A 56348-nucleotide genomic window follows, 5' to 3' on the forward strand; every position below is an offset into this window, starting at 1 on the left:
TATGGAGCCAGCCGCCTAAGGTGGGACAGATGATTGGGGTGAAGTCGTAACAAGGTAGCCGTATCGGAAGGTGCGGCTGGATCACCTCCTTTCTATGGAGAATTGATGAACGCTGTTCATCAATATAAGTTTCCGTGTTTCGTTTTGTTCAGTTTTGAGAGAACTATCTCTCATATATAAATGTATGTTCTTTGAAAACTAGATAACAGTGTAGCTCATATTTTTTTAATTTTAGTTTGGTTAAGTTAGAAAGGGCGCACGGTGGATGCCTTGACACTAGGAGTCGATGAAGGACGGGACTAACGCCGATATGCTTCGGGGAGCTGTAAGTAAGCTTTGATCCGAAGATTTCCGAATGGGGAAACCCACTATACGTAATGGTATGGTATCCTTACCTGAATACATAGGGTATGGAAGACAGACCCAGGGAACTGAAACATCTAAGTACCTGGAGGAAGAGAAAGCAAATGCGATTTCCTGAGTAGCGGCGAGCGAAACGGAACATAGCCCAAACCAAGAGGCTTGCCTCTTGGGGTTGTAGGACATTCTATACGGAGTTACAAAGGAACGAGGTAGACGAAGCGACCTGGAAAGGTCCGTCGTAGAGGGTAACAACCCCGTAGTCGAAACTTCGTTCTCTCTTGAATGTATCCTGAGTACGGCGGAACACGTGAAATTCCGTCGGAATCTGGGAGGACCATCTCCCAAGGCTAAATACTCCCTAGTGATCGATAGTGAACCAGTACCGTGAGGGAAAGGTGAAAAGCACCCCGGAAGGGGAGTGAAAGAGATCCTGAAACCGTGTGCCTACAAATAGTCAGAGCCCGTTAATGGGTGATGGCGTGCCTTTTGTAGAATGAACCGGCGAGTTACGATCCCGTGCGAGGTTAAGCTGAAGAGGCGGAGCCGCAGCGAAAGCGAGTCTGAATAGGGCGTTTAGTACGTGGTCGTAGACCCGAAACCAGGTGATCTACCCATGTCCAGGGTGAAGTTCAGGTAACACTGAATGGAGGCCCGAACCCACGCACGTTGAAAAGTGCGGGGATGAGGTGTGGGTAGCGGAGAAATTCCAATCGAACCTGGAGATAGCTGGTTCTCCCCGAAATAGCTTTAGGGCTAGCCTTAAGTGTAAGAGTCTTGGAGGTAGAGCACTGATTGAACTAGGGGTCCTCATCGGATTACCGAATTCAGTCAAACTCCGAATGCCAATGACTTATCCTTAGGAGTCAGACTGCGAGTGATAAGATCCGTAGTCAAGAGGGAAACAGCCCAGATCGCCAGCTAAGGTCCCAAAGTGTGTATTAAGTGGAAAAGGATGTGGAGTTGCTTAGACAACTAGGATGTTGGCTTAGAAGCAGCCACCATTTAAAGAGTGCGTAATAGCTCACTAGTCGAGTGACTCTGCGCCGAAAATGTACCGGGGCTAAATACACCACCGAAGCTGCGAATTGATACCAATGGTATCAATGGTAGGGGAGCGTTCTAAGTGCAGTGAAGTCAGACCGGAAGGACTGGTGGAGCGCTTAGAAGTGAGAATGCCGGTATGAGTAGCGAAAGACGGGTGAGAATCCCGTCCACCGAATGCCTAAGGTTTCCTGAGGAAGGCTCGTCCGCTCAGGGTTAGTCAGGACCTAAGCCGAGGCCGACAGGCGTAGGCGATGGACAACAGGTTGATATTCCTGTACCACCTCTTTATCGTTTGAGCAATGGAGGGACGCAGAAGGATAGAAGAAGCGTGCGATTGGTTGTGCACGTCCAAGCAGTTAGGCTGATAAGTAGGCAAATCCGCTTATCGTGAAGGCTGAGCTGTGATGGGGAAGCTCCTTATGGAGCGAAGTCTTTGATTCCCCGCTGCCAAGAAAAGCTTCTAGCGAGATAAAAGGTGCCTGTACCGCAAACCGACACAGGTAGGCGAGGAGAGAATCCTAAGGTGTGCGAGAGAACTCTGGTTAAGGAACTCGGCAAAATGACCCCGTAACTTCGGGAGAAGGGGTGCTTTCTTAACGGAAAGCCGCAGTGAATAGGCCCAAGCGACTGTTTAGCAAAAACACAGCTCTCTGCGAAGCCGTAAGGCGAAGTATAGGGGGTGACACCTGCCCGGTGCTGGAAGGTTAAGGAGAGGGGTTAGCGTAAGCGAAGCTCTGAACTGAAGCCCCAGTAAACGGCGGCCGTAACTATAACGGTCCTAAGGTAGCGAAATTCCTTGTCGGGTAAGTTCCGACCCGCACGAAAGGTGTAACGATTTGGGCACTGTCTCAACCAGAGACTCGGTGAAATTATAGTACCTGTGAAGATGCAGGTTACCCGCGACAGGACGGAAAGACCCCGTGGAGCTTTACTGTAGCCTGATATTGAATTTTGGTACAGTTTGTACAGGATAGGCGGGAGCCATTGAAACCGGAGCGCTAGCTTCGGTGGAGGCGCTGGTGGGATACCGCCCTGACTGTATTGAAATTCTAACCTACGGGTCTTATCGACCCGGGAGACAGTGTCAGGTGGGCAGTTTGACTGGGGCGGTCGCCTCCTAAAGTGTAACGGAGGCGCCCAAAGGTTCCCTCAGAATGGTTGGAAATCATTCGTAGAGTGCAAAGGCATAAGGGAGCTTGACTGCGAGACCTACAAGTCGAGCAGGGACGAAAGTCGGGCTTAGTGATCCGGTGGTTCCGCATGGAAGGGCCATCGCTCAACGGATAAAAGCTACCCCGGGGATAACAGGCTTATCTCCCCCAAGAGTCCACATCGACGGGGAGGTTTGGCACCTCGATGTCGGCTCATCGCATCCTGGGGCTGTAGTCGGTCCCAAGGGTTGGGCTGTTCGCCCATTAAAGCGGTACGCGAGCTGGGTTCAGAACGTCGTGAGACAGTTCGGTCCCTATCCGTCGTGGGCGTAGGAAATTTGAGAGGAGCTGTCCTTAGTACGAGAGGACCGGGATGGACGCACCGCTGGTGTACCAGTTGTTCTGCCAAGGGCATAGCTGGGTAGCTATGTGCGGAAGGGATAAGTGCTGAAAGCATCTAAGCATGAAGCCCCCCTCAAGATGAGATTTCCCATAGCGTAAGCTAGTAAGATCCCTGAAAGATGATCAGGTTGATAGGTTCGAGGTGGAAGCATGGTGACATGTGGAGCTGACGAATACTAATAGATCGAGGACTTAACCATATAATATGAAGCAAATGTTATCTAGTTTTGAGAGAACATAAAAAACTTGTTGACTTTTAAAGTAAATAAGTTATAATAATGATTGTCTCAAAAGAATAATGTCTGGTAATGATGGCAGAGAGGTCACACCCGTTCCCATACCGAACACGGAAGTTAAGCTCTCTAGCGCCGATGGTAGTTGGGACCTTGTCCCTGTGAGAGTAGGACGTTGCCAGGCAAAATGGAGGATTAGCTCAGCTGGGAGAGCACCTGCCTTACAAGCAGGGGGTCGGCGGTTCGATCCCGTCATCCTCCACCATATATGTCGGAGGGGTAGCGAAGTGGCTAAACGCGGCGGACTGTAAATCCGCTCCTTCGGGTTCGGCAGTTCGAATCTGCCCCCCTCCACCATTCTTAATTAATGGGCTATAGCCAAGCGGTAAGGCAACGGACTTTGACTCCGTCATGCGCTGGTTCGAATCCAGCTAGCCCAGCCATTAAGAGCCATTAGCTCAGTTGGTAGAGCATCTGACTTTTAATCAGAGGGTCGAAGGTTCGAATCCTTCATGGCTCACCATTTTTAATAAAACATGCGGGTGTGGCGGAATTGGCAGACGCACTAGACTTAGGATCTAGCGCCTTTGGCGTGGGGGTTCGACTCCCTTCACCCGCACTTTTAATAAAATAACTCATACATGTCTTGCGGAAGTAGTTCAGTGGTAGAATACAACCTTGCCAAGGTTGGGGTCGCGGGTTCGAATCCCGTCTTCCGCTCCAATTTTCAATATGACATGCCGGGGTGGCGGAACAGGCAGACGCACAGGACTTAAAATCCTGCGGTGGGTGACCACCGTGCGGGTTCGACCCCCGCCCTCGGCACCATATGCGCCCGTAGCTCAATTGGATAGAGCGTTTGACTACGGATCAAGAGGTTAGGGGTTCGACTCCTCTCGGGCGCGCTTTTATTAACGGGAAGTGGCTCAGCTTGGTAGAGCACCTGGTTTGGGACCAGGGGGTCGCAGGTTCAAATCCTGTCTTCCCGATATTCAAAAAAACATGGGGCCTTAGCTCAGCTGGGAGAGCGCCTGCCTTGCACGCAGGAGGTCAGCGGTTCGATCCCGCTAGGCTCCACTTTATTTAATATATGTCTCGGAGGTATACCCAAGTTCGGCTGAAGGGATCGGTCTTGAAAACCGACAGGCGGTGAGAATCGCGCGGGGGTTCGAATCCCTCTACCTCCTCCATTTTTTTTATGATTTAGACATATAATAATAAAATATTTATTTTTTCCTTCATGGAGGTATACCCAAGTTCGGCTGAAGGGATCGGTCTTGAAAACCGACAGGCGGCGAGAGTCGCGCGGGGGTTCGAATCCCTCTACCTCCTCCATTTTTTAATTTCATATTGTCGCGGGGTGGAGCAGCACGGTAGCTCGTCGGGCTCATAACCCGAAGGTCGCAGGTTCAAATCCTGTCCCCGCAACCAAATGGTCCCGTGGTGTAGTGGTTAACATGCCTGCCTGTCACGCAGGAGATCGCCGGTTCGACCCCGGTCGGGACCGCCATTTATGTTGGCTCGGTAGCTCAGTCGGTAGAGCAGAGGACTGAAAATCCTCGTGTCGGCGGTTCGATTCCGTCCCGAGCCACCATTTTTTTTATGCCGGCTTAGCTCAATTGGTAGAGCAACTGACTTGTAATCAGTAGGTTGGGGGTTCAAGTCCTCTAGCCGGCATCATTTAGGGGCATAGTTTAAAGGTAGAACTGAGGTCTCCAAAACCTCCAGTGTGGGTTCGATTCCTACTGCCCCTGTAAAGTATATGGGCCTATAGCTCAGCTGGTTAGAGCGCACGCCTGATAAGCGTGAGGTCGATGGTTCGAGTCCATTTAGGCCCACCATATATTATTCCGCAGTAGCTCAGTGGTAGAGCTATCGGCTGTTAACCGATCGGTCGTAGGTTCGAGTCCTACCTGCGGAGCCATGGCCCGTTGGTCAAGTGGTTAAGACACCGCCCTTTCACGGCGGTAACACGGGTTCGAATCCCGTACGGGTCATAAAAAAAAGAGTCAGCATTATGCTGGCTCTTTTTTATTTTGTTGATCCTTTTTATCATGTTACTTTCCAGAAATAAATAAAGGGATTTTGGAAAAGCTATGGTATGTATAAAAAGGAGGAAATAAATAATGACACGAGTTAGAGACTTAATGAGTACCCATATTGTACATTGTACACCGCTAGACAATGTATATGAGGCAGCTGTAAAAATGAAGGAAGAATCGGTTGGATTAATTCCTGTTGTTGAAAATGAGCAAGTTGTTGGGCTTGTTACTGATCGAGATTTAGTTGTTCGAGGGATTGCTGAAAAACATCCTGGATCTAATAAAATTACAAATGTAATGACAACAAATATTATCTCAGTTTCTCCAAATGATCCTATTGAAAAAGCTACAGAGCTAATGGCACAGTATCAAATTAGACGGTTACCAGTAGTTGATAGTGGTCAGCTTATTGGTATGTTAGCACTAGGAGATTTAGCTATAAGGGAATCGGCAGATGATCAAGCTGGATTTGCCTTGAGCGAAATTTCAGAGCGTACAGAGTAAATTGAAACTTTAATTAACCGAGATTTTAATGGTTACTCATAAAGAGCTAAACTATATATAAAATTCAGATGCATTATTCTAGCATATATGGATTAAACTAATATGTTAGCGTGATGTATCTGAGACATTATATAATAAGTATATGGTTAATAATTTCGACAGTTTTTTAAAATTTGTTATTCTTAATTTTTAATAAGAGAAAAGATGATATACTGATAGATATAAGTATTATGAGAGATTTTGAATATAACAATATTAATTTTTAATGGTGCGATAATAACTTAATATTTCCTACATAGATGAAAGGGAAGGGGAATTATATGAAGGCTGTACAGGGCGATCCAAATTGGAATTTGGTTACAGATACATATATAGAACCAAATAATTTCGCTGAATTATTTTCTTTGCTTGTACCTTGTCACCCAAAAGGTGAGGGGAAAGAACGAACTATATTAGTATGGAAAGAGAAAGAATTTTATAAAGAAGAAAATTTAGCCGCATTTATTGTATATGGCATGAATAAAGTAAAGAATTTACCGCAGTTTCATAAAGATGAAATTCCAACTTTAGTGCGTATTCTTCGCTTATGCCAAGAGATTGGTTGGTATGAAGAAGCAAATGCTTTTATGATAGCACAAGGATTAGCTGAGTTTGTTCATACTTCATTGGAATATGAAACATGGGATCTTTTGACGCAATCAGTTGCTTTAAACTATTTAATTATTAAATATCGTATCGGCGAATTGACAGATAGAGATATTAAAATTTGGGATAGAGTTAAATTTAATGAAAAATGTATAACAGATTGTAAACATTTATTATCTCATAAAGAAGTATTGGAATTTACATTCTTTTATATGTGCAAGAGAGCAAAATCATTATCAAAAGAGCAATTAAATAGTGATATGATGAGTTTAGCAATGTATTGTAATACTTTTGTATATGATTTATATACACATGATTTATTACGGAAATATCGCAAGTGTACAGATTTCCTATCATATTATGGGCCTAGTCAGGCAGTTTTAGCATGTCAAAGAGCTGTATTATCTCAAATTTCCGATCGCTTAGACCCGTTAAAGACAACTCATGTAGATGATTATTTATATGTGATGAAAGAAATGATGGAGCATATGACGATAGGAGTAATGGATCGATATGGTCATTTTATTGGAAAGCTACTATCTTATGTGCCATTTTTCGAAATGATACAAGTTCCACAGCATGCATATTATTGTGAAGAGTTACTGTATATTTGTAAGGGCATTGAATATAAAGAAGAAACACTACGCAATTATATATTTATACAATTACATGATTGTTTACCATCATTCTTTAGGCTATTTCTTAAAAATAAGCGTTACGCAACGATTCATGATATTCTTTTCTATTGGTGCGATGATGAACAACGAATGAGCTTAGAGAAAAAATATAATTTGAGCTTTATTTATGAAAAATATGCTTGTGGATAAACAATATTTTCGATATGAAAAATTAATATAAATTAAAAAGGATCTCCGGTTTATGTGAGATCCTTTTTTGTTAGTAAAACAAGGAGAAAGTGATTAAGACAAGAAACAACATTCCATATAGGAGAAGTTGTGCAGTGTAACTTCCTTGTATACCAAAAAAAGTATTAGCTTTTTCATACAAATTCAATATGTATTTTATTGGAGTATCTTTGAAAGATTGGTACACAGTGTCTCCTCTTTCTAAGCTTCTTGTTTTTGTTTTTGGTTATAAGGGACATTAATATATCTAGCTACAAATAACAAAACAGCCATAAAGAATACTGGAAATACAGTAGATAAATAAAAGCCATTACTAATTATATTTGTTATGAGAGCACTCAAAAGAAAAATAGCATTATAAATATGGGCAATTTTTTGTTTTAGTTGTACTTGAAATGATTCCATCATAATTTCTAATGCAACAAAAGCAATAATAATAGATAAAAATACAATGTTTGTATTGTAAATGATTAAACAACAGATTAAACCTAAAAAGGCTACGTATTCAATTATAAGAGGTATATTGCGTGGCATACAATTTACCTAACTAAATATGGCAGTGGATTTACTGCATTTGTTTTTTCAAAATTCCATTCTCCATTATGTAATTCAAAATGAAGATGTTGCCCGTATGAATGACCTGTGTTTCCCATATGACCTACTAATTGTCCAGTTTGTACTTGATCACCAGTTTGTACAGTGCGATCCTTCATATGGGCATAAACAGTTGTATATAATTTCCCATTGATTTGATGCGCAATGAACACAACATTTCCATAGCTAGCTGAATAATAAGATTTCACAACTTTACCTGCAGCAGCAGCTTGGATAGAGACGTTCCCTGGAGCGGCAATATCTATACCATAATGCATTTGTTCCCAGCGTATATCAAAGGTTGAGCTAATTCTTCCTTGAGCAGGGAATTTGAAAGCAGCTGGAATAGATGAAGGTTGCTCTGTTTTAGCTTGTGGTTGATTTTGTACTACATAGTGTTTTGCTACATATCCGTATCCTGTGCCAAAACGAATTTTATACCAAGTTCCTACAGTTTCTACTACTTGTACTTGTGTACCGTTTTGTAATGAACCGAGTAGAGCGCTACTTGTACTAGTGTTGCTACGTACATTCAGATTAGGTGTTGCAACAGTATATTTTGTATTATTTTGAACGGTGATTCCTTTTACTAAGGGCTGTGAACCATTAGAAACGAATGCTTTTTGTACGTAACCTGTTTGGCCATTGTGTGATATTTTATACCATTCGCCTTGATCTTCTTGAACGGTAATGAACTTGCCATTTGGTAATACATCTAAAATGGAAGATTCTAAATTAGGTTCAGAGCGAACGTTTAATGCATTAGCATTGACGATGTATTGATCATTAGATTGAAGTTTGTTTTTTAGTAAAATAGCATCTTTTTGTACATAACCTACTTTATTATGAACAGATACTTTATACCAACCATTAGTTGTTTCAAGGATGTTCACTTTTGTATTAAAGCGAATTGTATCAATTGATGTGCTTTTTACGTTATCTTTTGTATGTAATGCTACTTGATCGACTTTGACATACCCAGTTTTAATATTAGATAATTGTTCAGCGTTTGCTTTTTGTACATTTGTTTCACCCATAGAAGGAAGTAAAGAAGCAATCGCTACAGTAGTTGCTGTTAAAGCAGTAGCTTTCATATTCATGGAATAGAGACCTCCTCTAGTTGTATAGTTGTAATTTTATTATAGTATAAAGATATAATATAGTGGGTGTATTCACATAAATGTAATATGAAATCAATATAAAAATAAATTTTTTGAGGATAATGATTCCCTTTTATACAATTAATTGGGGTTTTATTTTCTAAAATAGAATGTATGTATTTTATAACTTCAATATTTTGTTGATAATTAAGAAAATTAAAACAGTTGATGATGTCTTATTAGGGTGTTATACTGACAGTGATAATTTTATAGTTTGCTAGGAGAGCTGGTGTTGCCAGCTGAGAGTAGGCCGTAAGCCTTTGATCCTTTTTATTACCTGATCTAGATTATGCTAGCGTAGGGAAGCAATTCGGACACTAACAATGAGTCCCCGTTTCTTTGCGTATAGAAACGGGGCTTTTTTATTTGAAAATTTCATATTGAAACCACTAGGGGTGCTTGATTTGCTGAGAGAGGAATAATCCTTAACCCTTATAACACCTGATCTAGGTAATACTAGCGAAGGGAAGTGGAACATCGAATAAATGTATAATTTTATTTGCTGTAACCACTTCTTATATATAGAAGTGGTTTTTTATTTAGATACATATATTGAAAGGGGATAGAGAAATGAAATTTTGCGATAGATTATTAGAAACTGTGCAACCAGTTTGGGAGATGAGTCATAATCATCCGTTTGTAGTGGGTATGGGAGATGGCACGTTAGAAAAAGATAAATTCCAGTATTATATTATTCAAGATTATTTATATCTGCTAGATTATGCAAAGTTATATGCGATTGGTGTTGTAAAAGCAACGAATCCACAAGTAATGGGAAAGTTCGCTGAACAAATTGATGGAATATTAAATGGCGAAATGACAATCCATAAACAATATGCAAAAAGACTTGGAATTTCTATAGAGGAGATAGAGTCTGCGAAACCATCTGCTAAAAATTTAGCTTATACAAATTACATGATGTCTGTATCTCAAAATGGCACACTTGCGGAATTAATAGCAGCGCTTCTTCCTTGTATGTGGAGCTACTGGGAAATTGGAAAGCGTTTAAATGATATTCCTGGAGCAAGAGATCATGAGTTTTTTGGTGAGTGGATTCAAGGATATAGTTCGGAAGAATACGGTAATCTTTGTATTTGGTTAATAGATTTATTAAATGAAATGGCAGTTGGAAAGTCTGAGAAAGAACTAGATAGATTAGAGGAGATTTTCTTATATTCCAGTCGATTTGAATATTTATTCTGGGATATGTCCTATCGTAAGGAGATGTGGGGATTTGAGGAGGAAGAACATACTACAGTTTCATAATGTTTCTTTTCATTACGATGAGAAACCAATCATCCATGAATTAAATGCTTCTATACATGAGAAAGAGTTTGTCAGTATTATCGGACCGAGTGGATGTGGGAAAAGTACTTTATTTCGCCTTATTACAGGCCTAGAGAAGGTAAGTACTGGACAGATAGAACTGACAGAAACAAAGCACCATCCTGTAGGGTATATGCCGCAAAAAGATATGCTTTTGCCGTGGAGAACAATTATTGAGAATGCCGCCTTGCCGCTAGAGTGCCAAGGTGTACAGAAGAAAGAAGCACAAGTAAAGGCAAAGGAACTGTTATATAAATTTGGTTTACAAGGATATGAGACAAAACATCCGAAAGATTTATCTGGTGGTATGAGGCAACGCGTATCTTTTATCCGAACTTTATTAACGGGCGGGGAGATATTGTTATTAGATGAACCGTTTAGCGCGTTAGATGCTTTAACGAAGGCCTCTTTACAAGAATGGTTGTTTGAACAATGGCAAGAGTGGGAAAAAACAATTTTATTCATTACTCATGATGTTGAAGAAGCGTTATTTCTTTCGAACCGAGTTTTAGTAGTGGAACAGCAGCCGATAACGACTTTGACTGAGCGGATTGTACCGCTTGATCATAACAGAACACGAAAAGATTTATATAAACCGGAAGTGTTAGCGCTGAAAGATGAGCTTCTTAGTATGTTACAAAGGCAGGTACTTGTGTGATGAACCGATTGAAAGAATTAGTTCCTGCTATTACACTTTCTAGTATTTTACTTGCTGTGTGGGAAATAGGAGCAAGAATTGTAGATGAGATGTACATTTTACCGTCACCGTCTGCGATTGTAATGAAGATATGGAAACTAAAAGACATATTATTTACGGTTCATTTACCTGCAACGTTATACGTCGTTTTAATAGGTGTTGTGATTTCTATCGTATTAGGTGTAGGGCTAGCGATGTTAATGAATGCGAGTACATGGATGGAAAGAGCATTTTATCCATTATTAGTTGCTTCACAAACGATTCCGATTACTGCGCTTGCTCCGTTATTTGTTTTATGGTTTGGATACACAATCTGGAGTAAGGTTGTTGTCACAGTTTTAATTACGTTTTTCCCGATTGCGGTCAATACATATGATGGACTGCGTAGTACGAAAAAAGAATGGGAGGAGCTCTTAGTTACATATGGAGCAACGAAAAGAGATATTTTTCTTAAACTAAAGTTGCCGTCTGCTCTTCCTTATTTTTTCTCAGCTTTAAAAATTGCAGTTCCGCTTAGTGTTATCGGAGCAGCAATTGGAGAATGGCTCGGTGCACAAGCTGGACTTGGATATTTCAGTAAGAGAATGATGACGCAGTTAGATGGAGCTGGCGTATTTGCACCCATTGTATTGTTATCATTATTAGCTATTTTCTTCGTCGTACTTATTTCCATATTAGAAAAGAAATTCATTAGTTGGAGGAAGCATTCATGAAATTTTTAAAGCGCATCTTTGTGTTTACATTATTAATTGCAATGATTGCAGGATGTTCGAGTAATTCAGCATCAGACAAAAGTAAAAAAGAGAAAGAAATAACAGTCATGTTAGATTGGTATCCAAATGCGGTACATAGCTTTATTTATGCAGCAATTGAAAAAGGATACTTTAAAGAAGAAGGTGTAAAGGTAAATATTAAATTCCCTTCTAATCCGACTGATCCATTAACATTGGCAGCAGCAGGGAAGGTGACAGTTGGCTTGTATTATCAGCCAGATGTTGTTATGGCAAGAGCAAATGAGCAAATTCCAGTGAAATCAATTGGGGCTGTCGTACGTTCGCCATTAAATCATGTCGTATCGCTGAAATCAGCGGGCATTCAATCACCGAAAGATTTAGAAGGAAAAACAGTAGGATATTCTGGAACACCTTTAAGTGAGATGTATTTAAAAACGATGGTAAAAGAAGCTGGTGGTAATCCTGATACAGTGAAAGTAGTTGATGTTGGATTTGATTTAGTACCAGCCTTAATTACGAAAAAAGTGGATGCGGTAACAGGGGCATACATTAATCATGAAGTACCGGTTATGCGTCATGAAGGCCATGAACCAGCTTACTTTAATCCAGCTGATTACGGAGTACCGAACTATCATGAGCTTGTGTTTGTAACAGGTGATAAAACGTTGAAAAAAGATAAAGAAGCGTTGCAAGCTTTCTTACGTGGTACGAAAAAAGGCTATGATTTCATGAAGAAAAACCCAGATGAAGCATTGAATATTTTATTAAATCATCAAGAAAAAGAAAACTTCCCACTTGTGCCAGAAGTTGAAAAGGAAAGTATGAAAATTTTATTAGAGAAGATGGAAACGAAAGATGAGCCATTTTTATCAGATTCAAAAGAATCTTGGGAGAAACAAAATAAATGGCTGAAGGACAAAGGAATGACGAAAGAAACTGTCCCAGCCGATGAACTATTCGAAAATATTTTAAAGTAGGCGAATGAATATGAAAAATGAGCTCCACGTAATCTCAAATGGCCATATGCCATTCGAAGAGTTAGTGAATGTAGCGATGCAAATTGAGAGTGAGATTGATTATTTGCATATTCGTGAGCGTGAGAAGAGTACGAAGGAGTTATATGAAGGTGTGGAAAGTCTTTTAATGGAAGGCTTTCCGGCTTCTAAAATTGTCATAAATGATCGAATTGATATTGCAATTTTATTAAATATTCCTCGTGTTCAACTAGGGTATCGAAGCACAGATGTAAAGTCAGTGAAAGAAAAGTTTTCGTATTTGCATGTCGGTTATTCTGTGCATTCGCTAGATGAAGCGATAGTAGCATTTAAAAATGGAGCGGATTCACTCGTTTATGGTCATGTATTTCCGACAGATTGTAAAAAAGGTGTGCCAGCGAGAGGGCTTGAAGAAATTTCAGACATTGCAAGGTGTTTATCTATACCGATTACAGCAATTGGAGGAATTACTCCAGAAAACACAGTGGATGTCCTTACTAACGGTGTAAGCGGTATAGCAGTTATGTCTGGAATAGTAAGTAGTAGTAACCCGTATAGCAAAGCTAAATCTTATAAGGAATCAATGAGAAAGTGGGCGGAAAAACATGTGTAAGAAGTATGATGTAGCGATAATTGGCGGTGGTGTAATTGGTAGTTCAGTTGCACATTTTCTAGCAGAAAGAGGACATAAAGTAGCGATTATAGAGAAGCAAAGAATTGCATCTGAAGCCTCGAAAGCAGCCGCTGGTTTACTTGGGGTTCAGGCAGAATGGGATGCATATGACCCACTATTTGAACTTGCAAGAGAAAGCCGTGCTATATTTCCACAACTTGCAGAAGTTTTACGTGAAAAAACAGGCATCGATATTGGATATGAAGAGAAAGGCATTTATCGCATTGCTCAAAATGAAGAGGAGAAGGAAAGAATTCTTCACATTATGGATTGGCAGCAGAAAACAGGTGAAGATTCTTACTTTCTAACGGGAGATCGTTTACGAGAGAAAGAACCATTTCTTTCTGAGTCAATTATAGGTGCTGTATATTATCCGAAAGATGGTCATGTTATTGCACCAGAGCTTACAAAAGCATTCGCACATTCTGCATCATTTTCGGGTGCTGATATATATGAACAGACAGAATTGTTTGATATTCGTATTGAAAATAATAAAGTGACTGGAATTGTGACGAGCGAAGGGGTTATCACATGCGAGAAAGTGGTTATTGCGGGTGGTTCATGGAGCACGAAGTTACTGCGTCATTTTCACCTCGAATGGGGTACATATCCAGTTAAAGGAGAAGTAGTAGCGGTAAGAAGCAGAAAACAACTTTTAAAGGCGCCTATTTTCCAAGAAAGATTTTACATTGCACCAAAGCGCGGCGGACGTTACGTAATTGGAGCAACGATGAAGCCTCATACGTTTAATAAAACTGTGCAGCCAGAAAGTATTACTTCTATATTAGAACGCGCGTATACGATATTACCAGCTTTAAAAGAAGCAGAGTGGGAAAGCACATGGGCAGGGTTAAGACCACAATCGAATCACGAAGCTCCTTATATGGGAGAGCATGAAGAAATAAAAGGTTTATATGCTTGTACTGGGCATTATCGAAACGGTATTTTATTAAGTCCTGTTTCTGGTCAGTATATGGCGGATTTAATAGAAGGAAGGCAGGAGAATCACTTGCTAGATTCATTGCTTTCTAAAACAATTTAGAAAGGGGCTGGAAGTTTGAAGTTAAAAATTAATGGTAACCAACTTGAAGTGCCAGCGAGTGTAAAAACAGTAGCTGAGCTACTTACACATTTAGAACTAGATAACAGAATTGTTGTAGTAGAGCGTAATAAAGATATTTTACAAAAAGATGATCATACAGATACATCTGTTTTTGATGGAGACCAAATTGAGATTGTAACTTTCGTAGGAGGCGGTTGATTATGTTAAACATTGGACCATTTTCATTTCATTCTAGACTTTTATTAGGAACAGGTAAATTCCCTGATTTTGACGTACAGCAAAAGGCAATTGACGTTTCTGAAGCTGAAATTTTAACGTTTGCGGTACGTCGTATGGATATCTTTGATGCAAAGCAACCTAATTTATTAGAGAAACTTGATGTGAAAAAATATACGTTATTACCAAATACAGCAGGGGCAAAAAATGCTGAAGAGGCTGTTCGTATTGCAAAATTAGCAAAAGCGTCTGGGCTTTGTGACATGATAAAGGTAGAAGTTATTGGTGATGATAGAACGTTATTACCGGATCCGGTAGAAACGTTAAAGGCATCTGAAATGTTACTGGAAGAAGGATTTATCGTACTTCCGTACACATCTGATGATGTTGTATTAGCACGTAAATTACAAGAGCTTGGCGTGCATGCGATTATGCCAGGAGCATCTCCAATCGGATCAGGACTTGGTATTGTAAATCCATTAAATTTGAGCTTCATTATTGAACAAGCGACAGTACCAGTTATCGTCGATGCCGGTATTGGTAGCCCAGCTGATGCGGCATTTGCAATGGAATTAGGAGCAGATGGCGTGTTATTAAATACAGCTGTATCAGGAGCGAAAGATCCTATTAAAATGGCGCAGGCAATGAAATTAAGTATTGAAGCAGGCCGTTTAGGATTTGAAGCAGGTCGTATTGCACGTAAGCGTTGTGCAACTGCAAGTAGTCCTTTAGAAGGAATGAGCGTAGTTGAATAATCGATATTCTCGCCAAGAACTATTTTCTCCAATTGGAGAAGAAGGACAGCAAAAGATAAGAGAAAAGCATGTGCTTATTATCGGTGCAGGTGCATTAGGTAGTGCAAATGCAGAGATGTTTGTAAGAGCAGGTGTTGGCAAGATAACAATTGTTGACCGTGATTATGTAGATTGGAGTAATTTACAAAGACAACAATTGTATGCAGAGAGCGACGTAAAGAATAATCTTCCAAAAGCTATAGCGGCTAAAAAACGTTTAGAAGAGATTAATAGCGATGTAACAATAGAAGCTCTCGTTCAAGATGTAACAGCTGAAGAGCTAGAAGAACTTGTTACAAACGTTGATGTAATGATTGATGCGACTGATAATTTCGAAACACGCTTTATTGTGAATGATATAGCACAAAAATATTCTATTCCATGGATTTACGGTGCATGTGTAGGTAGTTACGGTCTTTCTTACACAATCCTTCCTAGTAAAACACCATGTTTATCATGTTTATTACAGTCGATTCCGCTTGGCGGGGCAACATGTGATACAGCGGGTATTATATCACCTGCTGTATCTCTTGTCGTTTCTCATCAAGTAACAGAAGCTCTTAAACTGTTAGTAGAAGATTACGAATCACTTCGAGATGGGCTTGTATCGTTTGATATGTGGAAGAATGAGTATTCATGTATGAATGTACAAAAGCTTCGCCAGCATAATTGTCCTTCATGTGGAGAGAATGCATTGTATCCGTATTTAAATAAAGAGAACACATCAAAAACAGCAGTTTTATGCGGGCGAAATACAGTTCAAATTAGACCACCTCATAAAGAAGAAATGAATTTTGAACAATATAAAGAGTTGCTGGAAGGTCGCGTGAATGATTTAAATGTAAATCCATATTTATTATCATTTTCTGTTGAAGACAAGAGGTTAGTCGCCTTTAAAGATGGCCGTGTGCTCGTACATGGAACGAAAGATATAAGCGAAGCAAAAACGATTTATCATCGCTATTTTGGATAGAAAAGGATGAGTGGGATGAAAGTGAATAAAGCTTTAACAATTGCAGGATCTGATAGTGGCGGCGGTGCTGGAATTCAGGCGGATTTAAAAACATTCCAAGAGCTTGGTGTATACGGAATGACGGCTATTACGGCAATTACTGCTCAAAACACGCTTGGCGTTCAAGGGGTATATCCTGTTCCGTTAGAAGGTATTACAGAACAGCTGAATTCAATTGGTACGGATTTAACACCAGATGCAGTGAAACTAGGAATGTTATTTAGTAGTGAAATAATTCAAATTGTTGCAGAACAAATTAAAAAATTTGGCTGGAATAATATTGTGCTAGATCCCGTTATGATCGCAAAAGGCGGTGCATCATTATTACAGCAAGAAGCAGTTCATGCATTAAAAGAATATTTATTACCAGTAGCAACCGTTATAACACCGAATGTTCCAGAAGCAGAAGTGTTAACTGGGATGGAGATTCATAATGTTGAAGATAGTAAGGAAGCTGCAAAAGTATTGCACGAATTAGGTGCTAAATATGTGCTTATGAAGGGCGGACATGCAGAATATCAAGGTAATGAAGTAATTGATTTCCTCTTTGATGGAGAAGAATTTATTGAGTTTAGAAGCGAGCGAATTCCTTCAAAGCAAACGCACGGAAGTGGGTGTACATTTGCTTCAGCGGTTACAGCAGGACTTGCGAAAGGATACTCAATTGAAGATGCTGTTCAAGAAGCAAAACGATTTATTAGTATAGCAATTGAAGAGCCATTGAATATTGGTAGTGGTCATGGACCGACGAATCATTTTGCGTATAAAGTGAATAGAACGCGTGTATAGGTAAGTGAAAAGCCAGTTTTATAACTGGCTTTTTTTCTGTTTACTTTTTCAAAATACAGGAGTAATATATCAGCCAGAATATATTTTTTTGTAAACGCTGAGTCCAATTATATGGAGCGGAGGAACCAATTTGTGCAGTGTCACTAGGGGTGAATCTTTCAAATTTGAAAGTAGGGCTACTCTCAAAGCCCGAATCCGACAGCTAACTTCGTAAGCGTCTTGAGAGAGGACGGTGCCATGATGGATACATCACTTCATCGATCTGATTAGTATAGGGGAATATCAATCTATGTTTGATTTCTTTTATACTAAGGAGGATGAGGTACATGGAACTAACACTTATTTGTGTTGGAGAAGAAAGTAAGGTAAATAGTTTAAGAGATCTAGTTGCATTTCAGCATGAGTTAATTATTTTTACAGCAAATGAAGAGGTAGCGGCTGAAGTTAGGAATTGTGGGTTTGATTGGACTTATAGTTGTAGTAAGGAGCAGGATTTTACTAGTATTTGTGAGTGCATTAAGAAGGTGATTTTACTAGGGGATGAGCTTCCAATCGTTAGTTTCTTCACAGAACACATTCGTTTTTCTTTTCAAGCACCTATTACTGTTGTTACAAGGAATAAACGATATCCAGCGAGGCTCTATGAAACAATTGGAGCTAAGTTTGTCGTGTTTACAAATTGTGATAATATTTCTTTTTTATTTTTTGAATAGGGCGGGGGAAGAAATGATGAAGGTACTATTACTTGGAGATATAGCAAATCGTTGGGCAGTATCGGTAGAGCGAGTTCAAGAATTGGTTCAGATTGATCCCCTTTTTCCCGGGCCATATATTATATTACCATCAAAAGATGCTTTGTATTTAGAGATGGATATTACCGAGTATGAGCAGCTACATGCAGAATTGACACAAGTTTATATTCGTGGGAGAAATTTACGTGCATTTTTACGAGGAGAATAAAGGTTGAATAAAAAAGAGCGAATGCTGAGTGCAACAAGCTATGCACTTCATGTCATTCGCTCTTTTTATTTCATATTTAAAAGGTCATTTTTAAGAAAAGAGAAGAGAAATAAAGAAAATAGATGAAATAATAGTAATAATCTTCAATGTAAGCGTTTAAACGAATGTAAATATTATTATTTTAAGAAATTTAGCCCTTTACAAGTGAAATATAGAGGAGTATATTTACTCTCATAAATCATTCATAAAATTTCCAAAAAAACCTAAAATCGCTGAGTTCCAGAAATGGAGCGGGGGAACCAATTTTGTGCATCGTCACTTGGGGTGAATCTTTCAGTTTTGAAAGTAGGGCTACTCTTTAGGCCCGAATCCGACAGCTAACCTCGTAAGCGTTTAGAGAGGAGGTTTACTTTTTGTTGTTCATTTTTTGAACACTGAGTAGAGCTCAGTGTTCTTTTTTAATATTTTAATGGTAAATTTTTACAAAAAGAAGAGAGGGATAGTTATGTTAGATGTTGTAATGGTCGGGATTTTTATTTTATTAGTTGCATCGATGGCAAGTCTTGCAAGTTGGTCAGATAAAGTTGTGAAAGAAGGAAAGCAATCATGATGATTGTCTTATCGGTTATTGTCGCAGCAATTACAGTGTATTTAGTGTATGCATTATTAAATCCAGAGAAGTTTTAATTAGGGGGAATCATTCATTATGATTTGGGTTGCAGTCATTATTACAATGCTCTTGTTTATTTTAGTAGCAAAGCCAACGGGGATTTATTTAGAAAAAGCTTTTCAAGGTAGCAAAACGTTAGATAAAGTATTCGGGCCTTTTGAAAAACTTATTTTTAAAATTACGGGTGTAAAAGCATACAATCAAACGTGGAAACAGTACGCATTATCATTAGTTTTATTAAATGGATTTATGATCGTTGTCGTATACTTCATTTTCAGATTACAAGGTGTGCTGCCACTAAATCCAGCGCATATTGAAGGGATGGAGCCTACGCTCGCTTTTAATACAGCAATTAGTTTTATGGCTGATACAAACTTACAGCATTATAGCGGTGAAAATGGTTTATCTTATTTATCACAATTAATCGGAATTACATTTTTAATGTTTGCGGCACCAGCAACGACATTAGCGCTCGTTATGGCTTTTATAAGAGGACTTGCTGGAAAAGAACTTGGTAACTTTTTCGTTGATTTTACGAGAGCGTTAACGAGAGTGTTTCTTCCTATCGCATTTATTGCGGCACTAGTTTTTGTCGCACTTGGTGTACCACAAACGTTAGATGGGGCGGTTACAGCACAAACGATTGAAGGTGCAAAGCAAAGTATTTTACGTGGACCTGTTGCATCATTCGTTTCCATTAAGGAACTTGGAAATAACGGCGGTGGATTTTTCGGAGCAAACTCTACGCATCCTTTCGAAAATCCAGGACAAATGAGTAATATTTTGCAAATGATGCTTATGATGTTATTACCAACAGCACTTCCATTTACGTACGGACGAATGGTCGGAAATAAAAAACAAGGCCGCATCCTTTTCGTGTCACTTTTTATGGTGTTTTTACTAGGATTTATAACGATTACGACATCTGAACTAAACGGGAATCCGGCATTAAATGGAATGGGTATCGAACATGTACAAGGAAGTACAGAAGGGAAAGAAGTACGATTTGGAACAGTATTTTCTTCACTATACGCAACAGTAACGACAGCTGCTGAAACTGGTGCTGTTAATACAATGCATGATACGTTAACACCAATTGGCGGTCTAGTTCCACTTGTAAATATGATGTTAAATACAGTGTATGGCGGCGTTGGAGCAGGCTTTGTAAATATTATTATGTATGCAATTATCGCGGTGTTTATATCTGGGTTAATGGTTGGACGGACACCAGAGTTTTTAGGTGAAAAGATTGAAGGTAAGGAAATGAAATTAATCGCGGTCACGATTTTATTTCATCCATTGCTCATTTTAGGATTTTCGGCATTAGCTCTTTCAACAAATTTAGGGACGGATGCTATTTCTCATTCTGGTTTCCACGGTTTAACGCAAGTTGTATATGAGTATACATCGTCAGCTGCGAATAACGGATCTGGATTTGAAGGATTAGGAGATAATACACCGTTTTGGAATATTACGACTGGTTTAGTTATGTTTTTAGGACGCTACTTTAGTTTAATTACGATGCTAGCTGTGGCAGCTTCGCTGAAAGAAAAAACGGTAGTGCCAGAAACAGTCGGAACGTTCCGCACAGATAATAGTTTATTTGGTGGTATCTTCATCGGAACAATTGTAATTGTCGGTGCATTAACATTCTTCCCGATGTTAGTACTCGGACCAATTGCAGAATTTCTTACATTGAAGTAATGGAGGGTAAATGATGAGACCGGTAGTAGTAAAAGAAAAACAATTAAATAAGTCACAAATACATGCTGTAGAAGATGAAGTTAGACAAGCGAAAACGATGGATCGTGATATCGTAACACATGCGATGAAACAATCCGTTGCGAAATTGAATCCGAAAGTCATGATAAAGAATCCGATTATGTTCGTTGTGGAAATTGGGTTTATCATTACGTTCATTTTATCTTTTCTTCCAAGCAGTTCTAGTAGTATACCAGGATGGTTTAATATAACAGTTTCTCTCATTCTATTATTTACAGTTTTATTTGCGAATTTTGCAGAAGCATTAGCAGAGGGTCGTGGTAAAGCGCAAGCCGATTCTTTAAAGCAGTCGAAGAAAGATGTGTTTGCAAATGTTGTAAAAGAAAATGGAGACATTGTCCAAGTTTCAGCAACTGATCTTAGAAAAGGTGACGTTGTTATCGTAAAACAAGGAGAAATGATTCCGAATGATGGCGAAGTAATCAAAGGATTAGCATCTGTAGATGAATCTGCAATTACAGGGGAATCAGCTCCTGTTATAAAAGAAGCAGGCGGTGATTTTTGTTCCGTAACAGGTGGAACGATGGTCGTAAGTGATGAAATTACAATTGTCATTACGAGTAATCCTGGTGAATCATTTATCGACAAAATGATTTCTTTAGTAGAAGGAGCTGCTCGTCAAAAAACGCCAAATGAAATTGCTTTAAATACAGTATTAACGAGCTTAACTCTTATTTTCTTGATCGTCGTTGTGACGTTGCCGATTTTTACAAATTATTTAGGTTTTCAAATTGATACAGCTGTACTCGTAGCATTGTTAGTATGTTTAATTCCAACGACAATTGGTGGTTTGCTATCAGCGATTGGTATTGCTGGGATGGACCGGGTGACAAAATTTAACGTGCTAGCGATGTCAGGGAAAGCAGTAGAAGCTGCGGGCGATATTAATACAATTATTTTAGATAAAACAGGTACAATTACTTTTGGGAACCGGATGGCTCATACATTATTGCCTGTAGGAAATGAAACGATTGAGCAAGTTGGAAAGTGGGCCGCTATTAGTTCTGTTTTAGATGAAACGCCAGAAGGTCGATCTGTTATCGAGTATGTGCAGGGAAAATCTATATCATATAATAGAGAACTTGCAGAACAAGGGGAGTTTGTTCCGTTTAAAGCAGAAACGAGAATGAGTGGTGTTGATTTACAAGACGGAACGAAAGTGAGAAAAGGTGCTGTCGGTGCCGTTATTGAATGGGTTGGGTCACAAGGTGGAACAATTCCGAAAGATGTAAATCAAAAAGCAGACTTAATTTCAAAAGAGGGCGGAACACCACTTGTAGTTGCAGTAGATAATCGTATTTACGGTTTAATTTATTTAAAGGATACAGTAAAACCGGGTATGCGTGAGCGTTTTGAACAGTTGCGCCAAATGGGGATTAAAACGGTCATGTGTACAGGTGATAATCCGTTAACAGCAGCAACGATTGCAAAAGAAGCAGGGGTAGATGAATTCGTTGCCGAGTGTAAACCAGAAGATAAGATTGCTGTTATTAAAGCAGAGCAAGATAAAGGGAAACTTGTAGCGATGACAGGTGATGGCACAAATGATGCTCCGGCATTAGCACAGGCTGACGTTGGATTAGCGATGAATAGTGGTACGACAGCTGCGAAAGAAGCAGCAAATATGATTGATTTAGACTCGAATCCAACGAAAATTATTGAGGTTGTAGGAATTGGGAAGCAATTGTTAATGACACGTGGTGCGTTGACGACATTTAGTATTGCGAATGATATAGCGAAATATTTTGCAATTATTCCAGCAATGTTTACACTTGCGATTCCGCAAATGGAAGCACTAAACATAATGAAGTTAACATCACCACTGTCAGCGATTTTATCAGCATTAATATTTAACGCTGTTATTATTCCACTACTCATTCCGTTAGCGATGAAAGGTATCGCATATAAACCGATGAGTTCTAATGCATTGCTTAGCCGAAACTTACTTATTTATGGACTTGGCGGAGTGATTGTTCCATTCATTGGAATTAAGGTAATTGATATAATTGTCGGCTTGTTCATATAAGGAAGAGGGGAAAAAGATGGAGAAGAAACAAAGTATACTATCACCAATTATCCGTATTACTTTTACATTTCTAGTGTTGTGTGGACTTGTATACCCACTTATTGTTACTGGTATTGCACAAGCCGTGATGAAGGATAATGCGGATGGAAGTCTAATATATAATGATAAAAATGAAGTGATTGGTTCTAAATTAATCGGGCAAAACTTCACGGATCCACGTTATTTTCAAGGGCGTGTTTCTAGTATTGAATATAAGGCTGAAGCATCTGGTTCAAATAACTATGCACCATCTAATCCAGATTTAGCAAAACGAGTAGAGAAAAGTATTGTGGACTGGAAGGAAAAAAATCCAGCTGTTCCAGTTACAGAAGTACCGATAGATTTAGTGACAAATTCAGGTTCAGGGCTTGATCCTGATATTAGTCCAAAGGCGGCCTCTGTGCAGGTGGATCGTATCTCGAAATTAACGAATATTCCGAAAGAAAAACTTGATCAATTGATTAAAGATCAAACAGAAGGTACTGCACTTGGTTTATTTGGAGAAGATCGAGTGAACGTCTTAAAGCTAAATTTAGCATTACAGAAATTAATGAAATAGTAATAGTGCTACCTCAATCTAACGGATTGAGGTAGCGTTGTTTCGAATGAAAGGTAGTGTTTATTTTGTATGCAGATGATTATGAACCGAAGTTTCAAAGGCGAACGCCAGAGGAATATTTAGAATATATTCGGCAACAAAATCGGGGAAAGTTAAAGCTATATGTAGGAGCAGCTCCAGGCGTAGGAAAAAGTTATAAAATGCTCTTTGATGCAAGAGAAATGAAAAAAGATGGAATTGATATTGTAATTGGTTTAATTGAAACGCACGGGAGAAAAGAAACAGAAGAAGCAATTGCTGATTTAGAGAAAGTTCCTTTGAAAGAAATACAGTATAAAGGAAAGGTATTTTATGAACTCGATGTGGAAGGAATTATAAAACGTGCGCCGCAAGTTGTTGTAGTGGATGAACTTGCGCATAGTAATGTTCCTGGTTCTAAACATAAGAAACGTTATATGGATGTGCAGGAATTGTTAGAGGCTGGTATATCGGTATTATCAGCTTTTAATATTCAACATTTGGAAAGTGTTCATGATATTGTAGCTCAAATTACGAATGTAAAAGTAAGAGAACGAATTCCAGATTTTATTTTACAAAAAGCAAATGAAATTCAGCTCGTTGATGCAACGCCCGAGGTATTAAGGAAGAGACTAATAGACGGAAAGATATATAAAGAAGAAAAAATTCAGCAAAGTTTACAAAATTTCTTTACGCTTAATAATTTAGGAGCACTTAGGGAATTATCACTTCGTGAAGTGGCAGATGATATGGACGAGAAAATTAGCCAAACAGTAATAGAACCGATTGGCGTAAAAGAAAAAATTCTTGTTTGTGTACAATACAGTTCAACAGCGGAGAAATTAATACGACGGGGATGGCGCATGGCTGATCGGTTAAATGCTGAATTGTACGTATTAAACGTTGAGAGGGAAAATATAGATTCTCTTTCAGCAGGTAAAAAACAAACAATTGAAGAGTGGAAATCGTTAACGAATCAATTTGATGCGAGTTTTGTATTAGAAGAGGCGAAAGGAAGAAAGCCAGCAGATGTTATTATTGAAGCCGCAAAAAGATTACAGGTAACGCAAATTTTACTTGGACAATCGGCTAGAACAAGGTGGGAAGAAATACGAAAAGGCTCTATTGTAAATGAAATTATGAGACAAACAAAGTATATTGATATTCATATTGTTGCGGATCAAAGAGGGTAAAATAGAGCCGACCTTTTTGGGGGCTCTATTTTACTTTTTGTACAGCATGAAAACTTAGCATTTTCATTGCATATAAGATTACAAGTAAAAACATAATTGCACCTAGGAAGAAAATCCAAAAGTAATTTTGGTTAAATAAAAGAAATCCACCTAGAAGTGGCCCTGTGCTCATACCGAGATAGCGGATGAAGTTGTACATACCGATAGCTGTTGCACGTTCTTGCACGAATTCTTCTGTTAATAAAGTAGTGTGAGTTGGCATAGAAAGTCCCATACTAAAACCGTACAAAGATGTAACGATAATGATGAATGGGATATTGATGCTATATGTGAAAGAGAATAAAACGACACATATAATATTGAAGAAACTCGTAATAAATAAAGCTTGCTTTGTTGTGAGGCGTTTTGGAAAAAACTTGTAGCAAAAACTTCCTAGCATGATAGAAAGAGACATTGGTACAAACACAAGACCAATTTCACTTGCAGCTAGATGAAATGAATTTGTTAAAATGTTCGGTAAAAAAACGAGAAAGCAAAAGTAAATACAAAATTGAATGAAGCCAATAAGAGTAATAGAAAATCCAGTTTTATTTTTTAAGATAAGAGAGTAATTCTTTTGTGCTTTAGACTGCTTAATTACATTTGGCTTTGTTTCTGGAAGTAGTGAAATGTTTATAATTAATAAGATAATGCCAAGTGTAGATAAAAAGAGGAATACAGATAAGTGACCATTTATACTGCCAAGATAACCACCTATGAGTGGAGCCATTGCAGGTGCGAGGGCAAGTAACATTTGGTATAGGCTCATCGCTTCTCCGCGTTCTTTTCCTTCAAATAAATCGCCGATAATCGTTGCTGAAACTACAGGTATAGCCGCTATTCCTATAGCTTGAACAGCTCTAAAAAAGAGAAATAAATAAATGTTTGCCGAAAAAGCACATCCGATTGAACCAATTGTACTAATGACTAAACTAGGGATAAGGACAGATTTTCTCCCTTTTGTATCAATTAAAGGTCCATATACGAGCTGCATAATTGCAAGAACGAATGTGAAAAGTGAAACTGTTACATTTACAAGATAAAGAGAAGTGTGAAAAGAATTTTGAATCATCGGTAAGATAGGTGTGTAAATATTTTGAGCGAAGGAACCGAGTAAGGCACTAATACAGACAACATATAAAATGAAAGTTAGTTTAGATTTTTTCATCTTTTTAACCTCCTTGTATTTTAGTTTCCTTGGAAACTAAATTTATTTTAACATGATTTTCTCACTTGTAAAGATGAAAATTTTTTTTTAAAATGGTATATAGTTAAATTGTTTCTTTGGAAACTTAGGAGGCGAACGGATTGAAGCATACAACGAAGCAAATGGAAATACTGTCGGACATTCGTACACTTTTGCATAAAAAAGAAGAACATTTAAAACGACAAAACGAGAAGTTTCTTTATGAGACAGGTGTAAGTAGTATGTCTTTATCTGAGTTACATGTAATCGAATGTATCGGAAAAAATGGTTTGATGAATGTAACGGCAATTACGACAGAAATGGGCATGACGAAGGGAGCAATCTCTAAAATTTGTACGAAGTTGTTTCAAAAGCAATTCGTTGAGAAGATGCAAATGTTAGATAATCAGAAGGAAATCTTCTTCCGTTTAACGGAAAGTGGAAATGAAATATATATAGCTCATGAAAAATTGCATAAAAAAGCTGAAGAAAAGTGGCTGTTACTTTTAGATGGATATACGAAAGAAGAGCAAGACTTTATTCAAAGGTTTATAAAGGATGTCTCCGATCATTTGGAAATATAATTGGAATAAAAAACTCCTTTTTCTCAAGTCTTTTGAATATAATTTCTGAAAGAACTCATATATAATAGAAAAAGATACTTAACATGGTGAATAATTAAAGAGTCAATATATATAGAGGAGCGAGTAACATGCTTGAAAATACGGGTTTAGTATTAGAGGGCGGCGGTATGCGTGGTGTATATACGGGTGGGATATTAGAATACTTTATGGAACAAGATTTATATTTTCCATATGTAATCGGTGTATCAGCTGGTGCTTGTCATGCAGCGTCGTATCTTTCCAGACAAAGAAATAGAAATAAAACGGTCAATATTGATTATGCATCACATCCGAAATATTTGTCGTATAAAAACTTATGGAGAAAACGTCAGCTATTTGATATGGATTTCATTTTTCATGAAATTCCAGAAAAGCATGTTCCGTTTGATTTTGAAACATATTTTAATAGCCCAGAACGTTTCCTTGTAGGAACGACGGATTGTGAAACTGGACAATCTGTTTATTTTGAGAAAGAAGGAACGAATGATGATGCACTAAATTTATTACAAGCGTCTAGTTCATTGCCTTTCATTGCACCAGTAGTAAATTATCGTGGTAAGCAGTTATTAGATGGCGGGATTTCTGATCCAATTCCAGTTCGTAAAGCACAGGAAGATGGATTTAAAAAATCAGTCGTTATTTTAACGAGAAATCATGGTTACGCGAAGAAAAAATCAAAATTCGGATGGATTGCAGGAAAAGCTTATAAAAAATATCCGAATCTTGTTAACACGATGTTGAATCGTTATGAAGTGTATAATGAAACACTTCACTATATTGAAAAAGAAGAGCAAGCTGGTAATTTATTTGTTATTCGCCCAGAAGTGCCGCTTCAAGTAGATCGTATGGAAAAAGATACAGCAAAACTACAAAGTTTATACGAGCAAGGCTATGAAGATGCAAAGAGACAATTTGCAGATTTACAGGCGTTCTTACAAAAATAATAATTAGGCTGTGGAGATGGAGTTCTCTGCAGTCTTTTTTGTATTACTTGCTTATGTTACTTTTAAAAAATGTATGAATGTTTAAGTGTTTAAAGAGTTTGTAAAACATTGGGGCGTCGTATTGAGGAGAATTTACTTGAGAGGTATTATGACGATGTAGCGCTACTAAACTATTAAATTTATGAGGTGATTGTTAATGAAAGGAAAAGTTTTTTCAATTACGACTTTAGTATTATTAGCAACATCAATCTCAACAAGTGCATTTTATCCAACTCTAAGCGGTCACAAAAGCGGTAACCTACTATCTTACAGAGCTCAAACTACTACGAATCAAAATGCATCTCGTTGTTCAGTAGCAATTTCTTTTATTAAATCAAATGGAAATAATTCATATATTGAAAGCGCTTCAGATAAATTAGGATCCCATGAATCTGGAAGAGCATTAAACGCAACTGTGAGTAATGGTGCATATAACGCCTTTGGTGCAAAAGGACTATACTCGGAGCATTATGCAAATGAGAATAATGACTATCAAGAAGATACACACAAAGGTACTTTTGATAGTAACGGTAACTTACGATTACAGTGGTAAAAAGCATTAAACAGTTGTCTTTATAAATATTTGGATAAGGAGAAGGGGATGTTCATCATCTCCTTCTTATTTAAAAGGAGTAGAGACATGTATTTAGCTTTTAAAAATATAAAAAACAACAAACTGTTTTCAGTCATTCTTCTTATGTCATTTTTTATTTCTTTTCTTTCTATATCAATATCCGCACTTTTAACAGAGTCTAAACGAAACTTTATATCTGCTTTTCAAATCGGTTTTCCAGAGAAGAATCAAATTTTAACTGTTCCGATAGCGAATGCAACTGAATTGGAAGAGATAATTCCTTTCATACAAGATACTTTTGTTAAAAGTGATATTTATGTAGAGCATTTAAAAGCATTAAATAGTTCAGGGGCAACAAAGATCATAGCTGTGAACTTAAAAGATGATTATTATTGGAAGCCATATATTTCTGAAGGACAATATTTTCATCGTGAAAATGTAAACGATATGGTTGTTGGCGATCAAACGAATGTAGAGGAGTTATATGAATTTGATGATACATATAAAAAAATAGGAACTATATCAAGAAAAGACAGTGACGTCGGTGTAGCAGGTATATACGTTCCACTTCAAAACTTACCTACTATATCTAAAAAAGGTATTATCGCGAGTAAACAATTACAATTAACAGTTGTTAATCCTACATCATCTATTCATAACGAAATAAAAAAGTTTATGGGGAGGAGTAAAGATGTACTTTCGGGAGATGTTCAAATACTGAATGAACGAGATCTTCAGGAACTACATGTGACACATATAGATCCAGCAAATAAGTATTATTATAAATTCATTCTTGTTGCAATTGTTTCTGGCATTTCTGCGGTTTTATTTTGGATTTATAAAAAAGAAAGAGAGATTTCATTAAAAAAAGCAGTAGGTGCTTCTAATAGATCTATTTACTGTGAACTATATGTTCAAATTTTGTTTATTTCTCTAGTGGCGATGTTGTTGGTTTTTCTGGTGTTAGAAATGTTTTCTGGAATAATTCATACGTATTTTCAGACATACTTATTAAAACCGTTAACACCATATGTATTGGTATGTAATATTGTTTTTATAATTTTTCTTACAATGTTTGTTACTGTAATTCCAATCAAGCACATTATAAATATATATCCTGGAAAACATTTAAGAACGTAGGAGGTCTTCATGTTTTTTATATTTGATTCTATACGGTCTGTGAAAAAACGGTTGTTACCAAGTTTGATTATAGTAATTTCTTTAATTATTGCATTTTCTTCAGCAATAGAATTTGTTAGTAATCTTTCGGGATATCGAAAAATGATGACGTTAGCAAATAATTTATCAACTCATAAAAATTTCTATGAACTTTATGCGACGCAAGATATAACATTGTTTAGCGAAGAAAAAGCGAAAAATGATTATCAAGATTTCATGCAAGGGTTATCTAATACGATACCAATAACAAATAAAACAAATTATTTGTTCCGTAACTATTCACTTAGTTTAAAAAAAGAAAATGGAACGATAAAGACTCTTATTGTTGATAAAGATATTAATAAGTACTTTCATATACGAATTTCACAAGGAAGATATTTTGAGGAATCGGAATTTCATAAATCAGTATTTGATATTAGACCTGTTATATTAGGGGCTAATTATATAGAAAAGGTATCTATTGGTGATGTTATACGATCTGGAAAAATGAAGCTAAAAGTAATTGGCTTTTTAGAAAAAAATTCACCATTTACATATCCTCGAAGTGGTGAAATATCGGATAATCGTATTACATTATTAGATGACATGGCGATTTTACCAATTGGAACAGAAGAAATAGAGTTCTATAGTGTAGAACTTTTATACAATGGGTTAATTATAGAAACAAAGGAGAAGATAAATATAAATGAATTTCAAAAGAAAGTATTAAAGGTAACGGAAGGTAAGGGGTATTCGTATTATGTTACAAATCCGAATAAATTGTTAGAAAATGAAAAACAAGGTATTGATAATATGTCATACCCCTTATTATTAAGCGGTACAGTCTTATTTTTTTCATTTCTATCTATTGTATTGACATCAATGGCAACACTTTATATAGAGCGTAAAAATATTTCTATTAAATCAGCGTTAGGTGCAAGCACTTTTCAAATATGTCTTCCATTTATTATTGAGTATATGTTGTTATTCATTTTATCGATATGTATAGGAATTACGTATTTTCAATGGGAGAATAGCGGAGCGATTGAAATTCAAAAAGAGCTAGAAAATAGTACCGTATCTTTTTTTGGAACGTTAAAAGTCTCTATAGAATCATTGGTTGTTATAGGTGCTTTATCACTTGTAATGATCCTCGTTATATATGCAATCATTTATTTAAATGTACTAAAAATAAAAAATACATATATGAAAGAGGTGTTATAGATGATTCAGCTCGCAAATGTGGCTAAGGGATACGGAAAGAGCAATTTTAGTGCTTTAAAAGATATTAATCTTACAATAGAAAAAGGCGAAATGATAGCCATTATGGGACCATCTGGTTCTGGGAAATCAACCTTGCTTAACATTATTGGCTTAATTGAGAGCCCCTCTACTGGAATGTATTTTTTAGATGGAATGGATACGAGTACATTCAAGTCAAACTATCATAAGTATAGAAACACGGAAGTTGGATTTGTATTTCAGAACTTTTCGCTATTAGATGATTATACAGTTGTTGAAAATGTAATGCTTCCGCTTGTATATAGAAAAATTTCTCATAAGAAACGTATACAAATATCAAAAGAAATGCTGGAAATGGTAGGACTGGAAAGGCATATTAACAAATATCCTTACGAGTTATCAGGAGGAGAACAGCAAAGAACAGCAATAGCAAGGGCTTTAGCACAAGATACAAAAATTATACTTGCTGATGAACCGACTGGTGCTCTCGATCAAGAAAACGGGAAGAAAATTATGAGCATTTTAAAAGAGATTAATAAACAAGGAAAAACGGTGCTAGTTGTTACACATGATCAAAAGGTAGCTGCATATTGTCAGAGGACGATACGGTTACTTGATGGTTGTATGGTATAATATGGATAATGTTATATGAAGAGGTGATACATATGGAAAATGTATATAAAGGACTTAGGCATACCGGATTTACTGCAATGCTTATTTTTGGAGGGGTATTTTTACTTCGCTGGCTCATACATGATGAGATGCTACTGGATCAGCTTATTGGATTTAGTGTAGGAATGGTAATGGTTGTTTCGTCAGTTTCCATTCAAAAGTATAGTAAAGAATTACAGATGAATGAGAAATATTAATAATTTTTAACTGCTGTTATCTTTTTCATAGTTTAGTAATCGTGGAGGCTTTCGTGTGATTGTTGCAAAGGGAAAATAGAGCATCGAATTTTGAAGTGACCCCTAAAAGTTAGACACGGTTATTTCATTAGGCAGCTTGATAAAAGTGAGTCCGGTATTGTACCGGGCTCATTTTTAATTTTGCCTTAATCCGTTTCGTATTATAATAATCTATATATTTTTCTAATTCTATTTTAAAGTGCTCTACATTTTCAAATTCTTTTATGTAGAGGAACTCCGACTTCATAATCCCAAAGAAATTTTCTATTACTGCGTTGTCGTAACAGTTTCCTTTTCGAGACATACTCTGGACGATAGCTCTTGATTCAAGTGTCCGGACGTACTGTCTCATTTGATAATGCCATCCTTGATCCGAATGCATCAGTAGCTGGTGGGTTTCGGGTAAACGTTCCAATGCTTTCTCTAACATGTCTGAAACAAGCGAATACGTCGGTCTAGAACCAATTGTATAGGTAATAATTTCACCATTATACAAATCTAATACAGGTGATACATACAGTTTTTCTCCAAACAATTTAAACTCTGTGATGTCTGTTATCCACTTTTGATTCGGTGCATCTGTATGAAAATTACGCTCTAAAATATTAGGTGCAATTCTACCGACTTTTCCTTTATAGGATTTATATTTCTTCATACGCACAACACACTTTAACCCAAGCTCTTTCATAATGCGCTGAACCTTCTTGTGGTTCACTTTCTGGCCACGATTCGTTAATTCATCACGAATGCGACGGTAACCATAACGACCTTCATTTTCCTCATAAATCGCTTTAATCTCAGCTTTCAAATCGGCATCTACATCTGGACGATTCATTTTCTTTACTAAATCATAATACGTGCTTCGAGGAATAGTAGCTAGCTCCACGAGTGCCTTGACCGAATATTTATGCCTTAATTCATAGACTACTTGCGCTTTGTCTTGTTTTGTGATTTTTCCTTGTTTTGAACTAAGGCATTTAACTTTTTTAAGTACTCATTTTCCATCTCAAGCTGTTTAATGCGTGCTTCAAGTGCTTCGACTGATCCTTCAGCTAAAGGTTGTTTCAATTGTTTATTTGAATCTTTTTTCATGGATGGACGCCCCTTTTTCTTAGATTGAAGGGCATCAATTCCTTGTGTTTCGAGCTGTTTTTTCCAAACAGAAATCGTTGAAGGGGCAGGAATATTAAAGATAGCTGCCGTCTCAAATAAGGACATACCGTTTTCAATCATAAAGTTTAGTACGTCTAGTTTAAATTGTTGTGTGTAATTTGTACATCGTTTTAGAAAAGCTTCCAGACCATTCTGTTTATATTGGTTTACCCAATTCAAAATGATTGTGTCACTTATACCGAGCGATCTACCCAGTTCTCGATAACTTTCATTTCCGTTCAAATAACGTAGAACGATTTGTATTTTTTCATCAGCTGTAAATTTAGCCATAGAAAAACTGCACCTCCAATTGTTAGACTGTGTCTAACAATTGGGGTGCAGTTCATTTACGCTTCTTTTTAATAAATGAAAAGGCTAAAGCTGTAATTAAAATACTGCCTTTAATGATATCTTGTGCATAATAAGGAACGTTCATCATTGTGAGGCCATTTAGTATAATTCCGATTAATACCGATCCGAGGAATGTTCCGACTATATTTGGTTTCTTGGCACCGAACATTGCGTAACCGATATAGGCAGCTGCGACTGCATCCATTAATAATGGAGCACCAGCTGAAACTTGTCCTGTTCCAACGCGGCTGCATAGAATAATGCCGCCAATAGAAGCTAGTAAACCACTAATCATATAAGCATATACACGGTAACGATCAGTAGGAATACCGGCTAATCTAGCAGCTTCTCGATTCCCACCAGTCATATAAAAGAAACGACCGTACGTTGTTTTTTCTAAAAATAGATGTGCAATTAAAACGACAGTAAGCATGATAATGACAGGGACTGGAATTCCTAAGACGGAACCTTGACCGATAAATAAAAAGGATGGAATAAAATGTCCTGTTGCACCGGACATTCCTTCATAAATTGAGGATCCTTTTGAAAATGTTAAGTGTAGTCCATTAACGATATACATGATACTTAATGTAGCTAGTAAATCGGGTAGTTTAATTCGGATAACGAGTAGTGCATTTAATAATCCAACTAATAATCCGCAAAGAATAGGAACAAGGAGTGTAACTAATAGTTCTTGTCGATATAAAACGAGACAAGAAGCAGCTGCAATTGTTGCTAAACTAGCGGTAGAGCCGACTGATAAATCAAACCCATCTACAATCAATGTAAAGGTAACGCCGATTGCAAGTAACGTTACGATGGAAATAGAACGTAAAATATCACTAATATTGTTATATGTTAAAAAAGAATCATTGACGATAGAGAAAAAAATTGTAACACCTATAATAATAGCAATTGTACTAAATTGATAAAAAAGATGAGTAGGTAAATATAGTTTCTTAGTTTTCGTTTTATGAACGAGATTCAATGGAATAGCTCCCTTCAGATAAATGTAAAAGCTGTTCAGGAGATAGTTCGCTTGGTAAGTATTCACCTACAAATTCTCCGTTTGCCAGTATAAGAATGCGATCAGCGATATGCAACGCTTCATCTTGTTCTCCTGTGAAATAAATTACGTAACTTCCGTTTTCTGTAATGTTGCGAATGAATTGAAAAATGTCTTGTTTCGCAGCGATGTCTACACCTTTAGTTGGCTCGTCTAAAAGAAATAGATTAGGTTTGAATCCACTCCACTTTGCAATTGAGACTTTTTGTTGGTTTCCACCGCTAAGTGAATGAATAAGTGCCTTTGGGTCATTTGGTGAAATACCGAAAGAAGAAATTGCTGTAGTAGCATCATTTAATTCGGTTTGTTTTCGTTTCCAACCTGATTGATGTAAATTTGTGTGACTTATAATATCTTCCGAAAGAAATACGCCTTGTTTTCTTCTTTCTTCTGGTACAAGTGCGATTTTCGCTTTAATCGCATCTCGTGGTGTTTTAATCGTTAGTTTTTGACCGTCTATTTCTGCGTGATAAGTATGACGAGCACCAAATAACGTTTCAGCAAGTGTTGTTTTTCCACTTCCAATTAATCCGTATATCACAACAGTTTCTCCTTTTCGTATTGTAAGAGAAAGGGGAGAATGACCTTCGTGTAATAGAAGCTCTTGTACTTTAAATAGTTCCTCGCTCCCGGTTTTTGGTGCTGTATTAATAGGAAGTGTAAGTTGTTTTCCAGTCATTGCTTCCACAATTTGTTGATCTGTAATCGTTGTAATGGTTTCAGAAAGGGCAACTTGACCGTTATGTAATACAGTTACATCATCCGCGAAATTTCGAATCTCTGATAAACGATGAGAAACTAAAAGGATGCCAATTCCTTTTGATGTTAAATCTTTTAATAGCTTCCCAAAGGTTTCAACTTCTTTTGGTCCAAGAGAAGAAGTAGGTTCATCTAATAAAAGGTAATTTGTATTGTTAGATAAAGCTCTTGCGATAAGAAGTAATTGTTTTTCATGTAATGAACAGTTTGAAACATCTTCCGAAACATTTAAATTTACCTGTACAGTTTGCAAATGTTGTTTAGCGAGTGCGACTAATTTGGACTTTGAAAATAGTACTTTATTTTGCATTGCTAAATGATCGATTAGTACATTTTCTAATACAGATAATCCGTGAATAAGTCCGTGATCTACTTCTTGTGTTACGAAAGAAATGCCATGCTTTTTTGCATCGCGCGGTGAAGTAAAGGAAACAGACTGAGTATCAATTTTTATATCGCCAAAAACTGGTTGAATTTCACCAGTTGCTATTTTTAGTAAAGTACTTTTTCCCGCACCGTTCATGCCTAGTAAAGCGTGTACTTTTCCTTTTTGAATATGAATAGAAACATCTTCTAGAACAGGTGTAGCGACATGATAAGAATGTGTAATGTTTTGAAGAGAGAACGTCATCATTTTTTCTCCTTCTCTAATTTTTTCATCCAAGGGGAATATGCATCTTTTGAGTCTCCCCAACCGTTTATATATTTTGATAACTGATCCATTGTTATATTTTCTTTTGGTAAACTATTTTTCTTTACTAAATAAGGTTCTAGTGAATAAATATCTGGCGTTTGTTCACCAGCAATTTTTTTGTATAAAAATCGTACTTGAACCTTACCTACTTCAGCTGGATCAGTTGCAGCTGTAGCAGTCCAAGGTGAGTTTTCTTTTTGCATGAGTTGTAAATCCTCATTACTTAAGTCAATGCTATATACTTTTATATCTGTACGACCAGCTTGTTCAAGTGCTTTAACAGTCCCTTTAGCAAACTCATCCCACGAAGCGAAAATAGCTTGTAAATCGCCTTTTTTCGGATATTTCTTTAGTAAAGCTTCTACTTGTGTTTGTGTATCGAGTGGCGTGTTATTACTAGCAGTACCGAATCTTGCGACTTCTTCTATATTTGGATACCGTTTATAAAAAGTATCAATGATAACATTGCGACGTTCCATTGGAGCAAATCCGCCGACCCATACAACTGCGATATTTCCTTGTCCATTCAAATCTTCCGCTAACGTTTTTAATGATTTCCATGCAAGACTATAGTCATCTTGATCAATAATTGTCACACCTGGCAAGCGTAGATCGTTATCGAACGCAACTACGGGAATGTTCGCTTGTAACGCTTTTTCTACTCCAGGTTTTAGTGCTTCAGAACGGCCATGATCAATTAAAATACCATCCACTTTTGAATTAATAGCAGTATCTAAATTTGCAGCCATTTTTGCTAAATCGTTATCAGAATTGTAGACTTGTACACTGCCGCCAAATAGCTCAACTTGTTTTTTGACACCCTCAATATATTGAGAGGAAAAAGTTCCGATGGACATTTGCATAATTAATGCGATTTTTAATGGCTTCTTTATTTGGCTTGGAATTTCTGTTTGTAATTGATTTTCTACCGTTGTAGTCGCCTTTCTCACAGTTTGTTGCTTTTGTGAAGAGATAGCATCTTGTTCATTTGTACAAGCTGCTAATGTAAATAAGAGAAAAATAAGTACGATGGAACATAATTTTTTCATAAAAAAATCCCTCCTAAACTAAAAAGAGAGAGGAGGGAGTGAAAATAAAAAACGCCTTTTCATATAGAAAAGACGCCTTATCATATTACTCTTATCTTTCAACACAATGTGTTGTAAGAATTAGCACCGTGCCCATAAATGGGTCGGTTGCCGGGCTTCGTAGGGCTCATCCCTCCACCTGCTCTTGATAAGACATCGAATATTTAACTATTTTGAATTATTCCACAAACGAATGGTGTTGTCAAACAGTATTTATAAAAAAATCCCTCAGGAAGAGGGATTTTAATGTGGTAAGAATATCAATTGATAAGCAAACAAAATTCCAAATACATACACAAGTGGGTGAACAGCACGGAATTTACCTTTTGCCACTTTCATAAGTGGGTATGAAATAAATCCAAGTGCGATACCTGTTGCGATACTTGATGTAAGCGGCATGCTTAAGATTACTAAGAATGCTGGGAATGCTTCATCAAATGAGTCCCAATCGATGTGGCGAACTGAACCCATCATAAGACTACCAACAATAATTAATGATGGTGCAGTAATAGCTGATACACCAGAAACGGCACTTACTAATGGTCCGAAGAATGCTGCTAGTGCGAATAGAACAGCTACTGTAACAGTTGTTAAACCAGTACGACCACCAGCTGCAACACCAGCAGATGATTCAATGTAAGCTGTTGATGGTGTTGTTCCGAACATAGAACCGATTGTTGCTGAGAATGAGTCAGATAGAAGAGCTCGTCCAGCTTTTGGAAGTTTTCCGTCTTTCATAAATCCACCTTGTTGAGCTACCCCAAGTAATGTACCTGTTGTATCAAATAATGTAACAAGGAAGAATGAGAATACAACGCCGTATAATCCGTAGTTAATTACGTCAGATACAGCAGTAATTGGATTTGAAACGATAATTCCTTCTGGTAATCCAGGCATTGATGTAACACCGTTTGAGAATGTTAATTGTCCTGTGAAGAAAGCGATAATACCAGTTAATAGCATACCGATAAATAGTGCGCCATTTACATTTAAAGACATAAGAACAATAGTAATTCCAAGCCCAGCCAATGCTAGTAGAACTGGAGCAGAGTGAAGATCACCAAGTCCAACTAAGTTTGCATCATTTTTTGTAACGATACCTGTTAAACGTAAACCGATAAAGGCGATGAAAAGACCGATACCAGCAGTAATTGCATGTTTTAAGTTTTCAGGAATTGCTTCCATTAATTTTGTACGGAAAGATGTAAATGATAGCAAAATTAAAATCATACCTGCTACGAATACAGCAGAGAATGCAATTGCGAAAGTCATGCCTTCATGCGCTTTTACAACAGAGTAAGAGAAGTAAGCATTTAATCCCATACCTGGCGCGATTGCGATTGGTAAGTTTGTAAAGATTGCCATAAATAATGTTCCGACAACAGCAGCAATAATTGTTGCTGTAAATGCTTGTTCAAATGGAACACCTGCATCCCCAAGGATAACAGGGTTTACGACAATGATATATGCCATTGTTAAGAAGGTAATAATACCTGCCATAATTTCAGTTTTAATAGAAGTTTTATGTTTTGAAAGGTTAAACATATAAACATCCTTTCTGTTTACGAATAATTTTCACAACAGTTATATATAATATTCGTTTTTTAACTATTTTGCAATAGTTTTGCATAAAAAGTTTATAACAATTCATATTTTGTGTCTTAAATTCGAATATTAATCGTAACTTGATGTGTGAATTTCAGTTTTTATTATGCACATTATAAGGAAAAGGAGTTGAAAGAAGCTATGCCACAGCAAAAAAACTTTATAACAATGCCTGCGCAACATCAAAATAAGCAGCCGGGGATTGAATCATTAATGAGCCCCCTTCCGCAGTTTGAAGATCCAAATTATAAAGGAAGTGAAAAGTTAAAAGGAAAGAATGTGTTAATTACGGGAGGAGATAGCGGAATTGGACGAGCAGTTTCCATCGCTTTTGCAAAAGAGGGAGCAAATGTTGCGATTGCTTATTTAGATGAGGAAGAAGATGCAAATGAGACGAAACAACGTGTTGAAAAAGAAGGTGTAAAGTGTGTATTGTTGCCAGGGGATTTGAGTAATGAACAGCATTGTAAAGATATTGTGGAAGAGACCGCTCGGCAGTTAGGTAGTTTAAATATTTTAGTAAATAACGTTGCACAGCAATATCCGCAGCAAGGGCTAGAGTATATTACAGCAGAACAGTTAGAAAAAACATTTCGTATTAATATTTTTTCTTATTTTCACGTTACGAAAGCAGCACTTTCTCATTTGAAGAAAGGAGATGTCATTATAAATACGGCATCTATCGTTGCATATGAAGGGAATGAAACGTTAATTGATTATTCCGCAACGAAAGGAGCAATCGTAGCTTTTACAAGATCACTTTCTCAATCGTTAGTGCAAAAAGGGATTCGTGTAAATGGTGTTGCACCAGGACCGATTTGGACACCGCTTATTCCATCGAGCTTTGATGAGAAGAAAGTCTCTCAGTTTGGGAGCAATGTCCCGATGCAAAGGCCTGGTCAACCATATGAGTTAGCGCCGGCATACGTATATTTAGCGTCTGATGATTCTTCTTATGTTACTGGACAAATGATACATGTAAATGGGGGCGTTATTGTAAATGGATAGTTTTCATTTATAAGAGCAAAGTAAAGCTAATTACAATTATTATGGTGAGCGCTAGGGGGGATATAGGTGAAAAGGGTATGTTTCGTCTTACTATTATTTTTCTTCCTACCGGTTAGTGCTTTTGCTGATACAGATCATTTAATACTAGTTAATCTTACGACAAACCAGTTGTCTTTTTTTGAGAATGGAAATTACACAAAAACATTTCCAGTAACGACTGGAAGAGATCGTACACCTACGCCTGAGGGTAATTTTTGTATTATAACGAAATTTAAAAATAAAGAATACCATCGAAAAAAAATAGCTGGGGGTGCACCGAATAACCCTCTTGGTACGAGATGGCTTGGGCTAGATAAGAATGAATATGCGATTCATGGGACAAACCGGGAATGGACGATTGGAAGTAGGGAATCAAATGGCTGTATTCGCATGCATGACAGGGATATACAATGGTTATATGACCGAGTACAATTACAAACAAAAGTAATCATTTCTCGTTTTCATACGAGCCCCGAATATGAAGCGAATAAGCTTGGTTATCGCGTTGTGAGCTGGAATGGTCGAAAAATAGAAAAAGAACAAATTGGAATACTTACGTTAGTAGACCGCGCGGATATATATTGGCAAGAACCAAATGGACAGTTAACGAAAGTGAAAACGGTATTGCCAAATGAAAGATATCCGGTGTACTCAAAACGAAAAGATGGAATATATTATATAGGAAACAATTCGTATATTATAGATGAAACAGGAGAGAAAATTCGTTACGAGCAAATTCCTTCTTCGATTTTAAGTAATATATATAAACGGAAATACAATGTTCCGTAATGGCTACCGTATTATAGACGGTAGCTTATTTATACTTGGAGTTTAACTGCAACTATTGTATTTTGCTGAATATAATACAGTACAGATAGGGGGCGGTTATATTATGAAAAGTGAATTTGCGTTTAAAGTTTTCTTAGTAACGACCTGTTTATTTATCGTGTATTTATATGCGTTTCTCGTCTTTTCTTTTTATGTTCCATATGTTGATTTAATATTATTCTTCGGATTTATTTGGGCGTTTGTGAAAGCGAGGGAAGGAGAGAAGAGTATATATCGGCGCATTACCTTATGCGGAACGGTAGTTCTCGTTATTTTGTACTTTTTTATTATGCATGATTTTTGGAGGGGAATATAAAAAAGCATACGATGAATCGTATGCTTTTTATGTTTAATATTTAGGCTTAAATGTATGACAACAAGTCTCTATACTCGTTGCTACAGAACTTTCTAGCGTCTCATTTGTTAAAACAGCAGCTGTATATGAATCATTTTCAGTTTGACCAGTTTCATCTGCATCAGGCTGAACGACGATCGCACTTGCTTGACAAAAGTTACCTTGTCCCCAAAAAGAACAGTTGGAAACAGAACATCTTACTTCTGGCATAAAACCCCCTCCTTATACATTAGTGTGGGATTTTACGCCCATTTCATGTGTAGAAGGAGTTTCCTTTTCTTATTACTTTTTCGTTTGCTCAAGCCATTCTTTTAATTTGTCTTTCGGCTGTTCACCACTAATACGGCTCACTTCTTTGCCATCTTTAAAATGAATGATTGTTGGTGTACCTTGAATTTTATATTCATCCCAAGGAGCATCTAATTTTTCAATATCCATAACTTTCATATCAACGTTTAAGTCTTTAGCCATTGGCACTACGACAGGAGATAATTTTTGGCAATGAACGCAAGATGTTTGATAAAAATATACTGTTTCTTCTTTTTTCTCTTTTAAATTCTTTTGAAGATCTGAAAGAGAGATTTTATTTGTGTAGTAGTCAGGACCATCTGTTTGACTACCAGTAGCATTATCAATTTTTTGGCTAGTTGAAGCTTTTTTTTCTTCCATTTGTGTTACAGCGAAAATTGCCGCAAACAAGGCGATAATAATACCACCAAATATAAGCATTTTTTTCATTCTTTCATCTCCTTATTTGTTTTTGATGACAATAAAGCTACAAACAGCGATTGTAATAAAGCCGATAAGTGCTAAAAACGGGATTGTCACAAAGCCGAACCAGTTTATGTATTCTCCCGTACATGGTACACGTCCACAAGCTGCCCCAGCAGCTGAAAATGCTGCGACTTTTTGAATTGCATAGTGATATAAAGAAATACAAGCGCCAATAGTTGCGATTGGTAAAGAATAATTTGCGATGCGATAGTCTTTCTTTGCTACAGCGATACCGAGCCATAAAACGAATGGATACATAAAAATACGTTGATACCAACAAAGAACACAAGGCTCAAATTTCATGATTTCGGAAAAGTACAGACTTCCTAGTGTAGCGATAAAAGAAGCTCCCCATGCGGTAAGTAAAGCATATTCTTGCTTTTTTTCTCGTCCCATATTTTATACCTCTCTTATAATAGTTACATACTAAATTATAGTATGAAGTGGTATGGAAAAGAAAGAAAAAATATGTTTATCAATAAAAGTTTTATAAGGAGAAACTTTTATTGATATAAATATTTTAAAAAAGCGCCATTCTCCGGAAGAGAATAGCGCTATAGTTTACATTTGAATTTGTTCTACTTCTTCTACATGCGACTTTTGGGATGCGTGGTCAATATATTGAAATAGGAGCTGCAATTGTTTATCAACTTCTGGTAGTTCTTTACTGTATTGATAAGCGTGTAAAAAATGCTCAATACGCTTAGAAAATAATTGATCGTTCGTTTGAACCATGAGAACGAGTAATTTATCCCAGTTACAGCAATACGTGTAATAGAGAGCTTTATCATAGTCGTTATATGTTTGCACTGTGTACCCTCCTTACCGAGAGTTATATATAGTGTGTGATAAGTAAGGAGAAATACACTTGAAAGAATTTGTTAAGAAAAAAAGTGAATGAAAAGAAAAAACGAGGAGTTTCCTCGTTTTTTAAGCTTTTGGCATTGGTGTAGGTGTTGGTTTGCCATAGCCTTCTTTGTATTTATTATCGATATAGTTACGAATTTCAAGCGTTGATTTTCCTTTTTGTTTCATGGAAGCAGATTCAACTGCGATTTCTAGGCAATTGACGCAAGTCGTTGCATGGGAATCCCAAACAACTTCACCATTCTTTTTAATTTCACGAATAAAGCAGTTTTTATTATTTTTATGTCCTACACTTTCACCGCAACCACAATAGCATGGAATCCAATCTAATAGTTCTGCATTTTGTCCAGCGACGGTGTAGATATCTTTCATTTGTGGATCAAGCTTATCTAGGAAGGTCGGAAGTGTGTCGACTCCTTTTGTTTTCTCTTGAATGTCAGCTTGCTGAGTATGCGATGCATGGTCATGTTCTTCTTTTTTTGATTCAGAAGATTTTTGGTCATTTGTACCAGTACTTCCGCATCCAGCAAGAATTAAGCTTAGTACTGCAAGTAAAGAAAATACATACTTTTTCATTCGCTTGTCCCCTTTACAAATGTATTAACCAAATTGTATCAAATATCATGGTGCGTTGGGTGAAGATTTTTTCGACTGATTTTTGAAACGCCACCGCAGTGAATGGAATAGAAATAAAAGTGGGATATAAGCGTATACAATATATAATCCAACCTGGGAGAGTACTGTATTTAATGTATTGATACTTTCACGGTTTGTGAAAAATAAGGATGAAATAAATATAGCTGCGATAAAAAATGGTAATGTAATTTTAACCGGTATGTGAAAGGCAGTTTTACTAATACGACAAGAAGACCAAATGGTTAAACAAAGATTAGGTAAAATAATAAGAAACCATAGGAAAATAATAATGTACTCAAATCTTTGGATAAAAGGAACCTTAATGATTTTTAGCATCGTTAATGTTGGCCAAATTGTATGATGTAGTTGTCCTTGGCTATAGTACATAAGGGACACAATTGCTAGCATGACATATAAAATAGTTGTAAAGGCAATACCGCCATGTGCCCATTTATGTAGTGATTTTCCTTTTTTAATAAGCGGATAAAAGATAAGAATTGCTTCAAATCCAAGAAATTCTAATGCAGATGATTTTGCTGAAGTTAGAATTTCTACAGGTGAATGGGTAAGAATTGGTAAAATGTTACGGACGTGTGCATATTTCATAGGAAAAACTAAGAAAAGTAGTACGAATATCGGTATTACGACGCCCCAAAAACAAATTCCTGTTACAGAGCGGAATCCACCTTTTATTACGTAATAGGTCACGAGCAAAAATAATAACGTTAATTTCCATGGCTTAATTGTAGGGAAGACCCATACTTGAATGACTTCAATATATGTACGAAGCACAGTTAGGCAAAATAAGAGAAGATATGCAGCAAAGCACATAGACAAAAAAGTTCCAATCCATTTTCCAAAGCATGTCTTATGAATGGTCATTAAATCATTATCTTTATCCAACATTTTTAACATACAAAACAGTACGATATGAGTTATAATACCGGCAACAATAAGGGCAATCCAAGCGTCATAACCAGCATATTGTGCAATAATACGTTGATATCCTAATACACCTACTCCAACTTGAAGAGAGTGTAATAGAAGAAATGTGAAATAAGGAGAAACGGTTATTGTTTTATTTTGTTCAGCCATTGTAACACCTCACTATTCTCCGATACCAGATTGCACGACATTGATTTGTACATGAACGGCAACATCTACATTAGGGTACATGTCTTGAATTTGTTTCATCGTCCATTTTCTTGAGTGGCTACGAATTTCTTCTCGTATACCTATTGGATCCACTTCTTTTTCTTGAAATTGTTTTATTAATTCGTTTAAATGGTTTTCAATTGTTTTTTCTACATGTTTTTTTACGTATTTTACATTTTCTGTCTTTGATAAATCGAGCCAAGGCGGAGCGTTTTTTATGAGCCCGTTTAATTTGAGGTGAATATGGATTTTCGGGATGTTACCGGTATCCGAAAGAGAGCAAATGCTATTTCCAGATAAGTTTTGAGTGGCAATTAACCCTTTGTGCTTACCTTGACGTATCGGAACCTCGTAACGGCCATTTTTAGTTGGATTAATGAGCAATTTTAATAAAAAAGATCCCTTTTTATCTGTATACATAACCACTTTATCCTTTTTTAAAAAAGCGAGTCCCTTAATGGAAGCAGACTGGTCTTCATCCACTTTAATATAAGGAAGAAATGGATCGCATCCTGATGAATAAAAGTTATACAAGAAAATATTTAATGCAGTTCGTGGAATTGTTTCGTTTTCTATATTTTGCTCTAGTAAATCAGAAAGATATAGTGATCCATTTGTTTTGACATGTTTGAGAAGCTTTTCAGTTGAACCGTCTACAAGTGCTAGCTGTACGTCACGGCCAATGTTAGGATCACGCTGTAAATTGTTAATAATATCACCAATTCCATGTTCACCAAATGCTTTTCCGAACAGTACGACACGCATTTGACCTACGGCGATAGTATGTGGTGATTTGGCGTTTAGTCGTGAAGAAATTGTTTCAATCGTGCCAGCCGTAGTTGATTGGGTTTGTGGTTTGGATTGCACGCCTTTTGTGTAATCGGGATAGAGGATCGTCCCGCGGAATTGTTTGTCTTTTGTTATATCGAATCCGCCTACATGAATAATTCGTTGTGTGTCTACTATATTCGCTTGTGTACATCCGGATTGGAAAATTAAAACGATAATAGCCGAGCATAATAAAATGTTTTTCATTTTTCCTCACCATCACGCTTTTCTTTCGCTTTGCTTGGATCATAGCGCCATTTCTTTTTTGGTCTCAGGAAAGAAGCACGTCCAGCGGTTTGACTAAATGGTAAGCGAAGGAGCCCTTCTGCTGTACCTAACCCGCGAAATGGGTATAAAGGTAATAAGTAAGGTGATCCAAGTGATTTTAAGCGAATTAAATGAGCCAATATGAATACGAACCCGACAATGAGACCTAGACCACCAAATGATCCAGCCAAAATGATGAGTGGAAATCGTAATATCCGAATTGTGGAAGACATTTTTACTGTCGGTGTTGTAAAAGATGCAAGTGCTGATAACGCAACCGCAATTAATAAAATAGTACTCGTTAAAGCGGCTTCGACAGATGCTTGCCCAATTACAATCCCGCCAACAATACCAATCGTTTGACCGACTTTGGTCGGTAAACGTGCTCCAGCCTCGCGTAGTAATTCAATAGTAATTTCTAAAAAGAGTGCTTCTAAAATAGGTGGAAATGGTACGTTAGCTCTAGAATAAATAATAGGGCCAAGTAAATCGGCCGGAATCATTTGATAGTGATATGTTAATACCGCTGTATAAATGGCTGAAGAGAATAAAGAGAATGCTGCTCCAAAAAAACGAACTAATCTAAGAAATGAGCCTGCTATCCATGGTAAATAATAATCTTCTGGTGAGACGAAGAAATCGAGCAATGTCGCTGGGCCAGCTAATGCATACGGTGAACCGTCGGTTAAAATGACAACCCCTCCATTAAGTAATGCATAAACGGAACGATCTAAACGCTCTGTAGGTAGTAAAACTGGAAATGGGGAGTTGCTATTATCACTAATAAACTGTTCAACCATAGTTGCATCGAAAGGGACATCAAAATCGATATCTTGTAGACGTTGTAGTGCAGTATTAATATGTTGTTCATTTGTGATTTCTTCCATATAAGCAACGGCTACTTTTGTTTTTGATATAGATCCAACTTGGACTTCTTTAAAAATTAACTGCTCGGTTACAATATTTCGGCGTAGTAAATGTATATTTATATCAATATTTTCAACGAATCCAACTTTTGGTCCGATAACGCTATATTCGTTTTCAGTATCATTTGCTAGTCGGGTGCCCAGCACGTTACTTTCTGCGCGTACGAGTGCATATTCCTTCGTTGTCGCATCACTTTTTCGTTCTATAAGTACATATCCCCCTAACAACTTTTCACGAACATCATTAGTGGAAGGATTAATCATAATATCTTCAATGAATATAACATTTACTAAATCATTTATACTGTGAATGTTTTCTAGCTCTTTTTTTAGAGGTGTTAAAATGAATTGTTTAACAATGAGAGATTCTACAGTTGATTTATAATAAAATAAACAGAGAGTTTCTTCTTGGTCGATGTTGTAAGACACGAAGTCCATGGATTCTTTCATACTTTTTACAAATTCTGGAACAGAACAGACTGATTTATGTTTTTGTTTCTTTGATGATAAACGAAACATTTTCTCACCCCTAACATACGTTATTTACTTGTGTTAGTTTTTGGGAAAGACGGGAATTTATACTTAAAAATTGAAAGTTCATAAAGAAAAGGAAGAGTAGTGAGTACCTCTTCCTTTTTGGCGTGTTAATTTGTTCTCTTTTCTTTAATTGACTTCACTAATTTCATCATTTCCGCCCGTATATCTTCTCTTTTTACATTTAATTTTTCGGCAATTTGTTTAATGTCCATTCCATCTTTTTTCATTTTTAATACATCATCAAGAGGGGTATTACTTTTTTGAGAGATGATTGTTAACACAGCAAGATGACGCAATTTGATGTTATATTCTTTCATTTTTTGCTTGAGCTGATCCGGTGTGGATTTTTGCATAGTTGCCAACTGTTGTAGTAGTGCTTGTTTTGTTTCTTTATTCATATGATGCTTTTTCAGCTTACTTGGATCTACACCGAAATGCTCGGCTGTTTTCTCCCAAGATTTATTTTGCTTATAGTAAGCTAAAACGTCTTTTATTTCTTTATTACTAATTCTTGCAATATGAGCAGCTTTCCAAATTTCATGTTTGTTATAACCGAGCTTTTCTAGCGACTGCATTTCTTCTTCTAAAATTGGTTTATGGTGATGCATTGTTACTTCTTTCGGTGTGGCAGCAGAAGCGGGGAAGATAATTGCTCCGCATAATAATGCTGCCATAGTCATACTTACCGCGATTTTTTTGTACATGTAAACTCCTCCTAGATGGATAGTGTGGAAAACTGTACACATATCATTTCCATAAAATGTGAAATACTTGTGAACAAGTTAAGTTTTTTTATTCACAGCATGGAATGATGTTTTTAGAAGTTTTCCAACATAAAACATTGATTAATAGTAAAAAACTAAGGTATAATCGAAATTGAAAATCAATATCAATACTGAAGATAAACTTATACATATAGATAAAAATAAGGGAGAGATAAATATGACTACATATACTTCCATCGCTAATGTGATTAAAGAAAGGCGCTCTGTTCGTACATTTACAGACAAAGCAGTAGAAAAAGATTTATTAATTGAACTATTAAACGATGCAACATGGGCACCAAATCATAAGCACCGTGAACCATGGAATTGTAAACTATACATCGGAGAAGGCCGCAAGAAATTAGTAGATGCAGTATTAAACTCTTTCACAGAAGAAGAAAGAGCGAAACGCGGTAAAATTTTATCAGATCGTTTCTTAAGCACGCCTGCACAAATCGTTGTATATATAAATGAAGATCCGCGTCAAATTCAACGTGATGAAGATTACGCTGCAACATGTGCATTTATGCAAAACTTCCAACTTCTTGCTTGGGAACGCGGATTAGGTTGCGTTTGGAAATCAGGCGGATTAAACTACAATCCATTATTTATAGAAGGAATCGGTTTAACAAGAGGACAACGTATCGTTGGAATTCTTCATATCGGCTATTTCGATAAAGCGCCAGAAGGAAAAGCTCGTACTCCGATTACGGAGAAGATGGAGATTATTGAAGGTTAATAGATGAGACATTCTCGTTTTTGCGGGGGTGTCTTTTTATTATGCAATCAATCCTCATGAAAGCTTGTTTTTCATCATACACTTTCTTAAGGGAAAGTGTAAGGAGGGAAAATAATGAGAGCGAGTGACGATAAAGCACTGCAATATGCGATTGCGGAAATTACGGAAATTGCGACTGGATTTGGGCTTGATTTTTATCCGATGCGTTATGAAATATGTCCAGCGGAAATTATTTATACATTTGGTGCATATGGGATGCCGACAAGGTTTTCACATTGGAGTTTTGGAAAACAATTTTTCAGAATGAAATTACAATACGATTTGGGACTTAGTAAAATATACGAACTCGTTATTAACTCTGATCCATGTTACGCCTTTTTATTAGATACGAACTCTTTAATTCAAAACAAATTAATTGTCGCGCACGTTTTAGCACACTGTGATTTCTTCAAAAATAATATTCGTTTTTCAAATACGAAGCGAGATATGGTAGAGAGTATGGCGGCAACAGCGGACCGTGTGAAAGCGTATGAGCATAAGTACGGAAAAGCAGAGGTAGAAACATTTTTAGATGCCGTACTTGCCATTCAAGAGCATATTGATCCGTCGCTTATGCGTCCGAAGCTCGCATGGAGTATTGATGATTTAGAAGAGGACGAAGTAGAAAAGAAAAAGGTTTCGCAATACGATGATTTATGGAATTTAGATAATCGCAATAAAAAGCAGGAACGTTCTAATGTGCGTAAAAAGAAGAAAATCCCACCACAACCAGAGAAAGATTTACTTCTCTTTATTGAAGAATATAGCCGTGAGTTAGAAGATTGGCAGCGTGATATATTAACGATGATGCGCGAAGAAATGTTATATTTTTGGCCGCAGCTTGAAACGAAAATCATGAACGAAGGCTGGGCGTCCTACTGGCATCAACGCATACTTCGTGAAATGGACTTAACATCTGATGAAGCAATTGAATTTGCGAAATTAAATGCAGGTGTTGTACAGCCATCAAAAACAAGTATTAATCCATACTACCTCGGTATTAAAATGTTTGAAGATATTGAAGAACGGTACAACAATCCGACTGAAGAAATGAAGCGACGAGGCGTAAAACCAGGATCTGGCCGTGATAAAATGTTTGAAGTACGCGAAATTGAATGGGACGTATCGTTCCTAAGAAACTACTTAAATAAAGATCTTGTTATGCGAGAAGATATGTACTTATTCCAGCGCCAAGGAAAAGAATATAAAGTAATAGATAAAGAATGGGAAAATGTGCGTGATCAACTCGTAAATATGCGGACAAATGGTGGGTTCCCGTACTTAGTAGTAGAAGATGGAGACTACTTAAAGAACGGAGAATTATACATTAAACATAGTTATGAAGGAATCGAACTCGATTTAAAATACTTAGAAAAAGTATTACCATATCTTCATCAGCTATGGGGAAGAACGGTGCATATGGAGTCCATCGTGGAGAGTAAGGGCGTTGTGTTTTCTTATGATGGGAAGATGGTGCATCGGAAGTATGTGTGAGGGGAAGAACGGACATAGGATACTGTGTCCGTTCTTTTTATTTGAAAAATTTATTTATATTTTTTACTTAAGGTAAAGAATATGACTAATTGTTTGAGTTTGTTAAGTCAACGTAATTAATAATGATTATCATTATTAATTACGTTGACTTCTGGAAAAAGAAAAACTAGAATTTATAAAGGGATCCTCAATTGTTTGCTATCACTTGTATAGGAGGTAAGTTATGTTGTATAGCTTTATTTCTATAAGATATATGTTGGCTCTTTATAGTTTTGGTGTTCTTTTTATCTTTTTTTGTATAGTATTTTTGGTGAATCAAAAGGTCTATGCAGAAGATGTACCGTGGACATCGGTTTCAAATGAGGGAGAACGTGAACTGTTTCAAGAACAATTATTGTATAGTAATGATCGAAGGGGAGAAGATCTTGTTTCGCCCTCATTTGAAGGGCGAAAACATGGTGGGGAAGATTGGGGAGCATATTTGGAAAATAGTAAGTTAAGTTATTCATCCAACATTCTTACCTATTCTCTTATAGGAATAAATGATCGAATACGGGTTAATGATAGAATTAGCGCTACAGTCCATGTAGCAACTCAGTATAATAGTGGAGAAATTTATGGATGTACAGGAGTACTAATTAGTAAAGATACAGTACTTACAGCTGGACATTGTATTTACAATAAAGAAATTGGTAGATGGGCGACAAATGTTATTGCAACTCCATGGCGTAATGGAGGATAAGCACCGTATTTATCTTTTTATGTTAAAAATAAAGAAAAACAGCCAATAAAAAATTTTGAAATTATACTTATGAAAGACGAATCACCTGAGCCCAGTAAAGAAATTGGGATCTCAATAGGGAAAACAGACGAAGAAGGAAAAGTTATTTGGAGTAATGTAATGAAGGGAAAATATATTATATTTTTGCCGAATAGTAAGACGCAAATAGTTAGAGTTAAAGACAGAGATGAATCGAGAGTAATAAATATATCATTGTAAAAAACGAATCTATTTGGATTCGTTTTTTATTGGTAAGTAAAGTAGTTGAAAAAAATTTAAAAAAGTAAATCCTTTACAATATACCCTTAAGGGTATATGATATTATACAAAGTTATAAAGTAATGTATAATATAGTTACGATTACGGAGGTGGTCTATAGTGGAATATAATCAAGATATGAAAAATAGATTGAAACGTATTGAAGGTCAAGTTCGTGGTGTGCTTCGTATGATGGAAGAAGGAAAAGATTGCCGAGAGGTTATTACACAGTTAACGGCATCTCGTTCTGCCCTTGATCGTACAATTGGGCTCGTTGTTGGAACGAATTTAGAGCAATGTTTGCGTGAACAGTTTGAAAGTGGTAATGGTTCAAATGAAGAGTTAATTAAAGAAGCTGTTCAATTACTTGTAAAAAGCCGATAATCTGTCAAACATAAGTGTTGACAGATTTTCAAAAACGTTTTAATATACCCATACAGGTATATGTATATGAATTGTGGAGGAATCGATTATGAGTATAAAAGTGGATATGAGTTTAGATTGTAAAGGTTTGGCTTGTCCGATGCCTATTGTGAAAACGAAGAAGGCGATAGAAGGGTTAGCACCAGGGCAGGTGATTGAAGTTAAGGCAACAGATAAAGGATCTACGGTAGATATAAAAAGTTGGGCGGGTAAAGTAGGACATCAATATATCGGGACGAAACACGAGGGTGATGTATTGGTGCATTATGTTAGGAAAGCAAACGAGCATGAAGTGAATGAAATTGTGAAATATCCTCATACAATTACGAATGCAGAATTACAGTCTATATTGTCTCATGGGGAAGAGAGCATTGTATTAGATGTTCGCGAAGCAGCGGAATTTGCTTTTGGTCATATTCCATCGGCCATTTCGGTACCATTAGGTGAATTAGACAGCGCAGTGTTAGATCAGACGAAGCAAATTTATGTTATTTGTCGAGCTGGTAACCGCAGTGATGTAGCTTGCCAAATGTTGAATGAGAAAGGTTATTTAAATGTGAAAAATGTCATTCCGGGTATGTTAGAGTGGCAAGGGAATATAGAGAAGTAAATTTTTTTGAATGAAAATATACCTATGGGGGTAATCAAATGGATGTTAAACAGTTACAAGCAAAAGATGTGGCAGAGAAAGTGTTATTCGGAGAGTTATTTATTTTAGATGTTCGTAATGAGGCGGATTATGAAGATTGGAAAATTGAAGGGAAGCAAGTTTCTTCTATTAATAAACCTTATTTTGATTTGTTAGATGGTGTAGATCATATTGTAAGTGAATTACCTAAAGATAAAGATGTTTTAGTAGTATGTGCAAAAGAAGGGTCTTCTATATTTGTGGCAGAGCAGTTAATAGAGGTTGGATTACAAAATATTTATTATTTAGCTGGTGGCATGAAAGCTTGGAGTGAATATGTAAAGCCTATAAAAGTTGGAGATTTAAAAAATGGCGGAAGTATGTATCAGTTTAACCGCCTAGGAAAAGGCTGTTTATCTTATATGGTCGTTTCAAACGGTGAAGCAGCAGTTATTGATGCGGTAAGGACAGCCGAGGCATATGAAGAGTTTGCGAAAGAGCACGGCGTTACGATTACGAATGTAATGGATACACATTTACATGCAGACCATATTTCTGGTGGACGTAAGTTAGCTGAAAAGGTAGGTGGTACGTATTGGTTACCGCCAAAAGATGCCGAGGAAGTTGTTTTCTCATACGAACCGCTTGTTGAAGGATCTGTTATTACGGTGGGGGGTACTAAAATTGTAATTGACGCATTATACTCACCAGGGCATACGATTGGAAGTACGTCATTCATTGTAGATGATTCTTATTTATTATCAGGCGATATTTTATTTGTAGATTCAATTGGGCGTCCTGATCTTGCTGGTAAGGCTGAAGATTGGGTGAGTGATTTAAGAAATACGTTATATACACTGTATAAGGAACTGTCTCAAGATTTAATTGTTTTACCAGCTCATTATTCAAAAATAAGTGAAATGGATGAAAGAGGCGTTGTGAGTGCAAGCTTACAAGATCTATTTAAAGAGAATGTAGGATTAAATATTGCTGATGAAGTGGAGTTTCGTAAAACTGTGACAGAGAATTTACCACCTCAGCCAAATGCATATGAAGAAATTCGTCAAACGAATATGGGGAAAATTCATCCGAGTGTGGAAGAAGAGCGTGAAATGGAGATTGGCCCAAATCGTTGTGCAGTGCATGAGTCATTATAAAAATAACAAATTGGAGGAATTAATGATGAATATAAACCAAGTATTAGATGCGAAGGATTTAGCATGTCCGATGCCGATTGTAAGAACGAAAAGAGCGATGGATACTTTACAATCGGGCGAAGTGTTAGAAGTACATGTAACGGATAAAGGGTCAATTAAGGATATTCCAGCGTGGGCAAACAAAACTGGTCATGAAATCGTAAAGCATGTAGAAGAAGCTGATGTGCTGAAGTTTTGGATTAAGAAGGCGTAGGAAAAAATATTGTTATAAATGCAGAGAGGTTGGTTATATGAACACAATATTAAGTACGCTTTTCATTGTACTTGCTACATGGTTTGTTATTTCGCGTTTTTTACCAGTGAAAGGTGTTCAAAATATAAATGGAAAAGAATTAAAAAGTATAGTGGGGAAAAAGGGGAAGTACTTTATTGATGTCCGTACAGTAGGTGAATATAGAGGAAATCATATGAAAGGATTTCAGAATATCCCGTTAAATGAGTTAGCAAGTAGAGCAAGTCAGTTAGATAAAAATAAGGAAGTAATCGTTATTTGCCAAAGTGGAATGAGAAGTAAGCAAGCTGCAAAGATGTTGAAAAAACTAGGATTTCGGCAAGTAATAAACGTTTCAGGTGGTATGAATGGTTTGTGAGGAGGACTTTAAAATGAAAGAAATGACAGCAAAAGAATTAGAAGAAAAATTGTTAAGTAAAGAAGCAGTAAATATCGTAGATGTCCGTGAAGTAGAAGAAGTAGCTGAAGGGGGAATTCAAGAAGCATGTAATATTCCACTAAGGCTATTAGAGTTTCGTATGCATGAGTTGGATAAAAAGAAAGAATATATTATCGTGTGTCGCTCTGGCGCGAGAAGTGCAAGAGCCGTTCAATTTTTAGAAGGTTACGGTTTTCAAGCGATCAATATGGTAGGTGGTATGTTAGCTTGGGAAGGTAAAGTCATATAGCATAGAGATAAAAGATTTGAGCCTTTTTATAAACAATTAAATACCCCTATAGGTAATTTAGAGGAGGAACAACATGGAACAGCAGAAAAAAACGACAATCGTTTTATTTAGCGGAGATTACGATAAAGCAATGGCTGCTTATATTATTGCAAATGGTGCAGCGGCGTATGATCAAGAGGTAACTATTTTTCATACTTTTTGGGGATTAAATGCTTTAAGGAAAGATGAGCATGTGAATGTAAAGAAAACATTTATAGAAAAAGTATTTGGAAAAATGATGCCACGCGGTGCTGATAAGATGGGATTATCCAAAATGAATTTTGCTGGCATGGGGCCGAAGATGATTAAAGGCATTATGAAAAAACATAACGCAATGCCTTTGCCAGATTTAATTGATTTGGCGAAAGAACAAGGAATTAAACTTGTAGCTTGTCAAATGACAGTAGATTTATTAGGGTTAAAAGAGGAAGAGATTATGGAAGGGGTAGAGTTTGCAGGTGTAGGGGCATATTTAGCAGATGCTTCGGATGGGAATGTAAACTTATTCATTTAAATCACCTTCTTTTTAGAAGGCGGGGGATGTAAGATGAGCTTAGTCGTATTACTTTTTATAATTGGGTTTATAGGATCGTTTATATCAGGAATGGTTGGGATTGGTGGCGCGATTATTAATTATCCGATGATCTTATACATTCCAGTATTGCTAGGATTTACTGGCTATACGTCACATGAAGTGAGCGGTATTACAGCGGTACAAGTATTCTTTGCAACTTTTGCAGGCGCGTGGGCATACCGGAAAAGTAATGACATGAATAAAACATTAGTTATGTATATGGGAGCTAGTATATTAATAGGAAGCTTCATAGGGAGTTTCGGTGCTAACATATTAGAGGAACATACAGTTAATGTTGTTTATGCAGCATTAGCTACAATTGCAGCTATTATGATGTTTGTACCGAAACAAAATAATAGTGGAGATGTGAAGTATAATAAATGGTTAGCAAGCTTGTTAGCGTTCGTTGTAGGGGGAGCTTCAGGCATTATAGGAGCTGGAGGTTCGTTCCTTTTAGTTCCCATTATGCTAGTTATTTTAAAATTACCACTGCGCATGACGATCGCAACATCTATCGCTATTACGTTTATTTCCTCAATAGGGATTACTACCGGAAAAGTGATTACTGGGCAAGTAGTTATCATTCCAGCTCTAATTATTGCGGTTGCAAGTATATTTGCTGCGCCACTTGGAGCACGAGTCGGGAAGAGGCTAAATCAAAAAGTACTGCAATATGTATTGTCCACTTTAATTGTAGGAACTGCTGTTAAAATGTGGATTGATATGATATCGAAATAAAAGGATGGTGCTGCTTGCAGCCCATCCTTTTATTTATTGCCCGTAAACCTAACGGATTATAGTTTCACTTTATGCCCAAATAACTTTCATTAAGTTTTTATATTCGTCATTTGCTAATTTATATAGCATTCTCGTATGTTCAAAGACAAGTGCTGGATTAAAGTTTGGTTCTGAGAATGCAAGAGATGCTGAAATATCAATTGCATTTTGCTTGTTTAATGTGAATTTTGCAAAGCGATAAGATGTGTTTAATTCATTAATGACATGTAAAATATCATTTGTTGATGTTGCATCAGGCACGTGAGCAACATTGAAGCAGTATATATCCACCGTAGGATGTTCGTTTTGGAAAGCAGCGATAAGTTGAATTTTTGCGCCAGCTTCTGTCTCTAATCCTACTGAAAAATGAACAGAGCCATCATTTTCATCTATATTTTCTTCCATGTATATATCGTTGGATTTTAAGTAGTCTTTAAAATCTGAGATGTTATGTTTTACTGCAGCTTTCATATGTATGAGCCCCCTGATAATTGGAATAGATTGCTACTATTTATTATAATTTAAAAATATTAAAAAAGATAGTTAGAAAGTTCTGATTTTTGTATTTAGAAGAATAAAAAGAAGCGGTTCTCTACCTCCATAGAGAACCGCTTCTATATTATTCATTGTCATTAGATGATGTTTCTGTATCTTCACTGCTATTTTTGTTCTTATTTTTCACTTCATTGTTACTTGATTCGCGTTCACTTGAATTTTCAGACTTAGATTCTTTTGTCTTTTTCGAATCAGAGTCTGAGTCAGACTTTGTATATGCAGGTAGCCCAAGATGAGTACGAAGTTCATTTGTAACATTAGCTAATTCTTTTTTATCTGGATTGTAGTAGTAAGTTCGACCACCACCAGCAGATTTGCTACATGTATCGTCACCTTTTGCCATATAGCAATCATCACCTTGGATTTGTAATTTCTCAATTTCCGAATCCGATCCGTACTTATAGAATGAAAGCATATCATCAAATGTTAAGTTTGTAACAAATTGTCCGTTAATATCATCAATGATGTTGCCAACTTTTGTTACAGAACCAGCATTTGTTAGTTTCTTTAAAATAGCTTCGATAACGAGTTGTTGACGTTGTCCACGCATTGCATCACTATCGATGTGTCTTGTTCTAGCAAGAGCAAGAGCTTCTTCGCCATTTAACTTTTGAACACCTTTTTCTAGGTGAATTGCCTCAGCATTATCATTGCTATCTTGCTCAGTAAATTCAACTGGTACATCAACTTCAACACCGCCCAAGTCATCGACGATTTTTATAAATGATTTAAAGTTAAATTTTACAAAGTAATCGACAGGAACATTCATTAATTTTTCAACTGCATCAATGCTTGCTTGTGGTCCACCATTTTTCCCGTTTTTAGCAGAACCGAATGCATGAGCGTGTGTAATTTTATCTTTTTTCTTTTCTATTGGAATATAAGTATATGTGTCACGTGGGATACTTAATAGTTTAACAGTTTTGCTATCTTTATTAAATGTTGCAAGTAAAAGCGCATCT

At 36.8% G+C, this 56348-nt stretch carries 60 protein-coding genes, 20 tRNA genes, 3 rRNA genes, 2 pseudogenes and 5 riboswitches (2 of these 90 only partly in view); of the genes and pseudogenes, 66 read left to right on the top strand and 19 right to left on the bottom strand.

Going from position 1 to position 56348, the window contains the following annotated elements:
- From AC241_RS03745 to AC241_RS03865, 25 genes are all read left to right on the top strand, one after another.
- A 16S ribosomal RNA gene (locus AC241_RS03745) occupies nt 1-92 on the top strand; it begins 1460 nt to the left of the window's first position.
- Nucleotides 93-238: 146 nt separating this feature from the next.
- A 23S ribosomal RNA gene (locus tag AC241_RS03750) occupies nt 239-3160 on the top strand.
- A gap of 101 nt (nt 3161-3261) precedes the next feature.
- Nucleotides 3262-3377 (top strand): 5S ribosomal RNA (gene rrf / locus AC241_RS03755).
- Together the 16S, 23S and 5S rRNA genes with 20 tRNA genes alongside form the textbook arrangement of a ribosomal RNA operon.
- A 5-nt stretch (nt 3378-3382) precedes the next feature.
- Nucleotides 3383-3458, top strand: a tRNA-Val gene (locus AC241_RS03760).
- Nucleotides 3459-3466: 8 nt separating this feature from the next.
- Nucleotides 3467-3550: transfer RNA gene (locus AC241_RS03765), tRNA-Tyr, on the top strand.
- Nucleotides 3551-3561: 11 nt separating this feature from the next.
- Nucleotides 3562-3636: transfer RNA gene (locus tag AC241_RS03770), tRNA-Gln, on the top strand.
- 4 nt (nt 3637-3640) lie between these two features.
- Nucleotides 3641-3716 (top strand) — tRNA-Lys (locus tag AC241_RS03775).
- 15 nt (nt 3717-3731) lie between these two features.
- A tRNA-Leu gene (locus AC241_RS03780) sits at nt 3732-3812 on the top strand.
- 29 nt (nt 3813-3841) lie between these two features.
- Nucleotides 3842-3916: transfer RNA gene (locus tag AC241_RS03785), tRNA-Gly, on the top strand.
- Nucleotides 3917-3932: 16 nt separating this feature from the next.
- Nucleotides 3933-4021 (top strand) — tRNA-Leu (locus AC241_RS03790).
- Nucleotides 4022-4024: 3 nt separating this feature from the next.
- Nucleotides 4025-4098: transfer RNA gene (locus AC241_RS03795), tRNA-Arg, on the top strand.
- Between the two features lie 10 nt (nt 4099-4108).
- A tRNA-Pro gene (locus AC241_RS03800) sits at nt 4109-4182 on the top strand.
- Nucleotides 4183-4197: 15 nt separating this feature from the next.
- A tRNA-Ala gene (locus AC241_RS03805) sits at nt 4198-4270 on the top strand.
- A 20-nt stretch (nt 4271-4290) separates the two neighbouring features.
- A tRNA-Ser gene (locus AC241_RS03810) sits at nt 4291-4383 on the top strand.
- Between the two features lie 52 nt (nt 4384-4435).
- A tRNA-Ser gene (locus AC241_RS03815) sits at nt 4436-4528 on the top strand.
- 19 nt (nt 4529-4547) lie between these two features.
- Nucleotides 4548-4624 (top strand) — tRNA-Met (locus tag AC241_RS03820).
- Nucleotides 4625-4627: 3 nt separating this feature from the next.
- Nucleotides 4628-4703, top strand: a tRNA-Asp gene (locus AC241_RS03825).
- An 8-nt stretch (nt 4704-4711) separates the two neighbouring features.
- Nucleotides 4712-4787 (top strand) — tRNA-Phe (locus tag AC241_RS03830).
- 10 nt (nt 4788-4797) lie between these two features.
- A tRNA-Thr gene (locus AC241_RS03835) sits at nt 4798-4870 on the top strand.
- Nucleotides 4871-4876: 6 nt separating this feature from the next.
- Nucleotides 4877-4947 (top strand) — tRNA-Trp (locus AC241_RS03840).
- A 10-nt stretch (nt 4948-4957) separates the two neighbouring features.
- A tRNA-Ile gene (locus tag AC241_RS03845) sits at nt 4958-5034 on the top strand.
- Nucleotides 5035-5042: 8 nt separating this feature from the next.
- A tRNA-Asn gene (locus AC241_RS03850) sits at nt 5043-5117 on the top strand.
- Between the two features lies 1 nt (nt 5118).
- Nucleotides 5119-5190 (top strand) — tRNA-Glu (locus AC241_RS03855).
- A gap of 129 nt (nt 5191-5319) precedes the next feature.
- The gene (locus tag AC241_RS03860) at nt 5320-5739 is read left to right on the top strand and encodes a CBS domain-containing protein (protein ID WP_016082802.1); all 420 of its coding nucleotides are present in this window, start codon (nt 5320-5322) and stop codon (nt 5737-5739) included.
- 320 nt (nt 5740-6059) lie between these two features.
- Nucleotides 6060-7211, top strand: a complete 1152-nt coding sequence (locus tag AC241_RS03865; protein ID WP_029441651.1) for a DUF3965 domain-containing protein — start codon at nt 6060-6062, stop codon at nt 7209-7211.
- A gap of 240 nt (nt 7212-7451) precedes the next feature.
- Here the strand turns inward: AC241_RS03865 and AC241_RS03875 are convergent, their stop codons facing one another.
- On the bottom strand, nt 7452-7784 hold the full coding sequence (locus AC241_RS03875; protein ID WP_001137823.1) for a hypothetical protein: 333 nt from the start codon (nt 7782-7784) through the stop codon (nt 7452-7454).
- A gap of 5 nt (nt 7785-7789) precedes the next feature.
- Nucleotides 7790-8944 carry an SH3 domain-containing protein gene (locus tag AC241_RS03880; protein WP_016082799.1) on the bottom strand — a complete coding sequence of 385 codons (1155 nt, stop codon included), beginning with the start codon at nt 8942-8944 and terminating at the stop codon, nt 7790-7792.
- A gap of 269 nt (nt 8945-9213) precedes the next feature.
- A riboswitch (TPP riboswitch) is annotated at nt 9214-9325 on the top strand.
- A 60-nt stretch (nt 9326-9385) separates the two neighbouring features.
- Nucleotides 9386-9489, top strand: a riboswitch (TPP riboswitch).
- A gap of 85 nt (nt 9490-9574) precedes the next feature.
- Here AC241_RS03880 and tenA point away from each other — a divergent pair.
- The 19 genes from tenA to kdpDN all read left to right on the top strand — a co-directional run bounded on the left by tenA (nt 9575) and on the right by kdpDN (nt 24550).
- Nucleotides 9575-10270: a thiaminase II gene (gene tenA / locus AC241_RS03885; RefSeq protein ID WP_050842597.1), complete on the top strand. Its 696-nt coding sequence runs from the start codon at nt 9575-9577 to the stop codon at nt 10268-10270.
- Entirely contained in the window at nt 10239-10988 is a 750-nt protein-coding gene (locus AC241_RS03890; RefSeq protein ID WP_029441653.1) for an ABC transporter ATP-binding protein, read from the top strand. Before tenA ends, AC241_RS03890 begins: the two co-directional genes overlap by 32 nt.
- Nucleotides 10988-11740, top strand: coding sequence for an ABC transporter permease (locus AC241_RS03895; protein ID WP_001080857.1), 753 nt, complete (start codon nt 10988-10990; stop codon nt 11738-11740). The genes AC241_RS03890 and AC241_RS03895 overlap by 1 nt, the downstream gene beginning before the upstream one ends.
- Nucleotides 11737-12738, top strand: coding sequence for an ABC transporter substrate-binding protein (locus tag AC241_RS03900; RefSeq protein ID WP_000670421.1), 1002 nt, complete (start codon nt 11737-11739; stop codon nt 12736-12738). Before AC241_RS03895 ends, AC241_RS03900 begins: the two co-directional genes overlap by 4 nt.
- Nucleotides 12739-12748: 10 nt before the next feature.
- Entirely contained in the window at nt 12749-13369 is a 621-nt protein-coding gene (tenI, locus tag AC241_RS03905; RefSeq protein ID WP_050842599.1) for a thiazole tautomerase TenI, read from the top strand.
- The gene (gene thiO / locus AC241_RS03910) at nt 13362-14471 is read left to right on the top strand and encodes a glycine oxidase ThiO (RefSeq protein WP_050842601.1); all 1110 of its coding nucleotides are present in this window, start codon (nt 13362-13364) and stop codon (nt 14469-14471) included. Before tenI ends, thiO begins: the two co-directional genes overlap by 8 nt.
- Before the next feature lie 15 nt (nt 14472-14486).
- Complete coding sequence (thiS, locus tag AC241_RS03915; RefSeq protein WP_016082796.1) at nt 14487-14690, top strand: sulfur carrier protein ThiS; 204 nt, start codon at nt 14487-14489, stop codon at nt 14688-14690.
- A 2-nt stretch (nt 14691-14692) separates the two neighbouring features.
- Nucleotides 14693-15463 carry a thiazole synthase gene (gene thiG / locus AC241_RS03920; protein WP_000931981.1) on the top strand — a complete coding sequence of 257 codons (771 nt, stop codon included), beginning with the start codon at nt 14693-14695 and terminating at the stop codon, nt 15461-15463.
- Entirely contained in the window at nt 15456-16475 is a 1020-nt protein-coding gene (thiF, locus tag AC241_RS03925; protein WP_016082795.1) for a thiazole biosynthesis adenylyltransferase ThiF, read from the top strand. Before thiG ends, thiF begins: the two co-directional genes overlap by 8 nt.
- Nucleotides 16476-16490: 15 nt before the next feature.
- On the top strand, nt 16491-17303 hold the full coding sequence (gene thiD / locus AC241_RS03930) for a bifunctional hydroxymethylpyrimidine kinase/phosphomethylpyrimidine kinase (RefSeq protein WP_029441655.1): 813 nt from the start codon (nt 16491-16493) through the stop codon (nt 17301-17303).
- A gap of 85 nt (nt 17304-17388) precedes the next feature.
- Nucleotides 17389-17536, top strand: a riboswitch (cyclic di-AMP (ydaO/yuaA leader).
- A 93-nt stretch (nt 17537-17629) separates the two neighbouring features.
- Entirely contained in the window at nt 17630-18016 is a 387-nt protein-coding gene (locus tag AC241_RS03935; protein WP_029441656.1) for a hypothetical protein, read from the top strand.
- A gap of 13 nt (nt 18017-18029) precedes the next feature.
- Nucleotides 18030-18263, top strand: a complete 234-nt coding sequence (locus tag AC241_RS03940; RefSeq protein ID WP_002025339.1) for a hypothetical protein — start codon at nt 18030-18032, stop codon at nt 18261-18263.
- Nucleotides 18264-18266: 3 nt separating this feature from the next.
- Nucleotides 18267-18389 (top strand): hypothetical protein, encoded by a 123-nt coding sequence (locus AC241_RS35655; RefSeq protein WP_001034421.1) that lies wholly within the window; start codon nt 18267-18269, stop codon nt 18387-18389.
- 134 nt (nt 18390-18523) lie between these two features.
- Nucleotides 18524-18669: riboswitch (cyclic di-AMP (ydaO/yuaA leader) on the top strand.
- Nucleotides 18670-18768: 99 nt separating this feature from the next.
- The gene (locus AC241_RS03945; RefSeq protein ID WP_000887894.1) at nt 18769-18873 is read left to right on the top strand and encodes a SipW-dependent-type signal peptide-containing protein; all 105 of its coding nucleotides are present in this window, start codon (nt 18769-18771) and stop codon (nt 18871-18873) included.
- Nucleotides 18873-18950: a K(+)-transporting ATPase subunit F gene (gene kdpF / locus AC241_RS03950; protein ID WP_223153441.1), complete on the top strand. Its 78-nt coding sequence runs from the start codon at nt 18873-18875 to the stop codon at nt 18948-18950. Before AC241_RS03945 ends, kdpF begins: the two co-directional genes overlap by 1 nt.
- Nucleotides 18951-18969: 19 nt before the next feature.
- Nucleotides 18970-20637: a potassium-transporting ATPase subunit KdpA gene (gene kdpA, locus AC241_RS03955; protein WP_050842603.1), complete on the top strand. Its 1668-nt coding sequence runs from the start codon at nt 18970-18972 to the stop codon at nt 20635-20637.
- Between the two features lie 13 nt (nt 20638-20650).
- A complete protein-coding gene (gene kdpB / locus AC241_RS03960) occupies nt 20651-22741 on the top strand; it encodes a potassium-transporting ATPase subunit KdpB (protein WP_029441657.1) in 2091 nt (696 codons plus the stop codon).
- A gap of 16 nt (nt 22742-22757) precedes the next feature.
- Nucleotides 22758-23339 carry a K(+)-transporting ATPase subunit C gene (gene kdpC, locus AC241_RS03965; RefSeq protein ID WP_050842605.1) on the top strand — a complete coding sequence of 194 codons (582 nt, stop codon included), beginning with the start codon at nt 22758-22760 and terminating at the stop codon, nt 23337-23339.
- Between the two features lie 56 nt (nt 23340-23395).
- Nucleotides 23396-24550, top strand: coding sequence for a KdpD-like non-kinase potassium sensor (gene kdpDN, locus AC241_RS03970; protein WP_080681700.1), 1155 nt, complete (start codon nt 23396-23398; stop codon nt 24548-24550).
- A 25-nt stretch (nt 24551-24575) separates the two neighbouring features.
- On the opposite strand, the gene AC241_RS03975 is transcribed toward kdpDN, so the two are convergent.
- The gene (locus tag AC241_RS03975) at nt 24576-25757 is read right to left on the bottom strand and encodes an MFS transporter (protein WP_050842607.1); all 1182 of its coding nucleotides are present in this window, start codon (nt 25755-25757) and stop codon (nt 24576-24578) included.
- Nucleotides 25758-25897: 140 nt separating this feature from the next.
- Here AC241_RS03975 and AC241_RS03980 point away from each other — a divergent pair, with 140 nt between their 5' ends.
- The 7 genes from AC241_RS03980 to AC241_RS04010 all read left to right on the top strand — a co-directional run bounded on the left by AC241_RS03980 (nt 25898) and on the right by AC241_RS04010 (nt 31224).
- Nucleotides 25898-26359, top strand: coding sequence for a MarR family transcriptional regulator (locus AC241_RS03980; RefSeq protein ID WP_029441660.1), 462 nt, complete (start codon nt 25898-25900; stop codon nt 26357-26359).
- A 128-nt stretch (nt 26360-26487) separates the two neighbouring features.
- Nucleotides 26488-27342 carry a patatin-like phospholipase family protein gene (locus AC241_RS03985; protein WP_016082786.1) on the top strand — a complete coding sequence of 285 codons (855 nt, stop codon included), beginning with the start codon at nt 26488-26490 and terminating at the stop codon, nt 27340-27342.
- A 196-nt stretch (nt 27343-27538) separates the two neighbouring features.
- Complete coding sequence (locus AC241_RS03990) at nt 27539-27934, top strand: hypothetical protein (protein WP_000676983.1); 396 nt, start codon at nt 27539-27541, stop codon at nt 27932-27934.
- An 87-nt stretch (nt 27935-28021) separates the two neighbouring features.
- Entirely contained in the window at nt 28022-29095 is a 1074-nt protein-coding gene (locus AC241_RS03995) for an ABC transporter permease (RefSeq protein ID WP_050842609.1), read from the top strand.
- Between the two features lie 9 nt (nt 29096-29104).
- Entirely contained in the window at nt 29105-30337 is a 1233-nt protein-coding gene (locus AC241_RS04000; RefSeq protein WP_043936753.1) for an ABC transporter permease, read from the top strand.
- Complete coding sequence (locus AC241_RS04005) at nt 30338-30988, top strand: ABC transporter ATP-binding protein (RefSeq protein WP_043936755.1); 651 nt, start codon at nt 30338-30340, stop codon at nt 30986-30988.
- Nucleotides 30989-30996: 8 nt separating this feature from the next.
- The gene (locus AC241_RS04010) at nt 30997-31224 is read left to right on the top strand and encodes a hypothetical protein (protein WP_140163946.1); all 228 of its coding nucleotides are present in this window, start codon (nt 30997-30999) and stop codon (nt 31222-31224) included.
- A gap of 127 nt (nt 31225-31351) precedes the next feature.
- Here AC241_RS04010 and AC241_RS32510 read toward each other — a convergent pair.
- The 5 genes from AC241_RS32510 to AC241_RS04040 form a co-directional block, all read right to left on the bottom strand.
- Nucleotides 31352-32706 (bottom strand): IS3 family transposase gene (locus AC241_RS32510; RefSeq protein ID WP_155417044.1). Its coding sequence is split into 2 segments (ribosomal slippage): nt 31352-32253 and nt 32253-32706, totalling 1356 coding nucleotides; the frame shifts between segments, so codons are not numbered across the junction.
- A gap of 52 nt (nt 32707-32758) precedes the next feature.
- Complete coding sequence (locus AC241_RS04025) at nt 32759-33754, bottom strand: ABC transporter permease (RefSeq protein WP_001054980.1); 996 nt, start codon at nt 33752-33754, stop codon at nt 32759-32761.
- Nucleotides 33738-35225 carry a sugar ABC transporter ATP-binding protein gene (locus AC241_RS04030; RefSeq protein ID WP_050844805.1) on the bottom strand — a complete coding sequence of 496 codons (1488 nt, stop codon included), beginning with the start codon at nt 35223-35225 and terminating at the stop codon, nt 33738-33740. Before AC241_RS04030 ends, AC241_RS04025 begins: the two co-directional genes overlap by 17 nt.
- Nucleotides 35222-36334 carry a sugar ABC transporter substrate-binding protein gene (locus AC241_RS04035; RefSeq protein WP_050842611.1) on the bottom strand — a complete coding sequence of 371 codons (1113 nt, stop codon included), beginning with the start codon at nt 36332-36334 and terminating at the stop codon, nt 35222-35224. The genes AC241_RS04030 and AC241_RS04035 overlap by 4 nt, the downstream gene beginning before the upstream one ends.
- A gap of 88 nt (nt 36335-36422) precedes the next feature.
- Nucleotides 36423-36528: riboswitch (SAM riboswitch) on the bottom strand.
- Nucleotides 36529-36616: 88 nt separating this feature from the next.
- Complete coding sequence (locus AC241_RS04040) at nt 36617-37918, bottom strand: NCS2 family permease (RefSeq protein ID WP_000482716.1); 1302 nt, start codon at nt 37916-37918, stop codon at nt 36617-36619.
- Nucleotides 37919-38119: 201 nt separating this feature from the next.
- Here AC241_RS04040 and AC241_RS04045 point away from each other — a divergent pair, with 201 nt between their 5' ends.
- From AC241_RS04045 to AC241_RS04055, 3 genes are all read left to right on the top strand, one after another.
- Nucleotides 38120-38986: an SDR family oxidoreductase gene (locus AC241_RS04045; RefSeq protein WP_050842613.1), complete on the top strand. Its 867-nt coding sequence runs from the start codon at nt 38120-38122 to the stop codon at nt 38984-38986.
- 66 nt (nt 38987-39052) lie between these two features.
- A complete protein-coding gene (locus AC241_RS04050) occupies nt 39053-39814 on the top strand; it encodes a L,D-transpeptidase (RefSeq protein ID WP_000831960.1) in 762 nt (253 codons plus the stop codon).
- A 103-nt stretch (nt 39815-39917) separates the two neighbouring features.
- On the top strand, nt 39918-40169 hold the full coding sequence (locus tag AC241_RS04055) for a hypothetical protein (protein ID WP_016082777.1): 252 nt from the start codon (nt 39918-39920) through the stop codon (nt 40167-40169).
- 33 nt (nt 40170-40202) lie between these two features.
- Here the strand turns inward: AC241_RS04055 and AC241_RS04060 are convergent, their stop codons facing one another.
- The 9 genes from AC241_RS04060 to AC241_RS04100 form a co-directional block, all read right to left on the bottom strand.
- Nucleotides 40203-40418: a DUF1540 domain-containing protein gene (locus tag AC241_RS04060; RefSeq protein ID WP_016082776.1), complete on the bottom strand. Its 216-nt coding sequence runs from the start codon at nt 40416-40418 to the stop codon at nt 40203-40205.
- Nucleotides 40419-40490: 72 nt separating this feature from the next.
- Nucleotides 40491-40946: a thioredoxin family protein gene (locus AC241_RS04065; RefSeq protein WP_016082775.1), complete on the bottom strand. Its 456-nt coding sequence runs from the start codon at nt 40944-40946 to the stop codon at nt 40491-40493.
- 12 nt (nt 40947-40958) lie between these two features.
- Complete coding sequence (locus AC241_RS04070) at nt 40959-41378, bottom strand: disulfide formation protein C (RefSeq protein WP_000532261.1); 420 nt, start codon at nt 41376-41378, stop codon at nt 40959-40961.
- A 165-nt stretch (nt 41379-41543) separates the two neighbouring features.
- Nucleotides 41544-41792, bottom strand: a complete 249-nt coding sequence (locus tag AC241_RS04075; protein ID WP_001195459.1) for a YhdB family protein — start codon at nt 41790-41792, stop codon at nt 41544-41546.
- A gap of 120 nt (nt 41793-41912) precedes the next feature.
- Nucleotides 41913-42425, bottom strand: coding sequence for a PCYCGC domain-containing protein (locus tag AC241_RS04080; protein ID WP_000761026.1), 513 nt, complete (start codon nt 42423-42425; stop codon nt 41913-41915).
- Between the two features lie 45 nt (nt 42426-42470).
- Complete coding sequence (locus AC241_RS04085; protein ID WP_043936760.1) at nt 42471-43580, bottom strand: GerAB/ArcD/ProY family transporter; 1110 nt, start codon at nt 43578-43580, stop codon at nt 42471-42473.
- 12 nt (nt 43581-43592) lie between these two features.
- On the bottom strand, nt 43593-44675 hold the full coding sequence (gene gerYC / locus AC241_RS04090) for a spore germination protein GerYC (protein WP_016082772.1): 1083 nt from the start codon (nt 44673-44675) through the stop codon (nt 43593-43595).
- Nucleotides 44672-46180, bottom strand: a complete 1509-nt coding sequence (locus tag AC241_RS04095; RefSeq protein ID WP_050842615.1) for a spore germination protein — start codon at nt 46178-46180, stop codon at nt 44672-44674. Before AC241_RS04095 ends, gerYC begins: the two co-directional genes overlap by 4 nt.
- A 125-nt stretch (nt 46181-46305) precedes the next feature.
- Nucleotides 46306-46902 carry a hypothetical protein gene (locus tag AC241_RS04100; protein ID WP_050842617.1) on the bottom strand — a complete coding sequence of 199 codons (597 nt, stop codon included), beginning with the start codon at nt 46900-46902 and terminating at the stop codon, nt 46306-46308.
- A gap of 238 nt (nt 46903-47140) precedes the next feature.
- Here AC241_RS04100 and AC241_RS04105 point away from each other — a divergent pair, with 238 nt between their 5' ends.
- The 12 genes and pseudogenes from AC241_RS04105 to AC241_RS04160 all read left to right on the top strand — a co-directional run bounded on the left by AC241_RS04105 (nt 47141) and on the right by AC241_RS04160 (nt 54792).
- Nucleotides 47141-47701: a nitroreductase family protein gene (locus AC241_RS04105; protein ID WP_000214819.1), complete on the top strand. Its 561-nt coding sequence runs from the start codon at nt 47141-47143 to the stop codon at nt 47699-47701.
- Nucleotides 47702-47815: 114 nt separating this feature from the next.
- Nucleotides 47816-49234, top strand: coding sequence for a stage V sporulation protein SpoVR (gene spoVR, locus AC241_RS04110; protein ID WP_048564410.1), 1419 nt, complete (start codon nt 47816-47818; stop codon nt 49232-49234).
- 223 nt (nt 49235-49457) lie between these two features.
- Nucleotides 49458-49973 (top strand): annotated as a pseudogene (locus tag AC241_RS04115) (trypsin-like serine peptidase); the annotation flags it as partial.
- Between the two features lie 12 nt (nt 49974-49985).
- A pseudogene (locus AC241_RS04120) lies at nt 49986-50234 on the top strand (DUF2606 family protein); the annotation flags it as partial.
- A 159-nt stretch (nt 50235-50393) separates the two neighbouring features.
- Complete coding sequence (locus AC241_RS04125; protein WP_000456206.1) at nt 50394-50657, top strand: metal-sensitive transcriptional regulator; 264 nt, start codon at nt 50394-50396, stop codon at nt 50655-50657.
- 88 nt (nt 50658-50745) lie between these two features.
- Nucleotides 50746-51306 carry a sulfurtransferase TusA family protein gene (locus tag AC241_RS04130; RefSeq protein ID WP_050842620.1) on the top strand — a complete coding sequence of 187 codons (561 nt, stop codon included), beginning with the start codon at nt 50746-50748 and terminating at the stop codon, nt 51304-51306.
- A 38-nt stretch (nt 51307-51344) separates the two neighbouring features.
- A complete protein-coding gene (locus AC241_RS04135) occupies nt 51345-52481 on the top strand; it encodes an MBL fold metallo-hydrolase (RefSeq protein WP_043936769.1) in 1137 nt (378 codons plus the stop codon).
- Between the two features lie 22 nt (nt 52482-52503).
- On the top strand, nt 52504-52734 hold the full coding sequence (locus AC241_RS04140) for a sulfurtransferase TusA family protein (protein ID WP_050842621.1): 231 nt from the start codon (nt 52504-52506) through the stop codon (nt 52732-52734).
- Between the two features lie 37 nt (nt 52735-52771).
- Entirely contained in the window at nt 52772-53131 is a 360-nt protein-coding gene (locus AC241_RS04145; RefSeq protein WP_029441680.1) for a rhodanese-like domain-containing protein, read from the top strand.
- A gap of 13 nt (nt 53132-53144) precedes the next feature.
- A complete protein-coding gene (locus tag AC241_RS04150; protein WP_029441681.1) occupies nt 53145-53441 on the top strand; it encodes a rhodanese-like domain-containing protein in 297 nt (98 codons plus the stop codon).
- A 73-nt stretch (nt 53442-53514) separates the two neighbouring features.
- A complete protein-coding gene (locus AC241_RS04155; protein WP_000437741.1) occupies nt 53515-53994 on the top strand; it encodes a DsrE/DsrF/DrsH-like family protein in 480 nt (159 codons plus the stop codon).
- 33 nt (nt 53995-54027) lie between these two features.
- Entirely contained in the window at nt 54028-54792 is a 765-nt protein-coding gene (locus tag AC241_RS04160; RefSeq protein WP_000060742.1) for a sulfite exporter TauE/SafE family protein, read from the top strand.
- A 69-nt stretch (nt 54793-54861) separates the two neighbouring features.
- On the opposite strand, the gene AC241_RS04165 is transcribed toward AC241_RS04160, so the two are convergent.
- Nucleotides 54862-55302 (bottom strand): hypothetical protein, encoded by a 441-nt coding sequence (locus AC241_RS04165; protein ID WP_000642361.1) that lies wholly within the window; start codon nt 55300-55302, stop codon nt 54862-54864.
- A gap of 148 nt (nt 55303-55450) precedes the next feature.
- On the bottom strand, nt 55451-56348 hold the 3' portion of the coding sequence (locus AC241_RS04170; RefSeq protein ID WP_016082761.1) for an LCP family protein. The gene runs 302 nt beyond the window's last position; 898 of the gene's 1200 nt are visible here — the last part of the coding sequence; the start codon falls outside the window, past its right edge — the gene reads right to left on this strand; it ends in the stop codon at nt 55451-55453.

Origin of the sequence: Bacillus thuringiensis (assembly GCF_001182785.1) — a bacterium.
GTDB classification, from domain to species: domain Bacteria; phylum Bacillota; class Bacilli; order Bacillales; family Bacillaceae_G; genus Bacillus_A; species Bacillus_A thuringiensis_S.

Bases quoted from the DNA above. Each gene is read 5' to 3' on its own strand.
- AC241_RS03860 (WP_016082802.1), top strand. From the start codon at position 5,320: ATGACACGAGTTAGAGACTTAATGAGTACCCATATTGTACATTGTACA.
- AC241_RS03865 (WP_029441651.1), top strand. From the start codon at position 6,060: ATGAAGGCTGTACAGGGCGATCCAAATTGGAATTTGGTTACAGATACA.
- AC241_RS03875 (WP_001137823.1), bottom strand. From the start codon at position 7,784: ATGCCACGCAATATACCTCTTATAATTGAATACGTAGCCTTTTTAGGT.
- AC241_RS03880 (WP_016082799.1), bottom strand. From the start codon at position 8,944: ATGAATATGAAAGCTACTGCTTTAACAGCAACTACTGTAGCGATTGCT.
- tenA (WP_050842597.1), top strand. From the start codon at position 9,575: ATGAAATTTTGCGATAGATTATTAGAAACTGTGCAACCAGTTTGGGAG.
- AC241_RS03895 (WP_001080857.1), top strand. From the start codon at position 10,988: ATGAACCGATTGAAAGAATTAGTTCCTGCTATTACACTTTCTAGTATT.
- AC241_RS03900 (WP_000670421.1), top strand. From the start codon at position 11,737: ATGAAATTTTTAAAGCGCATCTTTGTGTTTACATTATTAATTGCAATG.
- tenI (WP_050842599.1), top strand. From the start codon at position 12,749: ATGAAAAATGAGCTCCACGTAATCTCAAATGGCCATATGCCATTCGAA.
- thiO (WP_050842601.1), top strand. From the start codon at position 13,362: ATGTGTAAGAAGTATGATGTAGCGATAATTGGCGGTGGTGTAATTGGT.
- thiG (WP_000931981.1), top strand. From the start codon at position 14,693: ATGTTAAACATTGGACCATTTTCATTTCATTCTAGACTTTTATTAGGA.
- thiD (WP_029441655.1), top strand. From the start codon at position 16,491: ATGAAAGTGAATAAAGCTTTAACAATTGCAGGATCTGATAGTGGCGGC.
- AC241_RS03935 (WP_029441656.1), top strand. From the start codon at position 17,630: ATGGAACTAACACTTATTTGTGTTGGAGAAGAAAGTAAGGTAAATAGT.
- AC241_RS03940 (WP_002025339.1), top strand. From the start codon at position 18,030: ATGATGAAGGTACTATTACTTGGAGATATAGCAAATCGTTGGGCAGTA.
- AC241_RS03945 (WP_000887894.1), top strand. From the start codon at position 18,769: ATGTTAGATGTTGTAATGGTCGGGATTTTTATTTTATTAGTTGCATCG.
- kdpF (WP_223153441.1), top strand. From the start codon at position 18,873: ATGATTGTCTTATCGGTTATTGTCGCAGCAATTACAGTGTATTTAGTG.
- kdpA (WP_050842603.1), top strand. From the start codon at position 18,970: ATGATTTGGGTTGCAGTCATTATTACAATGCTCTTGTTTATTTTAGTA.
- kdpB (WP_029441657.1), top strand. From the start codon at position 20,651: ATGAGACCGGTAGTAGTAAAAGAAAAACAATTAAATAAGTCACAAATA.
- kdpC (WP_050842605.1), top strand. From the start codon at position 22,758: ATGGAGAAGAAACAAAGTATACTATCACCAATTATCCGTATTACTTTT.
- AC241_RS03975 (WP_050842607.1), bottom strand. From the start codon at position 25,757: ATGAAAAAATCTAAACTAACTTTCATTTTATATGTTGTCTGTATTAGT.
- AC241_RS03985 (WP_016082786.1), top strand. From the start codon at position 26,488: ATGCTTGAAAATACGGGTTTAGTATTAGAGGGCGGCGGTATGCGTGGT.
- AC241_RS03990 (WP_000676983.1), top strand. From the start codon at position 27,539: ATGAAAGGAAAAGTTTTTTCAATTACGACTTTAGTATTATTAGCAACA.
- AC241_RS03995 (WP_050842609.1), top strand. From the start codon at position 28,022: ATGTATTTAGCTTTTAAAAATATAAAAAACAACAAACTGTTTTCAGTC.
- AC241_RS04000 (WP_043936753.1), top strand. From the start codon at position 29,105: ATGTTTTTTATATTTGATTCTATACGGTCTGTGAAAAAACGGTTGTTA.
- AC241_RS04005 (WP_043936755.1), top strand. From the start codon at position 30,338: ATGATTCAGCTCGCAAATGTGGCTAAGGGATACGGAAAGAGCAATTTT.
- AC241_RS04010 (WP_140163946.1), top strand. From the start codon at position 30,997: ATGTTATATGAAGAGGTGATACATATGGAAAATGTATATAAAGGACTT.
- AC241_RS04030 (WP_050844805.1), bottom strand. From the start codon at position 35,225: ATGATGACGTTCTCTCTTCAAAACATTACACATTCTTATCATGTCGCT.
- AC241_RS04035 (WP_050842611.1), bottom strand. From the start codon at position 36,334: ATGAAAAAATTATGTTCCATCGTACTTATTTTTCTCTTATTTACATTA.
- AC241_RS04040 (WP_000482716.1), bottom strand. From the start codon at position 37,918: ATGTTTAACCTTTCAAAACATAAAACTTCTATTAAAACTGAAATTATG.
- AC241_RS04045 (WP_050842613.1), top strand. From the start codon at position 38,120: ATGCCACAGCAAAAAAACTTTATAACAATGCCTGCGCAACATCAAAAT.
- AC241_RS04055 (WP_016082777.1), top strand. From the start codon at position 39,918: ATGAAAAGTGAATTTGCGTTTAAAGTTTTCTTAGTAACGACCTGTTTA.
- AC241_RS04060 (WP_016082776.1), bottom strand. From the start codon at position 40,418: ATGCCAGAAGTAAGATGTTCTGTTTCCAACTGTTCTTTTTGGGGACAA.
- AC241_RS04065 (WP_016082775.1), bottom strand. From the start codon at position 40,946: ATGAAAAAAATGCTTATATTTGGTGGTATTATTATCGCCTTGTTTGCG.
- AC241_RS04070 (WP_000532261.1), bottom strand. From the start codon at position 41,378: ATGGGACGAGAAAAAAAGCAAGAATATGCTTTACTTACCGCATGGGGA.
- AC241_RS04080 (WP_000761026.1), bottom strand. From the start codon at position 42,425: ATGAAAAAGTATGTATTTTCTTTACTTGCAGTACTAAGCTTAATTCTT.
- AC241_RS04085 (WP_043936760.1), bottom strand. From the start codon at position 43,580: ATGGCTGAACAAAATAAAACAATAACCGTTTCTCCTTATTTCACATTT.
- gerYC (WP_016082772.1), bottom strand. From the start codon at position 44,675: ATGAAAAACATTTTATTATGCTCGGCTATTATCGTTTTAATTTTCCAA.
- AC241_RS04095 (WP_050842615.1), bottom strand. From the start codon at position 46,180: ATGTTTCGTTTATCATCAAAGAAACAAAAACATAAATCAGTCTGTTCT.
- AC241_RS04100 (WP_050842617.1), bottom strand. From the start codon at position 46,902: ATGTACAAAAAAATCGCGGTAAGTATGACTATGGCAGCATTATTATGC.
- AC241_RS04105 (WP_000214819.1), top strand. From the start codon at position 47,141: ATGACTACATATACTTCCATCGCTAATGTGATTAAAGAAAGGCGCTCT.
- spoVR (WP_048564410.1), top strand. From the start codon at position 47,816: ATGAGAGCGAGTGACGATAAAGCACTGCAATATGCGATTGCGGAAATT.
- AC241_RS04130 (WP_050842620.1), top strand. From the start codon at position 50,746: ATGAGTATAAAAGTGGATATGAGTTTAGATTGTAAAGGTTTGGCTTGT.
- AC241_RS04135 (WP_043936769.1), top strand. From the start codon at position 51,345: ATGGATGTTAAACAGTTACAAGCAAAAGATGTGGCAGAGAAAGTGTTA.
- AC241_RS04140 (WP_050842621.1), top strand. From the start codon at position 52,504: ATGATGAATATAAACCAAGTATTAGATGCGAAGGATTTAGCATGTCCG.
- AC241_RS04145 (WP_029441680.1), top strand. From the start codon at position 52,772: ATGAACACAATATTAAGTACGCTTTTCATTGTACTTGCTACATGGTTT.
- AC241_RS04150 (WP_029441681.1), top strand. From the start codon at position 53,145: ATGAAAGAAATGACAGCAAAAGAATTAGAAGAAAAATTGTTAAGTAAA.
- AC241_RS04155 (WP_000437741.1), top strand. From the start codon at position 53,515: ATGGAACAGCAGAAAAAAACGACAATCGTTTTATTTAGCGGAGATTAC.
- AC241_RS04160 (WP_000060742.1), top strand. From the start codon at position 54,028: ATGAGCTTAGTCGTATTACTTTTTATAATTGGGTTTATAGGATCGTTT.
- AC241_RS04165 (WP_000642361.1), bottom strand. From the start codon at position 55,302: ATGAAAGCTGCAGTAAAACATAACATCTCAGATTTTAAAGACTACTTA.